This is a genomic window from Klebsiella sp. CN_Kp091 (genome assembly GCF_040065095.1).
In the GTDB taxonomy this organism is placed as follows: Bacteria; Pseudomonadota; Gammaproteobacteria; order Enterobacterales; family Enterobacteriaceae; genus Klebsiella; species Klebsiella aerogenes.
Window position 1 is genome coordinate 1 of record NZ_JBEAIO010000040.1, and the last position, 57,254, is coordinate 57,254.

A 57,254-nucleotide genomic window follows, 5' to 3' on the forward strand; every position below is an offset into this window, starting at 1 on the left:
AGCCGGGGAAACCTTCCCGGATGGCGGCTACGCCTTATCCGGGCTACCCAACGATACGTACCCGTAGCCTGGCTGAGCGCAGCGCGAGCCGGGGAAACCTTCCCGGATGGCGGCTACGCCTTATCCGGGCTACCCAACGATACGTACCCGTAGCCTGGCTGAGCGCAGCGCGAGCCGGGGAAACCTTCCCGGATGGCGGCTACGCCTTATCCGGGCTACCCAACGATACGTACCCGTAGCCTGGCTGAGCGCAGCGCGAGCCGGGGAAACCTTCCCGGATGGCGGCTACGCCTTATCCGGGCTACCCAACAACGCGAGCCGGGTAACCCGACGGTCTACCAGGAGGCCAGCCATAGCCTAAGGTGCATTCCCCAACTGCTGGTCCAGCCGGTGGTAACCGACTTCACCTCGCCTTGAGAAATGAACACCAGAGTTGGCGTCACCTGGATATCCCACTGCCGGGCCAGCTGGCCGCTCGGATCATTTACCGTCGGCAGCGCCATTTTCTTCCTGGTCAGCCACTTCTCCAGCGCGGCGTTATCGCCGGAACGCAGGGCTACCGTCAGCACATTGCCGCCATCGGCGGCAAGCGATGCCACCGACGGTGTGGTATAGCGACAGACTCCGCACCAGGTCGCCCAGACGTACAGCAGCAGCGGCTTTTGCTGGCTCATGGCGTTCAGATCCAGCGTTCTGCCGTCGAGTGTCTGCAGCGATGTGGCGCTGAAGTTTTGCGGTAGCGCGGGCTGGCGAAAATAATCCACCGCCAGGCTCACCGCCGCGCCAATCAGCAGCCATAACGCCAGCTCGCGCAGCCAGCGCCTGATTTTACTGGCCACGGGCTTTCGCCAGCTGTTCTTTCACCAGCCCCTCCAGATCTTCAGCAGGGATTGCGCCGGCCACCATCTGATCGCCGATGATGGTCGCCGGGGTGCCCTGAATATTCAGCACCTGCGACAAAATCAGGTTCATTTTCAGCGAATCCATGGTCTTGTCATCAATATTCACGCTATCGGTGGCGGTTTTCTTCTGCGCGGAGGCGATGCTGGCGTCATCGTGATAGCCTTTTTTCGCCATCAGCCGCTGATGCAGCGCCCAGAACTTATCGGGCTGTTGACGCCAGGTGGAGAGCGCGGCTTTAGCGGCATTCACCGAACTCTGCCCTTTAAACGGCAGCAGCTTAACGATGAGCTGGATGTCCGGATTATCATGGACGATTTTTTCCAGCATCGGATCAAACTGTTTGCAGTAAGGGCAGTTGTAATCGGTAAACGAGACGATCGTGAGCTTCGGCGCTTTCGCGCCGGTGCGCGGGCTATTCGGATCGTTAAACAGCAGTTGGGCTAACTGGTCATTACCGTTCGATTGTGGTTCTTCCGCCGGGGCGGCGAAGCTGAAGGCCGATACGCACAGCAGCAATAAGGCGGTGATAGCTCTCATGTTATTTTCCTTTAGCGGCGGACAGGGTGGCGAGAAGTTGTTCGCGGTCTAACAGCGCAGGCAGAATCTGTCCCTGCGGCAATCCCGGTCCGTAAATCTGGTTAAACGGCACCGCGGCGCTGCCGCGAGCGGTTAAAAACTGACTAATGTCGGCGGAGGGGCGACTCCAGTCGCCACGTAAGGCGATCACATCTGGCGCTGATAGCGCCTGCTGGACGTCGTCGCGCAGCAGCACGTTGTATTTATTGGCTTTACAGGTCACGCACCAGTCGGCGGTGACATCAATAAATACCCGTTTATGCTCCGCCAGGGCGTTAGCGATAGCCTGCTCGCTGAGCGGCTGCCAGTTAAGCCGGTCGCGACGCGGGCCCTGGCCGTCCTGTTGTGCGACAAAGGCGACGGCGCCCGCTACCACGATGGCCAGAGCGCCCGCTCGCAGCGCCGTACGCCAGCGGTAGCGCCAGGCGGTGGCCAGGAGCAGGACGATGGCCAGAATCACCAGCAGGGTAAGCACCGGCGTACGGCCGATGTGGATCGTCAACAGGCTGACCAGCCATAGCGCTGAGCCAAGCATCATCAACCCCAGCACCACCCGCAGATGATTCATCCAGCGGCCTGGACGTGGAAGTCGTTGCGCCAGACCCGGCCAGGCGACGATAAGCAGCCACGGCAGGCTCATGCCGATCCCCATGGCGAAGAAAATCCCCCACAACAGCGGCAGCGGCGCCACTAGCGCCACCGAAACGGCGGTACCGAGGAACGGCGCGGTACAGGGCGTCGCCAGCAGGGTGGCGAAGGCGCCCTGCCAGAAATGGCCCATTAAGCCGTTGCCGCCGCGGGTGGCGAGGAAGGTACTGGCGCTGGAGGATAGACGGATTTCGAACAGCCCTAATAAACTGGCGCTGAACAGCACCATCACCAGCGCCATCGCGCCGATAAACCACGGGTTCTGGAACTGGATCCCCCAGCCGAGCGCCTGATTACCTAAACGTAGCGCGGTCATCATCAGCGCCAGCGCCAGGAAGGAGACGACGATCCCGCATACCGAGGCGAGGAACTGCCGCCGCACCGCGCCGCGTTCACGACGTTCGGTTTGCACCAGCGAGCCGAGCTTCATCGCCAGCACCGGCAGCACGCACGGCATTACGTTGAGGATAAGCCCCCCGGCCAGCGCCATCAGCAGCACCCAGCCTAAGGCCATTCCCGGCGCGGCGCTGCCGGCGGCGATGGCGATTTGGCTTTCCTGCGCCTGACCGCTATCGGCCAGCACCAGCGACAGCGTTTTGCCGCTCAGATCCGGCGCCGCTTCGCCCCAGCTATCGGTGACCGGTACGGTGGCAGTCAACGTATCGCCGCGGCTGGTAAAGCTCGGCTTGCCGAAATCGACATCCTCCATGCTGTCGATAAACAGCGCTGGCTGCTGCCAGCCGGCATCGCGGCGGGCGGTTACCGTCAGCTTACCGCTGACGTAGCTGGCGCTAAGCACCGAGGTGAGACCGTCGCGCAGGGGCAGCGTGCCCATCGCGCGGGTGAAATCGTAATTAAATTGCTCCCCCGCCGGAGCCGTCATATCCAGCGAAAAGGGGTAGTCAGTGAGAATACAGACATTGCTGCAGGTAGAGAGCGTCAGTACGCCGCTAAGCGTCGGCGGTATTTTGCCGCGCAGGGTCATCGGGAAGCTAACGTCGCCGTGATACCCCTGAGTGGAAATACCCGCGACGTCGAAGCGTTGCGGCGTCGGCCAGCGCCAGTTCACCTCCAGCGGCGTGCGCCAGGTGATAGCCGGCGCGATGCCGCCTTCGCCCGGCGAACGCCAGTAGGTTTTCCAGCCCTTTTCCAGCGCTACGTCTAAAAGCAGGCGGGTGTCGCCATTGCTTTCGCTTTGCGCCCGCAGGCGCACGCTGGCGTGTTGATTGTCGGCGACATGCAGCCAGCCGCTATCGGCGGCCTGGCTGACGGGCAGCCATAGCCAAAGCAGGCAGACCAGCAGTCGCCTGAATACCATAAACATAAATTTTCTCCGTAAGTAATAAATTAACCTGAGCTGTCAGGAGAATTAATCACTCACGGAAGACGCATAATCGTAGATGCACCCGCAATCGGGGAGGAGAAATGACGCGGGGAGGCCAGATTCGCTCGATGCGCGGCGGGATGGCCGCCAGCACCGCCAGCAGCAGAGCGATCGCTAATAGCGCCCCTTCAAACAGCATCGGCGGAACGGCCATCAGCGACTTGGCGCTGAGTTCGCAGGGGGAAACCGGCGCCTCGGCATTATCTGGGCCAGGTTGAGCGGATTGGCTGGCGGCCGTGACGTTCATCACCAACGCATGCATCCCCGCCATTCTCTGGGCGGTGCAGATCAGCACCACCAGGCAGGCAAGGAGTACAAGAAGAATGGCTTTGCGTTGTCGCTTAATCATGGTCGCCTCAAATATTCACGAGGCCTATCTTATCGGGCGAACGCGTTTTAGCAATGGTAAAGCTGTAAAGAAGTGTCTGGCGGATAAGTGATTTGCCCCCTCCCGGCCGGGAGAGGGCGGTTAATTACAGATTCTCGCCGTTGCTGGCGATGACTTCTTTGTACCAGTTAAAGCTCTTCTTGCGCGAGCGGGACATGTCGCCGGTGCCGTCGTCGTGTTTATTGACGTAGATGAAGCCGTAGCGTTTGCTGTACTGGCCGGTGGTGAAGGAGACGCAGTCGATGCAGCCCCATGGGGTATAACCCATCAGATCAACGCCGTCATAAGTCACCGCTTTTATCATCTCTTCGACGTGGGCGCGCAGATAATCGATGCGGTAGTCATCGTTGATGCTGCCGTCGGCTTCTACTTTGTCGTAGGCGCCAAAGCCGTTTTCCACGATAAACAGCGGCTTCTGGTAGCGCTCATACAGTTCGCACAGGGCGTAGCGCAGGCCAACCGGGTCAATCTGCCAGCCCCAGTCGGAGGCTTTAACGTGCGGGTTCGGCACGCTACCTTCGAAGCCGGAAATGGCATCGCCGGTGCCGCCTTCGGCTTTCACCGCGTTGGTCATGTAGTAGCTGAAGCCGAGATAGGCGCAGGTGCCTTCACGCAGGATCTGCGCGTCGCCGTCTTCCATCTTGATGTTGAAGCCGCGGCGTTCCCATTCATTCAACACATAGCTCGGGTAGTAACCGCGCAGCTGGACATCGGTAAAGACATAGCGTTCGCGCATCGACTCCTGGGCAAACATGACATCTTCCGGTTTGCAGGAGTAAGGGTAGAGGGCGACCATTGCCAGCATGCAGCCGACCTGCATTTCCGGGTTGATGCGCCGCGCCGCTTTCACCGCCAGCGCGCTGGCGACGAACTGGTGATGCAGCACCTGGTACATGGTCTCTTCCGGGTTTTCATGCTCGGTATAGACCACGCCGGAACAGCAGTAGCCGAACAGCGGCGCGCGCCAGTTACGCTGGTTATTGATCTCGTTAAAGGTCATCCAGTATTTCACTTTGTGCTTATAGCGCTCAAAGACGACTTCGGCGAAGCGCACAAAGAAATCGACCACTTTACGGTTGGTCCAACCGCCATAATGCTGGACCAGATGCAGCGGCATTTCAAAGTGGGAAAGGGTGATCACCGGCTCGATGTTGTACTTCAGCAGTTCATCAAACATATCATCGTAGAATTTCAACCCTTCTTCATTCGGCTGGGTTTCGTCGCCCTGCGGGAAGATGCGGGTCCAGGCAATAGAGGTGCGGAAGCACTTGAAACCCATCTCGGCGAACAGTTTGATGTCTTCTTTGTAGTGGCCGTAAAAATCAACCGCTTCATGGTTAGGGTAATATTTACCCGCCTCGACCTGTTGGGTGATTTCGCGCGGCACGCCGTGCGCCCCGCCGGTTAAAACGTCGCAGATGCTGGGGCCTTTGCCGCCTTTATTCCAGCCGCCTTCAACCTGATGCGCGGCGACCGCGCCGCCCCACAAAAAGTCTTTTGGAAGAGTCAATTTTTTCATCTTTGCTAATCTCTATGAATAACTATTGCGATTGAGTCTAGCAAAGCGAAATTGAATGTCACGATATAACAAATTCCGCTAAAAGTAATATGTTACATCGGAAAAACAGGCTGTTATTTTTAGCCGATTTTGCGCGCTAATTTACGCCCCAGGGTTTCGAGAATATATATCACCGGGATCTGCGTTGTAATATCGTAAACGCCGCCGATGCGCGTTTGCGGCACGTGCCAGGAGAGATTGAAATCAGCCAGTTTTGCCAGCCGCGAATGCTCATGGCTGGTAATCGACATCACCTTGCAGTGATGCAGACTGAACTGGCTGGCAAAGCGAAGAATCTCTTCGGTTTCGCCGGAGACGGAAAGCACAATCGCCAGCGCATTGCGGGCCATGTCATTGGTGACCGGGAAATAAGGATCGTCAATATGGTTGCTGAATTTCCCGACGTTAGAAAAGAAGCGAGCGCCATATTTCGCCAGTGCGCCAGAGGTACCGGCGCCGACGAAAATAATACGTTCGGAGGAGAGAATAATATCGACGGCTTGTTCGAGCAATTGATCGAACTCATCGTTATTGACGCTTTTAAAAAAGCTCATTATTTCGCTGGCGCCGATATTTGCCTGTTGAGGCTCGTTCTGCTCAAGATATAATTTAAAGCGTACGCGAAATTCAGAGTAGCCCTCGCACTGCAGTTTGCGGCAGAAGCGCAACACGGTGGTGGTGGAGACCCCGGCGGCCTCGGCCAGTTCGCGAATAGTCATGTACATCACTTTGTCACGATTCTTAATGACGTAGTGGTAGACCATCATCTCAAGATTATTGAGACTGGCGACAGCGGCGTGGGAGAACATACTCACAGTGGCGAACTCACAATTCATAAAGACCAGGACGGAATTATATCATGCAGGCTAATGACATTACCTTTTTTCAGCGTTTTCAGGACGACATCCTCGCCGGGCGCAAAACGATCACCATTCGCGATGCGGCGGAGTCGCACTTTAAGCCCGGTGACGTGCTGCGCGTCGGACGCTATGAAGATGACGGCTACTTTTGCACTATCGCCGTTACCGCGACCTCGACGGTGACCCTCGACACGCTAACTGAACAGCATGCTCAACAGGAGAATATGACCCTCGAACAACTGCGGCAGGTCATCAGTGAAATCTATCCTGCGGAAGATCGGTTTTATGTTATTGAATTCAAACGCCTTTAAATAAAACCAGCACAACTGTTAGTTGAAATATTGTTGTAACACTATGATTTTAATGTGTTTACAAATATACATCGTTTTATTTTAGCTAACAGGTGTTCACTGGAATCATTCTCAGTTAACCTAAGTGGGCAATGAAAGCGTTCTTGTTTTCACGGAGTCAAAATATGGTTCGCAAGCCATTAATCACTCAGGGATATTCTCTGGCAGAGGAAGTTGCCAACAGCATCAGTCACGGGATCGGGCTGGTGTTCGGTATTGTCGGCCTTGTGTTGCTGCTGGTGCAGGCGGTAGACACGAACGCCAGCGCGACGGCGATCACCAGCTACAGCCTGTACGGCGGCAGCATGATTATGCTGTTCCTCGCTTCCACGCTCTATCACGCTATCCCGCATCAGCGGGCGAAACAGTGGCTGAAGAAATTTGACCACTGCGCCATCTACTTGCTGATTGCCGGAACCTACACGCCATTTTTGCTGGTGGGATTGAATTCGCCGCTGGCAAAGGGGTTGATGATTGTCATCTGGAGCCTGGCGCTACTGGGGATCCTGTTTAAGCTGACTATCGCGCACCGCTTTAAAATTTTGTCGCTGGTGACCTATCTGACGATGGGCTGGCTGTCGCTTATCGTAGTCTATCAACTGGCGGTGAAGCTGGCGGTGGGCGGCGTAACGCTGCTGGCGGTTGGCGGGGTGGTGTACTCGCTGGGGGTCATCTTCTACGTCTGTAAACGTATTCCTTATAACCACGCTATCTGGCACGGTTTCGTGCTCGGCGGCAGCGTGTGTCACTTCCTGGCGATTTATCTTTACGTCGGCCAGTCCTGATCAAACTTCCACGGTGGCGCTGCGCTTACCGTGGCTACAATATTCTGCGGCCTGAAAATTCCACGGTGGCGCTGCGCTTACCGTGGCTACAATATTCTGCGGCCTGGTAGCCCGGCTGAGGCGCAAGCGCCGCAAGCCGGGAACTGTTCCTTAATCTTCTTCCAGCGAATACGGCAATGGCTTGATGCTCAGGCTGCCGGCATCGTCACGCACGCGGAACACGCTGTCCGGTTCCATATCGTTATTCATCACCACCTGGACCATCAGGCTTCCGTCATCCAACTGTACGGCTGCCAGCACCGTACCGGTGCGTCGCCAGTTGTCGCCCATTTTCAGCTCCAGATCTTCCCCGGCTTCCGGCACCCGGCTGGCGGTACCCGCCAGCGTCCACAACGCGCGTTTATTGGCGCCGCGGAATTTCGCCCGGGCGACCATTTCCTGGCCGGTGTAGCAGCCTTTCTTGAAGCTGATACCGCCCAACGCCTGCAGGTTGGTCGCCTGCGGAATGAACTGCGCGCTGTTTACGCTGTCGATAACCGGCAGACCGGCCTCGATGTTCAGCGCCAGCCACTGCTGACTGTTGTTAAGTTGCGCTTCGCCGCGCAGCGCGTCCGTCACCCGGTTGGCGGTGTCGGCATCGGTCACCAGCAGGAAGCGTTCGGCAGGGTGTTCAAACCACAGCAGGCTGGTCACGCCTTCGGTGACCACCGGTTTACCGGCATCCGGCAGCGCGGCGAACAGCGGCGCCAGCGCGGCGCGCGCCTGGAAACCGGCAACGCCCAGCAGGACCAGATCGTCGTTTGCGGCGATGGTGACTTTGGAGAAGACGGCATATTTTTTCAGTTCGGTCAGCTGCGCTTCGCGCAGGCTGCGGCGCTCAATCCACGCGAAACCGCCGTCGCGGTGGAAGACGCGCAGGTTGCTCCACATTTTGCCTTTGGCATCACAGTGCGCGGCAAGCAGATGCCGATCGGCGGTTAAATGGCTGACATCGGCGGTGATCTGCCCCTGCAGATACTTCTCGCCATCCGGACCGGTAATCGTCGCCAGCGCCCAATCATCCAGCGTCATCAGCGTTAACGGCAGACGAGCGGAAGAAGAGGGCTGACGCGGAGGAAAAGGTGTAAAAGCCATAGTCATATCCTGAATAGCTTAACGCAGAGTGAATGACTAATGGTAAAAGAGCTATGGTGCAATGCAAGCGCTTTCGGCAAGCCATTTGTGCCCTCCGGATGCGGTGAATAGCCAACCGGATGTTGGGCTTTTATGGAATGCTGCTCGCACAAGGCGATATTACTGTAAAGTAAGTGCCTAAAAAGGGTTAAACTAAGCTATATCTTGATGCTGGAAGGACAACATGGACATTAACAACAAAGCTCGCATCCACTGGGCATGCCGCCGCGGTATGCGCGAACTCGATATCTCCATCATGCCGTTTTTCGAGTATGAGTACGACACGCTCAGCGATGACGACAAGCGCCTGTTCATCCGTTTGCTGGAGAACGATGATCCGGATCTGTTTAACTGGCTGATGAATCACGGCAAGCCGGCAGATGCGCAACTTCAACGGATGATTAATTTAATCCAGACTCGGAATCGGGAACGTGGTCCTGTGGCAATCTGATTTACGTATTTCCTGGCGTTCGCAGTGGTTCTCGCTGCTGCTGCACGGGGTGGTGGCGGCGATAGTGCTGCTCATGCCCTGGCCGTTAAGCTACACCCCGATTTGGCTCCTGTTGCTATCGCTGGTGGTGTTTGACTGCGTGCGCAGCCAGCGGCGGATCCACGCCTGCCAGGGAGAAATTAAGCTGTTGATCGATTCCCGTTTACGGTGGCAAAAAACGGAATGGGATATCGTCGGGACGCCATGGGTTATCAGCAGCGGTATGCTGCTGCGCCTGAAGCATGCGGAAACCGGCCGTAGCCAGCATTTGTGGGTGGCGGCGGATAGCATGGATGCGGGAGAATGGCGGGATTTGCGCCGGCTGGTGCTGCAAAAACCGGCGCACGACTAACTCAGGATCAGGCGAAGTGCTCCGCCATTTCGCCGAGGATCTGCTCGCACCAGTTCTGGATGCGCTCATCGCTCAGGTCGTATTGATTGGTTTCATCCAGCGCCAGGCCGACAAACAATTGGCCATCGGCGATAACCGGTTTCGGGCTGGTGAACTCATAGCCCTCGGTTGGCCAGTAGCCGACAAACTTCACGCCTTTGGTCGCCAGCTTATCGTGCAGCATCCCCAGCGCGTCAAGGAACCATTCGCCGTAACCAAGCTGATCGCCCATGCCGTACAGCGCGACGATTTTGCCATTCAGATCTAAGGCGTCGAGCTGTTCCCAGACCGCTTCCCAGTCTTCCTGAATTTCGCCGAAATCCCAGGTCGGGATGCCGAGGATCAGCACGTCGTACTGGCTCATCAGCGCGGGGGAGTCATCTTTCAGATTATGCAGCGTCACCAGCTCGGGGCCGATGATATCGCGGATTTTTTCCGCGGCCATTTCGGTGTAGCAGGTACTGGAGCCGTAAAAAAGACCTATATTCATCGCGTAAACGTCTCAATTCTTGCCGTGAATTGCGCCCAGTGTACCAGAAAGGCGGCCTCTTAAGGCATAATGAGGGCGTATAACGAACAAAGAGGCCGATGTGAAACAGGATCTGGCACAAATTGAACAGTTTCTCGATGCCCTTTGGCTGGAGCGTAATCTGGCGGAGAACACGCTCAGCGCCTATCGTCGCGATTTGACGATGCTCGTGGAGTGGCTGCATCATCGCGGGCTGACTCTGGCGAGCGTCGGCAGCGACGATTTACAGGCGCTGCTGGCCGAGCGGCAAACCGGCGGCTACAAAGCGACCAGTACCGCACGGCTGCTTAGCGCCGTGCGCCGGTTCTTCCAGCATCTGTACCGGGAGAAAATCCGCCCGGACGATCCCAGCGCGCTGCTGGCTTCGCCGAAGCTGCCCCAGCGGCTGCCGAAAGATCTCAGCGAGGCGCAGGTTGAGCGTTTGTTGCAGGCGCCGCTGGTGGAGCAGCCGCTGGAGTTGCGCGATAAGGCGATGCTGGAAGTGCTGTATGCCACCGGTCTGCGCGTCTCGGAGCTGGTCGGCCTGACGATGAGCGATATCAGCCTGCGACAGGGCGTACTGCGGGTCATTGGTAAAGGCAACAAAGAGCGGCTGGTGCCGCTGGGCGAAGAGGCGGTGTCATGGGTAGAAAATTACCTTGAATACGGCCGCCCGTGGCTGCTGAACGGTGTGGCTTCGGACGTGCTTTTCCCCAGCCAGCGCGCGCAGCAGATGACGCGCCAGACCTTCTGGCACCGCATTAAACACTATGCCGTACTGGCGGGGATCGACAGCGCGAAGCTCTCCCCGCACGTCTTGCGTCATGCGTTCGCCACACATTTGCTCAATCACGGTGCCGATTTACGCGTGGTGCAGATGCTGTTAGGACACAGCGATCTCTCCACCACGCAGATCTACACCCACGTGGCGACCGAACGTTTACGACAACTTCATCAACAGCATCACCCGCGGGCGTGAGTGCTGAATAAAAGGACTGAGTATGAAAAAAGGTTTATTGATGTTCACCCTGCTGGCGGCTTCACTCTCCGGCGCGGCGCATGCCGATAGCGCGGCGATCAAACAGTCGCTGGCGAAACTGGGTGTGCAGAGCACCGATATTCAACCGTCGCCGGTTTCCGGGATGAGCACGGTGCTTACCGACAGCGGCGTGCTGTACGTCACTGACGATGGCAAACACATTATTCAGGGACCGATGTACGACGTCAGCGGCGCGCAGCCGGTTAACGTCACCAACCAGTTGCTGGTCGGTAAGCTGAACGCCTTAGCCAAAGAGATGATTGTCTATAAAGCGCCGAAGGAGCAGCATGTCATTACCGTCTTTACCGACATCACCTGCGGCTACTGCCATAAACTGCACGAGCAGATGAGCGACTATAACGCGCTGGGGATCACCGTGCGCTATCTGGCCTTCCCGCGTCAGGGGCTGCAAAGCCAGGCCGAGCAGGACATGAAAGCGATCTGGTGTGCGAAAGATCGCAACAAAGCGCTGGATGACGCCATGAACGGTAAGGGCGTACAGCCGGCGAGCTGCAGCGTAGATATCGCCAAACATTATACCCTCGGGGTGCAAATGGGCGTCAACGGCACCCCGGCGATGGTCCTCAGCAATGGTATGGTGCTGCCAGGTTATCAGGGGCCGAAAGAGCTTAAAGCTTTCCTCGACGAGCATCAAAAACAGACAAGCGGTAACTGATTCGCGTGAAACAACAGATACAACTACGCCGCCGCGAGGCGGTTGACGGCGTCGACCTTCCCGCCGACCTGCCGCCGCTGCTGCAGCGGCTGTATGCCAGCCGCGGCGTGCGCAGCGCGCAGGAGCTGGAACGCGGCGTCAAAGGCATGTTGCCATGGACGCAGCTTACCGGCGTTGAAAAAGCCGTTGAGATGCTGCATGACGCTTTCCAGAAAGGGCTACATATAGTGGTGGTCGGCGATTTTGACGCCGATGGCGCCACCAGTACCGCCCTTAGCGTGCTGGCGCTACGCGCGCTGGGCTACGGCAACGTCTCCTATCTGGTGCCGAACCGTTTTGAAGACGGCTACGGCTTAAGCCCGGAAGTGGTCGATCAGGCGCACGCGCGCGGCGCGCAGATGATCATGACCGTCGATAACGGTATTTCATCGCATAGCGGCGTCGATCATGCCCATGCGCTCGGCATCCCGGTGCTGGTGACCGATCACCATCTACCGGGCGATACGCTGCCGGCGGCGGAAGCTATCGTTAACCCTAACCTGCGCGATTGCGACTTCCCGTCAAAATCGCTGGCCGGGGTTGGGGTGGCGTTTTATCTGATGCTGGCGCTGCGTACTTTCCTGCGAGATAACGGCTGGTTCGAGGCCCGCGGTATCGCCGCGCCAAACCTTGCCGAGCTGCTGGATTTAGTGGCGCTGGGCACCGTTGCGGACGTCGTGCCGCTGGATGCCAACAACCGCATCCTGACCTGGCAGGGGTTAAGCCGCATTCGCGCCGGAAAATGTCGGCCAGGGATTAAAGCGCTGCTGGAAATTTCCAACCGCGATCCGCAAAAGCTTGCCGCCAGCGACCTTGGTTTCGCCCTCGGGCCGCGCCTGAACGCTGCGGGGAGACTGGATGATATGTCCGTCGGCGTCGCGCTGCTGCTGTGCGATAACATCGGCGAGGCGCGGGTGCTGGCCAACGAGCTCGATGCGCTCAATCAAACGCGTAAAGAGATTGAGCAGGGGATGCAGGCCGAAGCGCTGACCCTGTGTCAGAAACTGGAACGTAGTAGCGAGACCCTGCCCGGCGGGCTGGCGATGTACCATCCGCAATGGCATCAGGGGGTGGTCGGCATCCTGGCATCACGGATTAAAGAGCGCTTCCATCGCCCGGTTATCGCTTTTGCGCCTACCGGCGACGGCACGCTCAAAGGTTCTGGCCGCTCTATTCAGGGGCTGCACATGCGCGATGCGCTGGAGCGCCTTGATACGCTTTATCCTGGGTTAATCCTGAAGTTTGGCGGCCACGCGATGGCGGCGGGCTTATCGCTGGAAGAGGCGCGTTTTGAGGAGTTTCAACAGCGCTTCGGCGAGCTGGTTACCGAGTGGCTGGATCCCGCATTATTGCAGGGCGAGGTGGTTTCCGATGGCCCGCTGGCGGCCGCGGAGTTGAGCATGGAAGTGGCGCAGATGCTGCGCGATGCCGGGCCATGGGGGCAGATGTTCCCGGAACCGCTGTTTGATGGCCGTTTCCGCCTGCTGCAGCAGCGGCTGGTGGGCGAGCGTCACCTGAAAGTGATGGTCGAGCCGGTTGACGGCGGGCCGCTGCTGGATGGTATTGCCTTCAACATCGATACTTCCATTTGGCCGGATAACGGCGTGCGTGAAGTACAGTTAGCCTACAAGCTCGACATCAACGAGTTCCGCGGCAACCGTAGCCTGCAGCTGATCATCGATCACCTCTGGCCAAATTGACAACAGTGTATTAATAAGGGCGCGAATCCGGTAGAATTCCGCTCTTATCACCGCATTTTGACAAATCCATTAAAAGAAACCGACCATGTTTGAAATAAATCCGGTAAAAAACCGCATTCAGGACCTCACGGAGCGCTCCGACGTTCTTAGGGGGTATCTTTGACTACGATGCGAAGAAAGAGCGTCTCGAAGAAGTAAACGCCGAGCTGGAACAGCCGGACGTCTGGAACGAACCTGAGCGCGCACAGGCGCTGGGTAAAGAACGTTCTTCCCTGGAAGCTATCGTCGAAACGCTGGATCAGATGACCCAGGGTCTGGAAGATGTCGCCGGACTGCTGGAGCTGGCGGTAGAAGCCGAAGACGAAGAGACCTTCAACGAAGCGGTTGCCGAGCTGGACGGGCTGGAAGAGAAGCTGGCGCAGCTTGAGTTCCGCCGCATGTTCTCCGGCGAATATGACAGCGCTGACTGCTATCTTGATATTCAGGCCGGTTCCGGCGGCACCGAAGCCCAGGACTGGGCCAGCATGCTGATGCGCATGTACCTGCGTTGGGCGGAAGCGCGCGGCTTTAAGACCGAAATCATCGAAGAATCCGAAGGTGAAGTCGCGGGCATTAAATCCGTGACCATCAAAATCATTGGCGATTACGCCTACGGCTGGCTGCGTACTGAAACCGGCGTTCACCGCCTGGTGCGTAAGAGCCCGTTCGATTCCGGCGGCCGCCGTCATACCTCCTTTAGCTCGGCGTTCGTTTATCCGGAAGTTGATGACGATATCGATATCGAAATTAACCCGGCCGACCTGCGTATCGACGTATACCGCGCCTCCGGCGCCGGTGGTCAGCACGTTAACCGTACGGAATCCGCGGTGCGTATTACTCACATCCCGACCGGGTTGGTGACGCAGTGTCAGAACGACCGTTCGCAGCACAAGAACAAAGACCAGGCCATGAAGCAGATGAAAGCGAAGCTTTATGAGCTGGAAATGCAGAAGAAAAATGCCGAGAAGCAGGTGATGGAAGATAACAAATCCGACATCGGCTGGGGCAGCCAGATCCGCTCTTACGTGCTGGACGACTCGCGTATTAAAGATCTGCGCACCGGGGTGGAAACCCGCAACACTCAGGCGGTGCTCGATGGCAGCCTGGACCAATTTATCGAAGCAAGTTTGAAAGCAGGGTTATGAGGAACCAACATGTCTGAACAACAAGCACAGGGCGCTGACGCGGCAATTGACCTTAATAATGAACTGAAAACCCGTCGTGAGAAGCTGGCTGCGCTGCGTGAGCAGGGCGTCGCATTCCCGAACGATTTCCGTCGTGACCATACCTCTGACCAACTGCACGCTGACTTCGATGCCAAAGAAAACGAAGAGCTGGAAGCGCTGAATGTCGAAGTGGCCGTTGCTGGCCGCATGATGACCCGTCGTATCATGGGTAAAGCGTCTTTCGTTACCCTGCAGGATGTCGGCGGCCGCATTCAGCTGTACGTCGCCCGCGATGACCTGGCGGAAGGCGTCTACAACGATCAGTTCAAAAAATGGGATCTCGGCGACATCATCGCCGCCCGCGGTAAGCTGTTCAAAACCAAAACCGGCGAGCTGTCCATCCACTGCACCGAGCTGCGTCTGCTGACCAAAGCCCTGCGCCCGCTGCCGGACAAATTCCACGGCCTGCAGGATCAGGAAGCGCGCTACCGTCAGCGTTACCTCGATCTGATCTCCAACGACGAATCCCGTAACACTTTCAAAGTACGTTCGCAGATCCTGGCTGGCATCCGTCAGTTCATGGTTGGCCGCGGCTTTATGGAAGTGGAAACCCCGATGATGCAGGTGATCCCAGGCGGTGCTTCCGCGCGTCCGTTCATCACCCATCATAACGCGCTGGATCTGGACATGTACCTGCGTATCGCGCCGGAACTGTACCTCAAGCGTCTGGTGGTTGGCGGCTTCGAACGCGTTTTCGAAATCAACCGTAACTTCCGTAACGAAGGGATCTCCGTTCGCCACAACCCAGAGTTCACCATGATGGAACTCTATATGGCGTATGCGGATTATAAAGATCTGATTGAGCTGACCGAATCCCTGTTCCGTACTCTGGCGCAGGACATCCTCGGTAATACTGCCGTGCCTTACGGCGATCAGACTTTCGATTTCGGCAAGCCGTTCGAAAAACTGACCATGCGTGAAGCCATCAAGAAATACCGTCCAGAAACCGAGATGGCGGATCTGGATAACTTCGATTCCGCGAAAGCGATCGCTGAGTCTATCGGCATCAAAGTTGAGAAGAGCTGGGGTCTGGGCCGTATCGTGACCGAGATCTTCGAAGAAGTGGCGGAAGCGCATCTGATCCAGCCGACCTTCATCACCGAATACCCGGCAGAAGTCTCTCCGCTGGCCCGTCGTAACGACGTGAACCCGGAAATCACCGACCGCTTTGAATTCTTCATCGGCGGCCGCGAAATCGGTAACGGCTTTAGCGAGCTGAACGACGCCGAAGATCAGGCGCAGCGCTTCCAGGATCAGGTTGACGCGAAAGCCGCCGGCGACGACGAAGCGATGTTCTACGACGAAGACTATGTCACCGCGCTGGAACACGGTCTGCCGCCGACCGCCGGTCTGGGCATCGGTATCGACCGTATGGTGATGCTGTTCACTAACAGCCACACCATCCGCGACGTTATTCTGTTCCCGGCGATGCGTCCGCAGAAATAATCGCTTCTCGCGAAAAGTAAAAAACCCGGCTTGCCGGGTTTTTTTATGTCTGATGTCAAGGTTCGTCGCTGGCGTAGCCTGGGTCTTTAATGCTCGTCACTCGCGGTTACGCACGTAAACGCGCGACAAAGTCTATTAACGCCTGACGCGCGTTTTTGTTTTGGGCTTCCAGTACCATCCACGGGCTAAAGGCCCACGGGGTAGCGGCCAGCGCGCTTAACATTTCCGTCAGCTCAACCCACTGATAACCCATTACTTCATCATCATTCGGTTGCAGCTCGCTGACCACGCGTGCGGCAAAAACCGGGCACACTTCGTTTTCGACGATGCCATTCGGTGCGACGGCGCGGTAGCGGAAGGCCGGATGGACGGGGGCAATATCAGCGATCTCGACGCCCAGTTCGAAGCGGCAGCGCCGGGTGACGGCCTGTTCGAAGGTCTCGCCCTGTTGCGGATGTCCGCACACCGAGTTAGTCCACACGCCGGGCCAGGCTTTTTTGCTAAGCGAACGGCGCGTGACCAGGAACTGGCCTTGCTCATTGAACAACCAGCAGGAAAATGCGAGATGCAAAGGGGTATCGAGCGTGTGGGCGGCATACTTCTCCAGCATACCTGTGGGTTTATCTTGCTCATCCAGCAAAATGACGTGTTCCCCGGCCATGACGACTCCTGAAAAAAATAAATGACCCGGCACAAACCCGCCGGGTCATGTACTCAGGCCACTAGGGTAGCCCATAAATGGGAGAAAGGCATTACCAAAACAAGCCCTGGTAGCATGTTGGCGACCGGGAAAAGCTTGATGTTACAGATACGCAACCCGGTCGCCACCATCAGCAATCCACCGGCGCAGGAGAAATCCGCCATCATTGATGGGGTGATCATCGGCAGAATAAACACCGCCAGCATCGCCAGCGCCACCTGAATAACGATCTGCGGGATAGCGATGGTCATCACCGCGTAGCCCAGCAGGGTTGCGAATATCCCGGCGGTGAACAGATCAAGGATCGTTTTAATGTACAGGATTGACGGATCGCCGCTCATACCTTCGGTCATGGCGCCGAAAATACCGGTACCGCTGGCGCAAAACAGCACCAGGATAGCGACGAATTTTTCGGTGAACTCTTCATGGCCTAACCCCTGAACGGGCGGCAGAACTTTATTAATCAAGCCGCGCGTTGAACCCGCCGCGCTGCCGATGCGTTTTTCCAGATGCAGCAGTTCGCCGAGGAAAGCGCCGAGTACCATCGCCAGCACTACCGCCGGCATATATTTCACCTTCAGCACCAGGGTGATGCCCAGGCCGACGGAACAGAGACCAAAGGTCATCGGTAGCGCGGTTTTGACGCGTTCCGGAAGTTTGCCTCCGGCCATTGCGCCGATCAATCCGCCGATAATCACGGCGGAACCATTTACATATGGACCAATTAACATTGCGAGTTCCTGTTACGCGTAATGCAGCGCGCCTTCACCCCAGCGCGGGATGTTATTGACCTCAAGGTCAAAGAGGTCGAGCGCGCGGTTCACGCTATGGGTAATAATGTCATCTGCGCTTTGCGGGCGTTGATAGAGCGCCGGAACCGGTGGAAAGATGATGCCGCCCATCTCGGTAACCGCCGCCATATTGCGTATATGGCCGAGGTTGAGCGGGGTCTCGCGCGCTAACAACACCAGCCGACGGCGTTCCTTCAGCACCACGTCCGCCGCGCGGGTGAGCAGATTATCGGTGAGACAGTGGGCGATAGCGCCCAATGACCGCATTGAGCAGGGGGCGACTAACATCCCCAGCGTTTTAAACGATCCGCTGGAGATAGATGCGCCCAGATGGTTGATAGGGTGTACCACGTCAGCCAGCGCCATCACTTCGTCTAAGCGGTAGTCCGTTTCCAGCTCGCAGGTCTTTTCCGCGCCTTTGGAGACCACAAGGTGCACTTCTACCGCCTGCGGCCGCAGAAGCTCCAGCGCTTTGACGCCGTACTGGAATCCGGAAGCGCCGCTAATGCCAATGATGATGCGTGGTGTCATGGTATTTGCCCTTATTCGAAATCCGGCAGGAAACGTTTTACATCAACCGCTTTGAACTTAGAGCGCTCAAAGTTGTGCTTCAGATGGAACGGTACGGTGCAGTCGAAAATGGTTTTACACGACATTCCCTGCTGCAGAATGCTGGGGCTGTATTCCGGCACCTGCGACGGGTCGAGCGGATGGCAGCGTACGCCAGGGATCACCACGGTATCGACATCGCCCTGGTAACGGGTTTGCATCGCCCATAGCACGTCGTCGCTATCGAAAATATCAACATCTTCATCTACCAGAATAACGTGTTTGAGTTCCGGGAAGGCGGAGAACGCCAGTAGCGCAGCCTGGCGCTGGCGGCCTTCATCGGCTGGAGACGACTTTTTGAATTGCAGCACCGCGAGCAGCTTGCCGCCGCCTGCCGAGTGGGCGAAGACGTTGAGCAATTTGCCCGGCATGGCGCGTTCTACCATATCGAGAATACTGGCTTCGGTCGGGATCCCGGCCATGTTGACATGTTCTTCGCCTGGCCCGACGGTGGTGCGCCAGATGGGGTTGATACGATGGGTAACCGCTTTAACTTTAATGACCGGAATCGCCTCTTTGGCTTCGCCGGTATAGCCAGGGAACTCCGGCATGGCGCGGCCGGTATTGGTGTTTTGATCTTCTCGCACGCGTACGTTCGGCAGCAGTTCGCCTTCGATAACGATTTCAGCGTGGGCGATGGCTTTTTCATTAATGGTTTTACACTGCACCATCTCCACCGGATGGCCGCGCAGCGCGCCGGCGATACTTAGCTCATCAAAGCCCAGCGGGGTGGTCGGCGGTTCAAAGCAGGCGGCTATTTCGATAGCCGGGTCCACGCCGATACTAATCGAGATCGGCAGCGGCTGTCCCGCCGCTTCCGCCTTCATGCGGAAGGCATCGATATGGCGGCCCGGCGTCAGCCACATTGAGAGTTCATCGCGGCTCTGTACGCACAGACGATGAATGGTGATATCGGATTCACCGGTTTGCGGGTCGGAGGCATAGCACAGGCCCATGGTGATATACGGGCCAGCGTCTTCTTCGGTGTTGGTTGGCGCAGGCAGCAGTTTGCGCAGATCGAAATCATCATCGCTGGGGAGGTGCACCACTTCCTGGCATACTGCCGCGCCCTGCACCATGGTCGGGGCAATGGCATTTTCAACGGAGTCTTTCAACAGGTGGCCCAGTTTCGCCGGTTCACACTGCAGGAACTGGCTGACGCGCTGGCGTGAACCGTTCAGCCCGATGGCTACGCTGATATCGTTGAAGCCCTTAATATTGTTAAATACCATCACCGGGCCGTTCTTACGCGTCGGACGCTGGCAGGTACCGCCGGCGCCCACGTAGCGATAAACGCCGGAGAGCTCGGCGTGGGGATCGACTTCGGTATCGGTTTCAACATACTCGCCAGGTAGCGTTTTTAGTAGCGCCAGGGCAGAGCGTAAATCATGCACCGATGACGGCGCTTTTTTATCTGAGTGTGCCATGAGTGTTCCTTTGGGAAAGCAATTTTGCTAACCGCACAATATTTTTGTTCGATTAATTAAACAAATACCGTTTACCGGATGGTCAGTAGATCAAAAAGGTTTAATTTAAAAAGCTGTTAAGAAATGATTAATTAAAATGGAGGGATTGCCGCGGCTTTTTATTTGATTCCATTAGTGCAATACTGACCTGCAGATAAAGAGGGGGTTAGATAATGGATCTGAAACGCTTACGCTATTTTTGCCGGGTGGTCGAACATGGCTCGGTTAGCCAGGCGGCGAAATCGCTCAACATGGCGCAGCCGCCGCTCAGTAAGCGGATACAGGAGCTGGAAGAAGAGCTGCAGGTGTCGCTTTTTGAACGCCGCGGCAACCGTATTGAACCAACGGAAGCAGGCTATTTTCTTTATCGTAAGGGTTGTGAAATATTACGCCAGGTGGAAGATACCGCCAGGGAAACGGCCGATATTGCGCAAAAGACCCGTGCGGAAGTGCGCGTTGGCTTAACTCATCTTTATCAAAACTATTTTCAGCCTTTATTAATGGAGCTCTATCGGCGAAATCCAGAAACGGCAATAAATATCTCGGTGACCGATTCAAGTCATCTGGAAACGTTATTAAATGAAGGCGCTATCGACCTGGCCTTAATACAGCGGCCCTACCGTAGTGAGGGTTTCGATTATGTCTCCTTTGACCCGATAAAATTGGTAGCCGTCATTAATAAAAAATGTCTGCCGCAGCCGCCGTCTAATCCCTTCGATTATAACGCGCTGGCGAAGATGCCGTTGGTGCTGCTTCACCGGGCGAAAGATTCCGGCACCTATGAGATGCTGATGGATCTGTTTCGTAAATCCGGCGTCAGTGCGAAGGTGATTATGCATATTACCCAACCAGGGGTGATCCTCGACTGGCTGGAGGGCGGACTGGAAGCGGCGACGTTGTTGCCATCCTCGGAAGTGAATGCTGAAAAACTGCCTCATTGCTATGTGGTTGATGTCTTCCCCTCGCCGCAGATATTTTATCCGGCGCTGGTGAAATTACCGTCAATGTCGTATCTCCCGGCGTTGATGGATATTATCGCCGGAGGTTATCCATTTAACGCGCCGAAGGGAGTAGAGGTCGTAGAATAAGCGTAGAACATTGGGGATCGTCCATCGGGCTGGTATGATATTCGCCCATGACGCCGAGATGAGAAACCGTTGAGTGCAGGACGCCTGATGAAAACACGCTTTTATATCGCGATGATGCTGCTTGGTAGCCTGGTGTTAGCCGGCTGTTCCAGTACATCCGATTCTGGTTCCACCTATACCGTGAAGCGCGGCGATACGCTGTATGCGATCTCCCGTAGCACTGGCACCAGCGTACGCGATCTGGCGCGCCTGAATAACATCTCTCCGCCATACACTATTGAAGTCGGACAGAAGCTGAAACTTAACGGCGGTTCGAAAGCAAAAAGCAGTACCGCCGGGAAAAAATCCTCCAGCACCCGCACAGCCTCCGTAACGCCATCATCGGCGGTGCCGCAGTCCTCATGGCCGCCGGTGGGGCAGCGCTGCTGGCGCTGGCCGACCAGCGGTAAGGTGGTGATGCCGTACTCCACCCGCGATGGCGGCAATAAAGGTATTGATATCGCCGGTACCCGCGGCCAGCCGGTTTACGCCGCCGGCTCCGGTAAGGTTGTCTACGTCGGCAATCAGCTGCGCGGCTACGGCAACCTGATCATGATTAAGCATAACGAGGATTACATCACCGCGTATGCGCATAACGATAAGATGATGGTTAATAACGGCCAGAGCGTGAAGATTGGCCAGCAGATTGCGACCATGGGCAGTACGGACGCCGATTCCGTACGGCTGCATTTCCAGATTCGCTATCGCGCCACGGCCATCGACCCGCTGCGTTATCTGCCGCCGCAAGGCAGTAAGCCTAAGTGCTAAAAGGTTATTTTATCAGCAGTTAGCCCAATCCGGGCTTGCCACAGGGTGCGTAAGGTCTATAATGCTTTTCGCACCTCTTCGCGGGCGTAGTTCAATGGTAGAACGAGAGCTTCCCAAGCTCTATACGAGGGTTCGATTCCCTTCGCCCGCTCCAAATCTTATTTCTAATCAATAAGTTAGATTATTCAATCAGTTACGTTGCTCTGCTTTACAGGTACAACTTAAACTACCCATTGTACTACGCCCGCACCTGTCGCGTGATTGGTCTGTGGTACAGGGGAGCATATCTTCACACTGGCAGTCGTTCCATCGTGCATACTGCGACAGTACAACAACGAACAAAAAGCCGCATACCTGGCATAACTCCCGAACAGATTGATCACACGCATTTAAGCCCGACGTGTGGCCTTGTGGCTGCGTAAACAGGTGAATAGTGGTAAACGTACCTGCACACGATATGCAGGTTCTGCCAGCGCTTCGCTCACGCTCCGAAAGATACACGAGCACACCTGATAAGGTGTGATCCTTCTGACAATCTGATTTGATCACTGATGACTTTCGCAAAGCTAAACCAACCAGGTTGGCCTGATGAAGTCGCTACGCTTGTTGCTTGTACCACTAACGGGGCGTTATGGCTTCTATTGTCTGAAATCTGATACATTGCATAAACATCATGTGGATTGCTGTAAAATTCATCAGTATGATTGCTTGCACAATCAGCGATTGGGAAAGCACTTCTGGAAGATAAGGGACGAGACGATATGAAAGTGACTGATGAGGCTTTGTTACGTTCAGGGTTTACGCAGCCTGAATTGCAGAAGATAAAAAGCAATATTGAAAAATATGGAGGAACGCTTGGAGAGGCCATAAATGACCTCGCCAGGCGATTTGTTACCTTGGCGGGAGTGGTGGCTGTGTGTGCCTTAATCCTACTGCTACTTATCGTCTTCAGCTCACCTGATAGAGCATTTGCATGGGGGCTGGCGATGATCTTTGGGGTTGCCATTATGTTCTTTGCACAGCCGCCGGTAATTTCCTATAAATCCTGGCGTTACCGAAAAACTATCAAGGATTAACTGGTTCCATTTTCTGTTGTCAATAGATCGAAAATCACTTTTGCTTTAACACCATAACCGACAATCTTCATTGTTAGCTTAGGAGTGTTCATTGTGCTGACTTTGCGATAGTAATCGTGTGGAAGCCAACGGAATAATCTCCAGGCTCCAGTTTTTCGAGCGAGACCTACAATGCTGTACACACTGGCACCAAGAGTAATACCATTATAGAGAGCCAGGCCCGTGTTAGGATTAAATCCCATGAACTGGGCCGTATGCATCGCGGAGTCAGCAATGATGCCTTGCGAGGGTTTATGTCCTGCTGGCTGATCAAAGTTGAGCACTTCTTTCGTTAATCCGTTCATTCCATCGGCAATCAGGACTGCCCCAGCCAGCATACCAATCGGCCCCATAGTGGATAACATCATAAAGCCACCAAAGAGAACCACGCCTGATAGCACCACATTTACAGCGGATATAACATAACCGACGATTTTATTGTTTTCCCTGACAAACTCGACCTTTGCATAAAGTTGGGCGGCTCTGGTTCTTAACAGGCGTTCTTGTTCTTGCAGATTATCTGTTTCGGCACGCAGATTCTTGATGCATGCAATGCATTCTTCATCGGTTTTAGCTCGTCGTGCTGTTTCAAATTCTTTCTCTACGACCTGCCTTATCTCTTCGACAAACTTGATTCGTGTAATACCATCTTGCAAATAGAATGCTGACAGTCGGTTTGCTGTTTCGACGAGTTTCCGGGCTTCAAGATTCACCATGGTATCTGACCATGTTCTGTTCCAGCCCCTGTTGAGCAGCGCAATATCCATTAAAGACTCCTTCCCAAAATGTGTCTGGTCATTTTACGTGCAGTAAGGTCGAAGACAACAGGAAATGCCTTTCCCAACGTCTGATTTTAGCGGAACGAACACATAATCAAACTCTGAGACTCCACATGGTAATTCTCTATTTTTCATTGTCCGACGTTTCAAACGTCCTGGAGTACGGGCAGGACTGCGAGCGCGTCACCAGTGTAATAAGCAATGTCCCATCAAGCGGAAGCTAGTACAGGCTGCGTTTAATACGCAGACTTAACGCTGACGATTCTGTTATGTCGTTCCGTGAATGGAAAGAGGCGAACGGAATTGGCCGTAAGACCCACACCTGCCGCGCTGAGACTGAGCAATGACTAAATAAAGAGCCTGCTCGTTATATTGAGCCACTGCCGCCAGACTTCCCCGGCGTTCGCCTGGACGATGCCACATTGAAACCGCGCGAGCACGCCGTCCCCGAATCGACAACCGGACAGAATGCTTTTCTCAAAGCCTGCCGCGAGTTCCTGATTTGCGATGATTCCACCCTGAAAAGAATCTGCTAAAGCTTGGCGCTGGCTCTATGACCGATCATCCGTGGCGATTCAGAGAGATACATCAGGTCATCCTTAACCCGACGCATATCCAGAAGGTGATTAATCCGCAAAGTGATTCATTACGCAGGCAAAGCGGGGTGAAAAGTTATCGCCAATAAGAACCGTTTCCTCATTCAGCCGCTTTAACATATACAGCTTGTCGGCACGTTCGTAAGCGTCGAAGAAGAGGTAATCGACAGCGTCCGTTGCTTCATCATCGGGGGATTTTTCGCGTCCCTCGGGAGTGAGCATGAAAACGCCGGCAGTATGTCCAAGCGGACGAGCATACCGAAAGAACAATTTTCGGTTTACAGCAAACTCGCCGTCATCGCTTTTGAGCTTTCCTTGCACTGATAATGAAAGGTGCCCGGAGTTGTAGCTGGTAATCAGCATGATTCCGTGGAGTTCCTTTTTGGTATTCTGGATGTCGAGTATCGACGTGAATTCCGAGGAGCAGGAAAAACTGATTTCTTGTTTTTTAGCATTCCCAGTGATAATCAAATAAGCGATTGCTGCCAGCCCAATAATGACGATTACGACTGACCAGAGTAAAAAAGAGTGATCGCTTTCCTGCTTCATATCATTCCTCATGATGGCGATACTGGCTGATGCAATGGTAATAGCCGAGGTTGAGGCCGCATTCAGCGGCAAACGACCAATCAACCAGGTTATGGTTGCTCGCCCAGGTATTAAGATACAGATCTTTAGGGTGCGAGCAGTTGGGGCTAATCCCCACGGACTTGAAAATATCCAGCGCTTTCTTTTCGCTTATCGTGTCTGTGAGGGCATTTCCTAATATATGTACACGGCATTGCTCGTAGTCGATGGTGCGCAAGATAGCCGCGTCCGTCATGGCGATATGATTGGGTATCCATGTTAACCACGCTGTCGCCAGCACGGCGATGCTGGTAATTAACGCTGTGATAGCGACAGGCCACCGGTTTGGTTTCTTTCTCCTCGGCGTCGATGCAACATAGGCAACTCTGGCGGCCGTTTGCGCTTCTTCCATTTGCTGAATATTGATATTGACGTCGCCCATCCGAAATCCAATACGAGGAATGGTAACGATGAGTTCTGCAGGATGACCTGTTGACGTAATGGCTTTACGCAAAAATGAAATGTGCTGGTTAAGATTCGCATCCGTCGCTCTGGCGCCATTCTGCTGAAAAACATTCAGCAGAATTTCATCGCGCGAAGATATCTCTTTACCATTTTGCAACAAATAGAGCAGTAATTGTGTGGCCACATTATTCAATGTAGCTATTTCACCAGATGCCACGTCTTTTAGGGTATTTTTAAGTGGTCTGAAAACTAAACCATCACCAATAATTACGGATTTAATTTTGTTTATTGGTATATGAGAAATCACTGATGTCTCCTTTAAAGCAGGATATCTCGCATTCGAGTGGGGGAAGCAACAGCATAACATAATTCATTTATAAAAAGAGGCTGTGCCATAGATCGCTTTATTATCATTTACATAACAATATTTTAATATTCTTTATGTCATCATTCATTCTCCTTCCTTTCTTTCACTATCTTATTGTCAGCACTCACTTTTGGTATCCCTTTCAATTTTTAAAAATATTTTATAAATATATTCTGCCAGTTATCTGTTCTAAATTAAAAAATAGTTGATAGTTAAAAACTCTATAAAAACTATAAATAATAGACATTAACACTGTTGATTGCGTGTTTTTTGGCTGATTTTTAGGTAAAAGATCGATCTGCAGGCGGGAAAGCAACACGATTTCCTGAGTTTGATTGATTCCGTATTTTGGCATTGTGTCAATTTTTCGTCGACTTAATATAAGCCCCGAAACAGCGTAAACGACTGTGGACGGTATTTCTGATGGAATACCAATGAACTTCAAAATACGGTGCGGCTTGAGATGGATTGTTTGCAAGGATATGCGCTGCCGCCACCGCGAGATCGGGCTTTCCCGGACAGGAATTGTCTGTGGAAATAGATCGTCGAAATAACCAAAACACAGATATAAGGTTAAGTAGTAATATGAAAATGAAAAACGTGGCTGTGGCCTGTGCGCTGATGGCGGGAATGACTTTTACTGCATCTTCTGCTTTCGCTGCAAAGAATGTTGAACCGACTAACGGTAAAATCCACTTCACTGGTTCTCTTGTTAATTCCGCATGTGGTCTGGCGCCAGAATCCAGCCCGGTGCAGGTGAATTTTGGCGAGATCCCAACCTCTCAGTTAAAAGACAACCAACGTGCTGGCGTTAAACATGCCAAAATCGTTCTGCAGGGTTGCGATACGACTGTCGCAAAAACCGCTACCGTGACTTATACCCCGGCAACGATTGATGCAGACAACAACGCGCTAGCCGCCTTCACCTCTGGTACCGCCAAGGGCGCAGGCATCGGTATGGTTGACAGCGGCAACCAGGATGTTGAGTGGGGTAAAGCTGCCTCTCAGGTCAACATTACCGATGGCGAAACCGACATTGATTTCGTCGCTTACCTGCAGGCAAACAACGCATCTGCAGCGGTAACTCCGGGTGATTTTGAATCTACCGTTAATTTCCAGATCGATTATCAGTAACGATCTGCAGCGGGCGCATTAACGCGCCTGCTTAACCCTTCCTGCGAATAACTGAAAGGAAATGCGGTTATGCCTGGATGGCGTATTTTACTGCTTTTTATCTTCATATCGCCTGCATGGGTTTCGGCTGACACTCAACGTCTTGTCAGTACGCCCGGAAAAATGCGTATGCGGGGAAATATTATTGAGGCTGCTTGTTATGTCGATCCGCGCGACCGGTCGCTACTGGTTGAATTTGATGACCTCTCAGCCAGAGATATTTCCGGAACACCTGAAAAAGTATCTGCGCATGATTTCAGCATTCATTTGCTGGGATGCTCACTAGGGGATTCTCAAAACCCCGGTAATTTGTTTCAACGCGCCAATATTACTTTTTCCGGCGCCCCCGATAGCGACAATCCAGATTATCTGAGCGTGCAATCGGAAACTGAAAATTTAGCGATAGAAATATACGACAGCAAAGGGCAGCAAATTCATCTGGGCAAACCATCACCGGACTATGTACTTAACCCAGGAAAAAATACGCTCAAGTTTACGGCTTATTTGATCTCCCGCGACGGAAGAATGACATCTGGCGAATTTACTGCGGTCACGCATTTTGTTGTGAATTATCTCTGAGCTGCACTGCAATTCGGGTATCTGAAGGTTGCGAACGAAAATGATCACGCTGAAAACAGATAAAAAACGTCTGGCACTATTTATTGCTCTGGTCTGCGCCGCTTCATGGGCTGAAGCGGATGAGGCCATTGAATTTAATACCGACGTACTGGATGCCAGCGACAGGCATAATGTCGATTTACAGCGTTTTTCCGAAGGCAACTTTGTGGCTCCTGGAGAATATCTGCTGGATGTTCGTATAAACAGCCAGGAGATTCCTCAACAGTCAATCCGTTATATCGCCGATCCTGCCAACTCACATAAATCTATGGCGTGTCTGACGGCGCAACAACTCGAGTTACTGGCGCTAAAAGAAGAGGCGTTGACCCATATTCATCCCATTAGCGCAACCTGCTATGACATTTCCCGCCTGCCGGGTGTGGCGCTGAATAATAGCGCAGGCGTGCTGGACATTACCGTGCCTCAGGCATGGATGAAATATACCGACCCAGACTGGACGCCGCCGGAGCGCTGGGATAACGGCGTCGCCGGGCTGATTTTTGACTACAGCATCTCAGGGCAGGCCACGCATTACGAGCAGGGTGGCGATCATTATCGCTCGCTGTCCGGCTATGGGCAGACAGGTTTTAACCTCGGCGCATGGCGTTTTCGGGGCCAGTATCAGGCCAATTACGCTTCAGATGATAATCATGGGCGTATCGACTGGGATCAGATCTATGCATATCGCCCGTTACCAATGCAGGCTGCAAAACTGACGGTCGGTGAAATCTATCTGAATTCTCAGGTTTTTGACTCGGTGCGCTTCACCGGGGTCAACCTCGCCAGCGACGAGCGTATGCTGCCGCCAAATTTGCAGGGCTACGCGCCTGAAGTGCACGGCATCGCCCGCAGTAATGCGAAGGTCACCGTCAGTCAGCAGGGCCGTGTTATCTATCAAACCACCGTTCCTGCGGGGCCGTTTAATATTCAGGATCTGCACGGTTCGGTACGCGGTACGTTGGATGTGCGGGTCGAGGAGCAGGATGGCAGCGTACAAACTTTTCAGGTCAATACGGCTGATATTCCTTACCTGACGCGCCCGGGCTATGTTCGCTACAACGCCGCGGTCGGCAAGCCATCGCGTTATAACCACGACGTTCAGGGCCCTGCGTTTTATAGCGGCGATTTTTCCTGGGGGGTGAGCAATGCATGGTCACTGTACGGGGGCGCGTTGCTCACCGGCGAGCGCTACAACGCCTGGTCGATGGGGATTGGACGGGATTTAAGCTGGCTGGGAGCGCTGTCGGCCGATGCGACGCAATCCGTGAGTCGGGTGAAGCATCAGGCTGAACAAAAAGGCATGTCCTTTAAGCTCAGCTATGCCAAAACCTTTGATGAGTACAACAGCGCGATTACCTTTGCCGGATACCGCTTTTCACAGCGTAACTTCCGCACCTTCTCGCAGTTTCTCGACGAGCAGTATGAAAGTAACAACAGCGCCGGCAACGAAAAAGAGATGTACACCGTTACCGGCAACAAAACCTTTTTTGCTGACGATCCGCATTTAGCGACCACGCTCTACCTCACCTATACCCACCAGAACTATTGGGATCGCGGTTCCCAGGATCGTTACGGGTTATCGATGGGACACAGTTTTTCCTTCGCGGGTATCCAGGGGATCAGCGCCAACCTTGCGGCTTATCGCTCTGAGTATCAGGGCAAACGGGACGACAGTCTCTCGCTTTCAATTTCAGTGCCATGGGGCGATGGCCGCTCTATGGATTATGAATTACAGAACAGCGGTAACCAGACCAGCCAAATGGTTTCGTATTCCGATAACCGCGATCGCAACAATCCGTGGCGCTTGCGCGCAGGGGTTTCCGGGGAAGGTCATACGGCATTTGATGGCTATTACCAGCACCGCAGCATGATGGCGGAACTGGAATCCAACGTCAGCTGGCAGCAATCACGCTATTTCTCCGTTGGCGGCACGGTACGCGGCGGCTTAACGGCGACGCGTCACGGCGCGGCGTTACATAACAGCCAGGCGTCAATGAATACCGCCAGAGTGATGGTTGATACCGATGGCGTTGCCAATGTGCCGCTTAACGGCGAACAGGCGCACTCAAATCGTTTCGGTATTGCCGTCGTACCGGACGTCGTCAGCTATCACAGCTTTGATACCCGTATCGATGTGGACGCCATGGACGAGGACATTTCCGCGACCAAAGCGATCGTGACTAACACCCTGACGGAAGGCGCCATTGGCTACCAGCGCTTTGCCGTCGCGCAGGGGCAAAAAATGATGGCGCTGCTGCGCCTGAAGGATGGCTCGGTGCCGCCGTTTGGCGCCGAAGTGTTTAACGCCAACGGCGTCAGCGTCGCCATGGTGATGGAAAACGGCATGGCCTGGATTGCGGGGGTGAATCCGTCCGAGCGTCTTTCCGTTGCCTGGGCTGGTCGTGCGCAGTGTCACTTACAGGTGCCGCAACAAATCAACCCGGAAGGTAACGTGCTGTTGCCTTGTGAATAATATCAATAACCTGAATGAATTTTGTCATGAATAATAAATCTCTTAATTTCGCGCGCCGTTGGCTTAAACCCGTGGCCTGTGGCCTGTTTTTTATTGCCCAGATCAATGCTTCGTGGGCGGGTATTGCGCTCGACCGTACACGCATGATTATCACCGGTGATGCTCGCTCGGTAAGTGCGAACTTAACCAACACCAGCCCGAGTATTCCCTTTCTGGCTCAGTCGTGGGTAGAGGACGCCCACGGAACAAAAATTACCTCGCCATTAATGGTCTTACCGCCGCTGCAACGGATTAACGGTGGGCAGAAGGGAATCGCCCGCGTGACGAAAACCAGCGGAGTTAACGCGTTGCCACAGGATCGCGAGAGTCTGTTCTATTTGAACGTGCGTGAAATTCCGCCAAAACCGGATAAGCCGAACGTACTGCAGCTGGCGATGCAGTCGCGGATCAAATTGTTCTATCGGCCGACAGCTATCGTGCCGGAAACGCCGGGGGCCGTGTGGCAAAACCAACTGACCTTTCACAAACAGGGTCAGCGCTGGACCGTGGATAACCCAACGCCATACTTCGTCACCTTAATCGGCTTAAGCCGCAAACCTGAAGCCCAGGGCGGCGGCAGGCTGACTGATTTCCCGGGGATTATGATCTCGCCGAAATCCTCCCTCGATTTCAAGGTTTCGGATGCCAGCGTCAGCCAGTTCAGCATGATGTACGTGAACGATTTTGGCGGTCACCCTGAATTGAAATTCAGCTGTACAGGCAATGTGTGTAAAGCATTGCCGATGGAGCAACAGCCCCGGTAAAGGACTCGTAAATGAAAAAGATGCTTTGCGCTCTGCTGATGGCAGGCATGGCCTGCTCGGTTCAGGCCACAAGCGGCCGCCATGATATGAGCAACGTTTCCGGCGAGTATGGCAACGTCCGCTTTCATGGCCGGGTATTCGTTTCGCCGTGCGTGCTGGATATGGCTTCACGCGATCAGACCATCGATCTCGGCGATATTTCCGCCAGCCGCTTTCGCCAGAGCGGCGATCGCAGCGATCCGGTATTGGTGACGCTGCACCTGAATGGCTGCTTAAAAGGCTCCGGGCACACGTTAAAGGATTTCCCTGGGCAGACCAGCGAGCTCCCTGAGCTGGCGCACAGTACGGTGGAGCGTGGCGTTTCGATGACTCTGATGGCCGAAAGCGCGCCGGAAAACAGCGATCTTGGGCGGATTCGCGGCGATGTGCGCGGCGCGGGCATTCGGCTACTGACCGAACGCAACCAGTTGATCCATCTGAATCAACCGCAACGCATGTGGATCCTCAAACCGGGCGATAACGCGATTCACTTTCTTGCCGCGCTAGAATCTTTTGGGCAGGAGGTGACCGCTGGCGACTTTAACGGTCTGGTCAGACTTAAGCTGGAGTATCTATGAGCGTATTGCACAAAGCACTGCTGTGGGTCGCCCTGGCGGGCTGTCCGCTGGCCGGGCAGGCATTTACCCTCGGAGAGGGAGAACCACAGGGCGGTTCGCCGCATCAGTACGATATTGAACTGAGCTCGCTGGATGTCAGCAAAAACCACGAGGGCGGCAGAACGGATCCGTTCACCTGGAATTTGGGCAGTTGGTATGTCGTGGATTTTCATTGTGAGCAGGCCGACATCTCGCGACAGCCGATTTACTACACAACCACGACCACCATGCCGCCTTCTAATCAGGGAGCGAACCGTTTTCGTCTGAATGAGTACCTGGATGTGGAAGTCCAGGTATGGGTCGCCGGGCGGTATAACAACTATGTTCAGGCGCCGTTCACCAACTTTTCGAATCGCTACAACGACCATAACTGCAAAAAGCGCAAAGGCTACGAGCGAGCTACTAACATTGAAAGTGGCTCTAAAGGGAAAGTGACGTTTATTGTCACTAAACCCATTATTAACGGCATCAATATTACCTCTCAGTCGCTGGTGGAGGTTGCTGGACGTCTGGGCAACGCGGGACCTACGCCGACAACGCCAATTTCCCGTGTGGTCATTAAATCCGGGCTCATTACCGTACCGGACAAATGCATCTTTAATCGGGGAGACAAAATCAGCATTGAATTTGGCGATCTGCCAGGCTCCGCCGCCCGGCTCAACGGCACCAACTACAGCAAGTCGATCCCCATTCATGTGGTCTGCGAGGGGGGGAGCTTCGATCAGGGCGCGTTGAACATTAATCTTGGCGTACAAACTACCACGGCGTCAGGCACGGCGGGGTTTAACGATCATCTCCTCGGCACGCTGAGCGGTGGCCAAAAACGCGACGACCTTGGCATTGTGATTAAAGACGCGAGCGGCGGCACCGTCGTGCCCAATCAATTCTACAACGTGAAGGGTTTTTACCAGAATCAGGGCGACTGGAATCTTACCGCCGCGCCGGTGGCAAAACCGGGCGTGGGAAGCGTTAAAGAAGGTGAGTTTGAAGCTTCTGCCACCGTTGTCGCGCAGTTTCAGTAGGGGGATGCCATGAGATTTACGGCGTTAATCGCGACCAGCGCGCTACTGCTTGGCGGCTTGGCGCAGGCCGACACTAAGCTGGTCGGCGGCGATATGTATTTTCACGGCACCATTCGAGCGTTGGCCTGCAGCCTTGTGCCAGGAGGCGACAAAATCGAGGTCGATTTCGGGCAAATCGCGACGCAGGATCTCTATCTCTCGGGGCGCAGTAAGCCGAAAAAATTCAGCATTGAGTTACGCGACTGCAACCCGGAGGTTTTTCGCGGGATCTCGGTCACTTTCAGCGGGCGTGAGGATGCGGAGTTGGCGGATCATCTGGCGCTGGATAGCAGTGAACAAGGCGCCTCCGGAATCGGCATTGGAATGAGCGAAGAGGATGGTACGGCAATCCGCCTTGATGAAAGCACGTCAGTCAAAGAGATTACTGAAGGCTCGATGACGCTGAACTTTTTGGCATGGGTCGCGGCGGAACCGTCGGCGATAAAAAATCAGACTCTCGAATACGGCCCCTTCAGCGCCAGCGGGACCTGGACGCTGAACTACCAGTAGCATGATGAACACATTGCATCGTATTGCGCCGCTGCCGGCGCAGAAAGTATTGCTGGTTGTCAGTCTGCTGTTCTGGGGCGGGGCAATGCATCTCTACTGGCCGAATAACGGCGGTAGCGGTTTGTCGTTGCCGCTAAATATTACGGCCTGGATTTATGCCGTTGTGCTGGCAGCTAGCGCATTGATGCTGGTACCTCGTCAACGCTGGCGGATAACTATACCCGCAGCTGGGTTTACGATGGGGGCGCTCATTCTGACGCTGCTTTGTCTGTTGACGCCTGAGGTTTGGCAGTCCGAGGCGCTACTGGTCGCGGGGGCGTTGCTGGGAGGCGTGCTTGTTTATTTGGCGACGTTGCAAATTCCGCTTACGACAAACACGCTGACAGTACTGCTGGCTCTGCTCTGGGGCGCGTGTGTCCTCGAATGTCTGGCGTTTACTTATCAGTACTGGCATTGGCCGGGGGTGAATTACTGGGAGTTTGCCTGGCGTCGCGGTACGCGCCCGTACGGTATTTTTCAGCAGGTTAATCTGATGGCCAGCTTCACGGCGTGTGGCGTGCTGCTGTCAGCATTGCTCTTTTTACGGCTACGTGGCGGATATCGAATTATCATCGCGATTGCTCTGGTGCTAATGGGATTTGTACTGCATGAGTCTCAGTCGCAAACCGGTTACCTGTCTGTGGCGGTAGGCGAGGCCTTGCTGCTGGCGGTTTTTCCTGCGCAGCGCCGTACGCTGCTGTTAGTTCTGCTGCCGCTGGCGATAGGCATGATTGCGGGCGCGCTTGCCCGCCATTTCTTGTCGGTGGTGACGGTTAATCACCTGACGACCTCCCAGGTGCGCTGGACGGTGTTGAAAGCATCGCTGGCATTATTTGCCGAACGTCCGTGGGCAGGATGGGGCGTGGGCAGTTTCGCCGCCGTGTTTCTTGAACGCGCGGGTCCGTTGGGGCTGAGCAGCATCTCGCATCCGCATAACGAACTGGCGCTGTGGCTGGTGGAGGGAGGGCTGATTGGATTGCTGGGGGCGCTTTGTTTTATGGCGAGTGGTTTATGGCTCTGGCTATACGGCAATCGCTGGCATCGCGCCTGTCTGGTGGCGGCGCTACCCGTCGTTATCCATATGTTGACGGAATACCCCGTCAGGCAGTCAACGCCACACTGGCTACTGCTGATTTTGTTGCTTCGTTGCGCAGACTGTAGGCGAAAGGGGGCACGGCTGCCGTTCACCCTGGCGACGCTGTTGCGTGCTGTGGCATTGATCGCGGTTGCTGTCATCACACCATTGCTGTTTCTCACGCTGCATACGCAGCAGCAACTGACGCTGGCGGAGCGACAATCAACACAGTGGCGTCTGGCCGAATCTCTCCCTGTGGGAGGCTGGCTGCTTGCCACTCGCTACCGGTTTGATGTCCAGATGGGGTATCTACAACGATATCAACATACCCGTGATGAGCGTTGGCTGGCAGCCGTTCGCCGCTGGGCGCCTGACTATGTGCGTGTTCAACCGGACCCGAATGTCTCCTTCACGCAGATCTTGCTGGCCTTACAGCTGCGAGATCTGGCTGAGGCGCATCGTCTGGCGACGCGCTTTTGTCTGTTATACCCGAATGATAGGCGTATTCCATGGCTGCAGAATGCGCGACGTCCTTTTAATCAAATAATGGAGTGAGATAAGCAAATCCTCTTATCGGCCCACGCCCATTACTGAGCCAGAACGACCTGCGCGAGCCGATCGGTGATGTTATCAAGCGTGCAAATCTTAATACGATGGTCCCGTGAATCAGAGAGGATAACCGTTTCTCCGTCGCCTTCGATTTCAAGAATAAATCTCGCCCCCAGGCGCCTGGAATTTTTATAGCGGGTGCTGATTCGTTGGGGAGAGCAGTCGTTGATGATGCTTAAATAGGGAAATTGCTGACGCAGGCTACGCCCGAGCAGCATTGCCTTAGCAGCCACACGAGGCTGGCCTGCAATAATCACAATGTCGGTCGGCGGATGCGCTCTGGCGGGTTGGGGACGATAACCGAGCAGAGTGACAATCGGCTCCATCATGAATGCAAAACCGCAGGCGGAAACCGGTTTTTCAGCAATACGGCTGGCGCAGGCGTCGTATCGGCCGCCACGGCTGATAATTAACTCGCGCTCCATGGCAATGCTGCGCCATTCAAAGACCAACTGACAATAGTCATTGGCGGGAAACAGCGCAGGATCGTATTGCCAGGCAATACCGGCTTGGGTCAGGGCGTGCTGAAGGCGCTGGAACCGATGACGGGAGTCAACGGTAATAAAATCCGCCAGGCAGGGCGCCGCAGGAGCAAGACGCTGAAGAAGGATATCCTCATGATGGATCAACCACTCCGGATGTTTCTCCAGCCAGTGCTGCTGCTCCGGGTTCAGCAAATGCGCGATGGGCTGATAATAATCGCGTAACGCCCGGCGGAAAGCCGCCAGCGAGGCCTCGTCACCCAGCATATTAATATGCAGTTCCGCCATTTCACCGAGGCCAATACGCCTGAAGAAAACCGCCTGCATAACCAGATGCTCGAGTTCGATATCAACGCCCGGCATGCCGAATGCTTCGACGCCAATTTGATGATTTTGCCGGATATCTCCATCCAGGGAGCGTTGACGGAACATGGCGCCTGAATACCAAATCCGGCTCATTACTGCGGTATGAGGGTTATCGGCCATCAGGCGTAGACATTCGGTTGTCCCATCGCCACGTAATTTTCCCTTGTCGGCCATCACCGGGCCGCCTGGGGCGAATAGCGATGTATGTTCAAGTAAGGGTAACCTGATTTGTTGATAGCCATGCTGGCGCAGAAACTGTTCAGCCTGAAGTTCCAGCCAGGTCCACTGTTCTGACGGGGAGGATTCATATTTACGCGGGCGGCCGCAATGTCTTGCCCGCAGCGGCCTTTCCATCTGGGCTTCAAGTTGCTGGCTCAACGCTTGCGAGGCGAGCAGGCAATTTTGCGCCAGTGCATGGCGGATTCTGGTCACCAGCGCCCGATTGACCGGTTGCCGGCAGAACTCCTGGAAGTGGGCCTGTCGCTGTTGCTCATTCTCACCGAGCTTGAGCCAGGCAGGATGAGGAACTATCAAACCTGAAGGCAGATTACCGTGACTATGGCACCCCGGGCTCCCGTCTTCGTCACATTCAATAAAGCGTTTTACGGCCAGGAAATAGGTTTCAGGTTCCAGCGGGCTGCATAGGTAGCGGCTGTCCCACAACGCGCCATGCCGTTGGTAACGACGATTATAATAAGGCACATAGCTGCGTCCGATATGCTGAATAAAACGGCTCAGCGCCTGTTTATCCGGAGCGCTGACCAGCAGCAGGATACGTGGAACGGCAAGTGACCAACTGTGAATAGACACGGCGTAACGTTGCGCCGCGTCTTGCATACACCGTTCGAAGGTTGAGTAATCCTCCTCGTGGCGGAATAACTCCTCGCTATTATGCCCGCGAAGCTGCGCCAGATGCGGCATCCCCGGAATAAATAATCTGTTTTTTCTCGGCATGTCCACGGTTCTCTGCTTAAGGATCTCGCTGTGTGTCAGGGTGAAATGCTGAAGGCGGGATAAGCGCCGCGACGAGTACCGTCCTGCCGCACGGTACCCAATCTGGACGTGTTTACTGACAGTGCTGTTGCAGCCAGTCAATGAGCGCTTTCTCTTCGAGCGACATTTGACGGGAGCTGGCGAGGTCCCATAGCCGTATCTCATTGTCGGTATTCAGCGTGATTATCGCGCGACACTGGCTTTGTAGGGCGGTTTGATGCTGGCGTTTAAGTTTGTTGCCGCTGCAATCCACCATCACGCTTAACTTCTCAATACGCTGGCGCAGAAGCTCCGCCAGCATCTGGGCCCGCAGGCCATCATCCTGACATTCACTGGTAATGACCACGTCTGGGTGAAAATGCCACAACGGATTATCTTTCTGGCTGACGGTCTGAATCAGTAGCAGCAGGCGTTCGATACCGATGGCAAAACCGCAGGCTGGCAACGCCTTCGGATTGAATAACTCCGCCAGGCCGTCGTAGCGGCCACCGCCGCAGACGGTACCCTGCGAACCCAGTTCATCAGTCACCCACTCAAACACGGTGCGGGTGTAGTAATCCAGCCCGCGCACCAGACGCGGATTGATGGTGTAGGGGATGTCGGCCTTATCGAGCAGTTCGCAGAGTAGCGAAAAATGGCGACGGGAGTCTTCGAACAGGTAATCCAGCAATCGTGGCGCCTGTTCCAGCATGGGCTGCATGGTCGGATTTTTGCTGTCGAGAATACGTAATGGATTGGTTTCCAGTCGTTTGAGGCTATCTTCATCCAATTGCTCACGATGAGCATTAAACCAGTCAACAAGGGCGGCTTTATGCGCCCGCCGTTCATCCGGCGTGCCCAGGGAGTTAATTTCCAGCCTGACATGTGGGGTCAGGCCCAGCTCCTGGAACAAATCCCGGACCATAAAAATCATTTCAGCATCGACGTCCGGCCCGGCCATGCCGAAGGCTTCAGCACCGAACTGCGTGAACTGACGCAGTCGTCCCTTCTGCGGGCGTTCATAGCGAAACATCGGGCCCTGATACCACAGGCGCTGGGTTTTGTTGTAACACAGATTATTTTCCAGCACCGCACGCATGCAGCCGCTGGTCCCCTCGGGACGCAGCGTAATCTGTTCGCCGCTTTTATCCGTAAAATTGTACATTTCTTTGGCAACGATATCTGTGGCTTCGCCAACAGCACGTTCGAATAAGGCGACCGGTTCCAGCAGGGGTAAGCGGATCTCCTGGTAGCCATAACGGTAGGTCAGACGACGGAATTTATTTTCAAGCCATTGCCAGATTGGCGTTTCGGCGGGCAGTACGTCGCGCATACCACGTATGGCTTTTAACTTTGCACTCATCGTTTATGACTCCTGATGCGAAATTCCCATATACTGTGCAGGTCTGGCGGGTTCCGGTTGGCGCTGCAACCCACCAGATTGTCCAGCGAGCAGCGGCAGTTTGCCGCTGCTCACTCTTATGCCGCCCGTTGCGCCAGGTCGGCGATTACGTCATCGATCAGCGCATCAATCCGGGAACTGTCCAGGTGGTGAGCGGTGGTGATCAGATGGGCCACGTTGCCGGACGTTGCCAGGCAGTGTTTCTTCCATACCCATTCAGAAGGCTTCGGAAAGACCACCGTGATGGAGTTTTTGTGGCACAGCGCGTCAATACCTGCTGCTTTAAAGCGATCCACGGCGTATTTCGCCATGTTGAGGCTGTGACCAATGCGGCGATGCCATTCGGCATCGGTATGGCTGCGAACGGCGGCCCACATCATCAAAGGGGTGTGACCGTTGCGTGACCCTGAAATCGTTTTATCGTGGGCGGAGATGTAGTCGATCTCTACGCTGATACGGTCGACGTTGGCTTTCTTGGCTACCACAATGCCGCATGGAATCGGGGAGCCGATCATTTTGTGTCCGGAAACGCCAATCGAATCGATACCATCCGCGAAGGTAAAGGGTTGTGGGTCCTCCACGAAAGGCAAGATCATGCCGCTTAGCGCGGCATCCGCATGCAGATAATAATCTTCACGTGGGATCCCCAGCGCAGCGATACGCTTCTGTATCTCAGCGATATTATCAACAGCGCCGCGTACCGTTGTGCCAATATTGGCGAAAATGATAGGATGGCGTTCGCCTGAGGTCCTGATTTTATTGATTAAATCGTCATAATCCATTTCTCCGTCTGGTTGAGATTCCACCAGTTGCGATTTGATACGCAGCAGTTTGACGATTTTAGCGACGGAATAGTGAGTATCTTTTGAATAGTAGAGCGTGCCTTCCGGGAACAGCTCTCTTCCCAGATAGCAACCAAACATATTACTTTCTGTGCCGCCGTTGGTGACATAGCCCCAGCTTTCCGCAAAGGGGATTTTGAATATGCCGGAGAAATACTCCATGACTTCTTTTTCAAAGTCGAAAGAGTTGAGTAAATAGTTACAGTACTCTCCCCAGTCACCACAGTTATTAATTGAGAAACGCAGAAAACGCTCCAGCATGGTGTAATCAAAATCAGCAGATTCAGGGTAGCCAATATTAAAGTAGCGATTTTTTACACAGTATGACCAAAATGCATCGAGTTTATTTTGATCGGCAATAGATAAAGACATATGAATCTCCATATTTATGTTGGTGAATAAAATATTATTTTTGAAGGTAAAGAATATCCTGGCCTTTTTTATTACGTCCGGCCGCGACAAAAGAAAACAGAGGAATGGTTACCATCATCATAATTGTGCCCCAGAAAATGGAATCAGTACCCGAACCGAGCAGGGCGAATATACTGTAAATCATACCGATGACAGTCAGGACGCAATAAAACATAAAGCCACGTCCACGGTTGAGCTTTTTAGAAACCATGATGATAGGTAGCGCGATAATGGCATACATATAAGGCAGCAGGGAGGCAAATACCGACATCAGAATCACCACCTGGAACTGTTTGGCGAGATCGGGGGAAGCCGTCAGTAACAGCACCAGACTCATCAGCACGCCAGAAATAATCAGACCTTTCATCGGGACATCATTTTTATTGGTCTCGGCGAAAACCTGCGGAAATAACCCCTGTTTCGCCCCGGCCCGCGGCCCTTCTGACTGTAGAATCAACCAGCCGGAAATGGAGCCAAAGCAGGCGATAATACTCAGCGCGGAGGCGATGTTGCCGGCCATATCGCCAAACATATAGCGTGCCGCATCGGCGAATGGGGCGGCAGATTTGACCAGTTCGGCGTGGGGAACCAGGCCCATGATAACGGTACAGCTACCGACGTAACATACGGAGGCAATCAGCAGACCATATACGGTTGCGCGAGGCACCGTGCGTTCAGGATTTTCCACCTGTCCGCTGGAGACCACGGCGGATTCCACCCCTAAGAAACCCCACAGCGCAATGGAGGCCGCGGAGACGATGGCTGAGCTGTCGCTGTTGCCCGTCCCGTTGTAGACTTCAGAGAACATTTTCGGGTCAAACCAGAACCAGCCGACAATGCCCACACCCAGCACCACGACCAGCATGCAGCTGGCGGTGAAGGACTGCGCGCGCCCGGCCGTTTTAGCCCCCAGGCTGCCTAAGGCAATAAATGCCCACAGAATCGCGATAGCGGTGATACAACCGTAAACCGGATTATGCAGCGCCGGGAAGAAGTAGCTCAGATAGCCGACCCCGGCGACGAGGAGCGCGACGTTGCCAATCCAGGCGCTGATCCAGTAGCAAACCGTCGTCTGAAACCCGATGAAAGGGCCAAACGCATCGCTGGCATAGGCCACGATCCCTCCTGCGCGAGGGGTAATGAGGCTGGTTTTAGCGAAAACCAACGCCAGCGCAATTACGCCAATAATAGTAAACAACCATCCCCATAGTGAAATATATCCCACTCCGGCGAGATTGGTCGGCAACATAAAAACACCGGAACCCATCATATTTGATGCGGTCACAAGGGTTAGTGCCGTTAACCCCATTTTTTGCGCAGTACCCGCGCTGACGCTTCCCATATATATCCCCTCTGTATTAAGTAAATGCTTACTTGGTTATTAAGCGCATTTTTTCACAGGGTAGGTGCGGGAATATGATCTACATCATTTTTTGAAAATGATATGCGCGAATATATATTAATTTCTGTGTAGTTTTTAAACAGTGATTGGGTAATTCACTCCGTCCCCTTTTTTATTTAATCATCAAGGTCAGTGGTGATTGTGCAGTAAATAACGGACGGGCTAATTTTTATAGGCGGGCGCTACAGTGAGTGGCTGCTGATTTTTCGGATGCAAAAAATAAGGGGCAAAAGCCCCTTTATCTTTATTTCAACGCATCTTGTTATTAAGTTTCACCGCTCAGCAGGTGGTTTACTGGACCGGCTGGTACTTTTCGCCATGCTAGCAAACACGCCGTCGCGGAATATCCATGCGTGCACTAATGCCGCCGAGAGATGTAGCAACACCACCGCAAAGAGCAGTTTAGCTAACAGGCGATGGGCGTCGTGAAACCAGGCAAAAAGCGCCGGGCTGGTCGGGGTAATGGCCGGAAGGTTAAGTCCTTCAAACATAACTATCGGAACGCCCGCAGCCGACAGTTGCGCCCAGCCAAGCAATGGCATTGCCAGCATCAGCGCGTATAGCGCCCAGTGTGACGCTTTTGCCGCCAGCACCTGCCAGCGTGAGAGCTCCGCAGGAAGATGTGGCGGCCGGCTATAAAACCGGTTGGCCAGGCGAATGAGCGCCAGCAGCAAAATAGCGATCCCCAATGGCCGATGTACATCCACCAACCAAATGCGATGGTGTAATGAAGTCATCATAGCGGCGCCGATGAACAGCATGGCCAGGATCATGATTGCCATCAGCCAATGCAGATATCTCGCCAGAAGGTTGAAATGCTGCGGCGCGCGCCTTTGGTCAGGTTTATTCGATATCATTTAACCTCCTGTTTTTGCACGGCTTCGGTTGCTTTGCCGTAGCCAATTTCCCGTTCGCGACGGCTCCAGGAATGCGAATAGGCGCCAGAGCGCGCATTTAAGACGGGGTCGTTAGAGACCTCTACTCCAGCAGGCACGATGGAGGGATCAAAGTTAACGTCACGGCAGGCGCCTTCGGCTTGGGCGACGAGTTGGGTGACTTTGAGCGTACCGGCGACGACCTGCTGGCGATCCTTTGGCCATGGCTGCGAAGGGTCATCCACCGCGTCGCCAGATTGGGCGAGTTGCAATACCAAATCCCAGTAAATAGGATGCTGAGAAAGCCGCTGCTGTAATTGTTCGAACAGGAAGTTATGGTCGGCTTTCTGTCGCTGTTCATCAGCGATAGAGACAAATGGATCGTGCGGCCGCATCATCCAGCGTACGGGCTGGCGCTGGCGGTCAGCGTTCACAAGATAGAACGCGTTAATGCTGAAAAATGTCGCCCCGGCAAAGCCGCCTGGCGCTGGCTTTTGCGCCGCCCACTGCAAATATTTACCGGCTTCCGGGTAGGCCTGTAAAAATGCCGCGAGACGTTGCGGATCGGGCTTACCGGTGGCCGGGTCGACGGCGGTGGCCTTCTTCATGGCAAGAAAGCCCTCCGGGTTTCGCGTGGCGAAGTAGGGCTCGTTGTTCATTGCCATGCGCCATTGCTGTTGATCGTCCGTTTTCAGTAGCAGCGCCATGCTCAGGGTTTTCGTTGAATTATCAGCCGCGTGTGGATTACCTGCGCCAATGGAGAATCGCCCTACAGCGGGGGTTTTCGACTGTGAAAAGAGCCGCGCGGTGGAATAAGAAACGGCTGGAGCGGCTGGCTCGAACGTCCCGGTAAAACAGATCCCTTTGCCGTGTGCCCGGCGAAACCCGGCAGGAAAAGGCTTGTCTGGATCGGGGACTAATGACTGGCTGGTGGTTCGCGAACCCAGCCAGCCTGAGGTCCAGGCGAATGCCGCCGCCGTTGCCCCGACGATGACCGCGATGGACGCCAGCGCGCGCCAGGTATTTGGGGATCGGAAATCCAGTTTTGACATAGACCTTTTCCTGTTATTAAGTTTTATTCCACATCACGCTTACTTTATTTCAAATAATGCAGTTAATATCGTGAAAATACAGGGGCATTATTGATGTGTGGACGTTGTCGCTATATTTTTGTATGTGCTGGGGAAGATTGTGTTTATTATAATTTAGTTGGTTGTGTTTCTTCTTTAACCGCATTTTTATTCTTCATGAATTATCATGATAATAATTATAATTGGTGCGCGAACGAAAGAAACAATATCACGAAAAGTTTATACTTCTGTGCAGTTAACGTGATAATAAAAAATGTCATTATCCGCGCTGGATGACGGGCATCACCGACCCGATTCAGGGTATAGTGAAAGCCAAAGTGGTCTCGGAATACATTGCCTACAGCGTGACGAGGGTAATGTGTTGAGCTATATATCTATGTTGGATAAATTTCACTGAAAAATCAAAGTGATGAACGATAAAAAATGGATTAAAGCAGAAGACGTGGCGAAGCTTGCCGGCGTTTCCCGTTCAGCCGTCTCCCGCGCTTTCACGCCTGGGGCCTCGGTGTCGCCGAAAACCCGCGCCAAAGTGCAGGCCGCCGCGGAAGCTCTGGGCTACCAGGTCAATATCATCGCCCGTACGATGAACACCGGCAGCAGCAACTTTATCGGCATCATCACTTCGGGGTTCGATAACCCTTTTCGCAGTAAACTGCTGGCGCCGCTCATCCACCAGCTGGCGCTGCATGGATTTATGCCATTGTTGATGAACGCCGATGATCCGCAGCAGTTAGCCCCTTCGCTAAAACATCTTCTCAGCTACCACGTCGCAGGCGTCATTATCACTTCCGGCGCGCCGCCGCTGGAGTTGGCTGAGGAGTATCTTGCGCGAAAAATTCCCGTTACGCTTATCAACCGTCACGCTGAGCTTCCCGGTTGCGATCGCGTCAGCAGCGATAACGCGCTCGGCGGGAAACTGGCCGCTGAGCTGTTGCACGCAGGCCAGTGCCGGGACGTCGGTTTTATTGGCGAAAATCGTGACAATTTCAGTACCCGTCAGCGCTACGAGGGTTTTATCCGCCATGCCAGCGGGCTGGCTGTTACGCCGCATTTCTGCGAAACGGGCGGTTATCAGTCCGGTTTTGCGGCCGCTCGCCGGCTCGCCGCGGAAAGGCCAGGATTGCAGGCGCTGTTTTGCGCCACGGATATGCTGGCGATTGGGGCGATGGATGGGCTACGAGCGGATAATCCAGCAGCCGTCCTGCCGGCGATTATTGGCTTCGACGATATTCCCCAGGCGGAGTGGCAGCCTTATCAACTTACCACTATCCAGCAGGATACCACGCAGTTGGCTTATCACGCGGTGGAGATGCTGGTCAGCCGGATCGCCAAATTCAATCAACCTTCACGTCACCGTGAAGTTGCTGTGAAATTAATAATTCGTAATAGCGCTAAATGAAAAATTCATTTTATGATGAATCGATCACAGAATTATCGCTAAAATCCATCCACACTCACTGCGCTCTTCGGGGCTTTTTTAAATAAAATTGCACACGTGTGCAAAAGGAGTAAATGATGACATCACTGGATTCCTCTGCGCTACAGGCCCGCTATCGCCTGGCCTGCGAGCTGGCGAAAGCGGGTGCCGAGCTGGCTTTCGAATATTATCAGCAGCGCGAGGCGCTGGCGGTAGAGCATAAGGGCAATGACCTACAGGACGTGGTGAGCGTGGCCGATAAACGCGTAGAAGCCTTTGTTAAGCAGCGCATTACTGACGCGTTTGCGGAGGATGGTTTTCTCGGCGAAGAGAGCGGTACGCAGATGCCGGACGCCAGGGTGCTATGGGTGGTTGATCCCATTGATGGCACCAGCTGTTTTTTGAATGGGCTGCATACCTGGTGCTTGTCGCTGGCGATCGTCGTTGACGGCGAGCCGGTGGTTGGCGTCGTCTACGATCCCAATCATCGTGAACTGTTCCACGCGCTACGGGGCCATGGCGCCTGGCTCAATGAGACGCCAATCCGCCCACATCCCGCAGCAACGGTCAAAGAAGGGGTGATGGGCGTCGGAACGTCGCATCGGGTGACGCCGGCGCAGTTCCTGCCTTTTCTTGACGCGCTGCTCAGCGATGGCGGCATGTTCATCCGCAATGGCTCCGGCGCGTTGATGAGCGCATGGGCGGCCGCCGGGCGCCTGATTGGCTACTACGAACCGCACATGAACCCGTGGGATGCCTTACCCGGTCTGGTGTTGATGCGCGAAGCGGGGGGAGTCGCCAACGACTTTCTGGCGCAAGAGGGGATTCGCCATGGTAATCCCCTCCTGCTGGCCAGCCAAACGCTGTATCCCCAACTACAAAAGATGATCCTTCAACCATTACATTAACCCTTACAGGTTCGGGCTGTTTCTGATTATGTACCCTACACAATAACGATAACGACCCTCACGGACGAAGCACATCAATCAGTCAAGCCTCCGACCGTCGGAGAAACTATTATGTCTGGAATTATTCATTTTTTCCGGGCGTCGCCGCCGCAAGCGGGCGCCGCGTTTGATGAAAAACGTTTTCGCCGGGTACGTTGGCAAACGTTTATTGCTATGACCCTGGCCTACGTGACGTTCTACGTCTGCCGCTTATCGTTCACCGTGGCGAAAAGCGCGCTGGTGGAATTAGGCATTACCCCAACGGAATTGGGGATGATTGGCTCGACGTTATTCTTTAGCTACGCCATCGGCAAACTGGTTAACGGTTTTATCGCCGATCATGCCAACGTAGTGCGCTACATGAGCCTTGGGCTATTGCTCAGCGCCGGGATGAACCTGCTGATGGGCATGACCACCAATGCCATGCTGCTGGCTATCTTTTGGGGGATCAACGGTTGGGCGCAGTCGATGGGCGTCGGTCCTTGTGCGGTTTCGCTGGCGCGCTGGTACGGCTTTAAAGAGCGGGGAACGTTTTACGCCATCTGGTCGACGGCGCATAACATCGGCGAGGCCATGACCTACATGGTGATCGCCGCGGTGATCGCGGGTTTTGGCTGGCAAATGGGTTACCTCTCCACGGCTGCGCTCGGCGCCGCTGGCGTGGTGCTGTTGCTGCTGTTTATGCGCGATTCGCCACAGAGCAGCGGCTTTCCCTCCATTAACGTGATTCGTGATGAACCGCAGGAAGAGACTGAAGCGCGGGGATCGGTGTTTAAAAACCAACTGCTGGCATTGCGTAACCCGGCGCTGTGGACGCTGGCGCTGGCATCGGCATTTATGTATATCGACCGTTATGCGGTGAACTCGTGGGGGATCTTCTTTCTGGAGCAGGATAAAGCCTATTCCACCCTTGAGGCTTCAGGCATCATCGGCGTTAACGCGATCGCTGGTATCGCCGGGACGATCATCGCCGGCATGCTCTCTGACCGCTTTTTCCCGCGCAATCGCAGCGTCATGGCCGGGTTTATCAGCCTGCTGAACACCGCGGGTTTCGCCTTAATGCTCTGGTCGCCGCATAATTACTACACCGACATTCTGGCGATGATCGTCTTCGGCGCGACCATCGGCGCGTTAACCTGTTTCCTCGGAGGGTTGATCGCCGTCGATATCTCTTCACGCAAAGCGGCGGGGGCAGCGCTGGGAACCATTGGTATTGCCAGCTATGCCGGGGCGGGGTTGGGCGAATTTCTGACCGGGATCATTATCGATAAAACCGCGATCCTCGAAAACGGGAAAACGCTTTATGATTTCAGCACGCTGGCGTTGTTCTGGATAGGCACCGGATTGGGTTCCGCGTTACTCTGTTTTACCACCGCCGCCATCGTCGCCCGACGCCATGCCGTCGAACGGCAGACTTCATTCTCCTCATAACTGATTAATCGATAAGGAAGATTTTATGATGCCTGCAAGACATCAGGGCCTTTTACGCCTGTTTATCGCCTGTGCGCTGCCGCTGCTGGCGATGCAATCCGCCGTCGCGGCGAACTGGCAACTGGAAAAAGTGGTGGAGTTAAGCCGCCACGGCATTCGTCCGCCAACGCCCGGCAATCGTGAAGCTATTGAAGCAGCGACCCAGCGTCCATGGACCGAATGGACTACCCACGATGGGGAGCTGACCGGACATGGCTATGCGGCGGTCGCCAATAAAGGGCGCGCGGAAGGGCAGCATTATCGCCAGCTTGGCCTGCTGCAGGGGCAGTGTCCCAGCGCGGAGGATATTTATGTTCGCGCCAGCCCGCTACAGCGTACCCGGGCAACTGCTCAGGCGCTGGTGGATGGAGCATTTCCCGGCTGCGGCGTGGCGATTCATTATGTCAGCGGCGATGCCGATCCGCTGTTCCAGAGCGACAAGTTTAGCGCGACGCAAACCGATCCCGTCCGCCAGCTGGCGGAAGTGAAGGCGAAAGCCGGCGATCTGGCTAAGCGTCGGCAGGCGCTGGCGCCGACGATCCAGTTATTAAAAGCCGCGGTTTGCCAACAGGATAAACCGTGCCCCATTTTTGATAAGCCCTGGCAGGTGGAGCAAAACCAAAGCGGTAAAACTACCATTAGCGGGCTGAGCGTGATGGCCAATATGGTTGAAACGCTGCGTCTGGGCTGGAGTGAAAACCTGCCCTTAAGCCAGTTGGCGTGGGGGAAGATTACCCGCGCCAGCCAGATCACAGCTATTCTGCCGCTGTTAACGGAAAACTACGATCTCAGTAATGACGTGCTGTACGCCGCGCAAAAGCGCGGCTCGGTGCTGCTCAACGCGATGCTGGACGGAGTGAAAGCGGACGCCACGCCGAACGTACGCTGGCTGCTGCTGGTGGCTCATGACACCAATATCGCGATGGTGCGCACGCTGATGAATTTTAGCTGGCAGCTGCCGGGCTACAGCCGGGGCAATATTCCGCCGGGCAGCAGTCTGGTTATAGAGCGCTGGCGCAACAGCAAAAGCGGCGAACGTTATCTGCGCGTCTATTTCCAGGCGCAAAGCCTGGACGACCTGCGACGCCTGCAGATGCCGGATCGTCAGCACCCGATGCTGCAACAGGAGTGGCGTCAGCCTGATTGCCAGCAGACCAGCGTGGGCACGTTATGCCCGTATCAGTCCGCGCTGGAGGCCTTAGGTAAACAGATCGATAAAAGCGCGGTACCGCCGGTGAATATGGTTCTTTAATCAGCGCAAACGCCATAATCCTTAGCAGAAATAGAAGGAATATGGCGTATTGCTTAAAAGCGTTAGTGATTCGAGTAATTACAATAAACTCGAATGATATTTTAAGTCTTTATGTAACGTGTTTATTAAGTTGTTTTTGGATTTTTTAGGAAAATATTTAGAGGGCAGGGATTGTTCATCACCTACGTGTTGGTTACCATTTTTAAAATCAATCCTTTGGTGATAAGGAGAAAATAACACTACTATAAACACTCGCAGCACAGATGTTAGTTGATTCAGTAAGTGAACAGTGTAGTGGTTTAATTTATATTATTCATACAAGCATTGATGCTGAGGGTTTTATTTATTCTTTGTTACAGTATCTATTAAATCATATCATTAATTTATAACGGCTGCGCTTGATATCTTCTTCATTGAGAAAATGAAGTGCATATCTCTTTAGCAAATTGAAATAAGGAACCCCCTACATGGCATCAATACCTGTGGCTGGGCCAGGAATTGGAGTGGTGAGAAATAATATGAAGGATGCACGGAATTATGGGCAGTCAAGAGGAATGGCACTTCCTAAAACTTATTACTGGTTCTATCAAAAAGTTAGAAATAAAGGGCCTTGGGATTATAAACAGTTTGACCCATATTGGGCAGAATTTGGCAATTTTAACTTTGGTGCAGCAGGGTATGCAGCTGGTATCCTTTCCGGGATCCTCTTGGTTGGTGCAGGATGGGCACAAAAGCGCGCAGGAACTTCCAGACCTGAATGGGGAATATGGTATAAAGATGCACCTTATGGTGATGATCCTACTGATCAATACTGGATAAGAGAGGGCATTAAATATGCGATTGAGAACGGCTATTAAATGGTTACATGGTCTGCTCACGACCATACTCCTGATGATGGTTATCGGTTTCATGACATCAACTCCCGGAAGCGAACAGCGTTCTGAGGATAAAGTTATTACATCACAACAATTGGATAGCCATACTTGGCTTTATGTCACCGGTTTTAGCGGTGGTGGGGCAACAGTAGCAGATTCTTATCGTTACTACCTTACCGGTAAGATTGAAGGTAATGCTGCGACCGAGCTGGCGAAACGGGTTCCGTTCCTTATTGCTGCTGGTAGTGGCGCAAACGTCAGCGTAGAGGGAGAGGTAATAAATATCAGCTATAGCGGACGCGTTTTTTCATTCAGTAATTCGATTGTTTATGAATATAAGGGAGAAACATTCAGGCCGCAGGTGAGTTTTCAGGCCCGAAATTAGGGAGGCAACGCTCTCATTAAAAAGAGCCCTCCTGGCCCGTTATTTCTCCACATCATTCCCTTTTCTTCAGCTATTCACCTTCATCGCCATAATAGAGCTTGCCGATCTTAATTAGCGGTCGGCCCTGGGATTTTCGGTGCAGATTGCTATCGCGCAGCGAATAGACGCAGCCGCAGTACTCCTGCTGGTAAAAGCGCTCGCGCTTGCTGATATCGATCATCCGCGAGGATCCGCCCTGTTTACGCCAGTTATAATCCCAGTAGACCATGCCTGGATAATGCCCGGCAGCGCGCTCGCCGCAGTCGTTGATTTGCTGCATGTTCTTCCAGCGTGAAATTCCCAGCGAACTGCTGATAACGCTAAAGCCGTGCTCGTAGGCATAAAGCGCCGTGCGTTCGAAGCGCATATCAAAGCACATCGTGCAGCGCACACCGCGCTCGGGTTCCCATTCCATCCCCATGGCCCGCGCGAACCAGTTATCGGTGTCATAATCGGCATCGATAAACGGCACACCGTGTTTGTGCGCAAAACGAATATTCTCTTCCTTGCGGATTTCATACTCTTTCTGCGGATGAATGTTGGGGTTATAGAAGAAGATGGTGTAGTCGATACCGGAGGCCTGAATCGCCTCCATCACTTCCCCGGAGCAGGGAGCGCAGCAGGAGTGGAGCAGCAGTTTATCGGCTCCGTTGGGCAACGTCAGCTGTGGGCGCTGGAACTCGGACATCAAGTCATTCCTGAAGTAAATACATCCAGCGCCAACTGTAGCATGTTGAAGGGCTGCTATCCTTCCCCAGAAATGTCAGGCCGCGCAACCTCACGCGGCGCTGAATTCATCTCAAATTAACCTCTCACGCCGAGATAGCCGTGGATCGCCATATAGATCCCCACCGCGCCGATTAGCACGCTGGAAAAGTAGGGGGCCCGGCGGGCGAGCGTGTTAAAACCACTCCAGCGTTTGGCCACCTGGCGAACGCTTACCGCCGCGCCAACGCCGACGGTGACCAGCGTCAGCGCCAGGCCGATGCTGAAAGAGAGGACCAGCGTCGCACCTAAAGTCAGGGCTTTGAGCTGGATGCAGATAAGCAGTACGGTGATCGCCGCCGGGCAGGGAATCAATCCGCCGGTCAGGCCGAACAGTAAGATCTGCCAGTTGGTGACCTCCCGGCCGTCAAAGCGACGTTGAATATCGTTCGCATGGGCCCGCTCGTGGGCGTCCTGATAGGCCTGACTTCCTTCCTCAAGGCCGTCCAGTTCATGATGATGATGTTCATGAAACGCCAGATCATAATCGTGGGTATGGCGCTGGTGGCCGAGCGTCAGGCGTACGTTAAAGTCATGCGGTTCCGGGATGGTCTGCGCGGATTCTAAATAATCGCCTCTATCAACAAAAGAGAACATCTGCGCGAAGCTGCTCCCGCTGCGCCGTGTCGCCAGTGAGACATCGCCAGCGGCCCATCGGTTACCACTTAGCGTGCGTATGCGCCAGCGCGGCGGTTCTCCTTCTTCGAAGATAGAAAGGGCGATTTTACCGTGGCCGGTGTCGACGATCTGGGTTTCATCATCATGATGATGCTCATCCCGATCCTGCATGGCCTGCAGCCAGTTACGTTCACCGCGCCAGGTGCGCCAGAACATCCATATTGCGGTACCGAGAATGATGAACGCGGAAAGCAGCTGCAGCCAGGGTTCAGCCGCTTCGGCGGTAAATTTCTGGCTAAAATACATGCCGCCAAAGGCGATCAGCCAGACGATGGCGGTATGCGAAAGGGTCGCGGCGAGGCCCAGCATCACCGCCTGACGTACCGTGCCTTTAATGGCGATGATGAACGCCGCCATCATGGTCTTTGAATGGCCCGGTTCCAGGCCATGTAGCGCGCCTAACAGAATGGCGCTGGGAATGAAAAACCAGGCATTGCCCTGCTGAAGTAAAGGTAAGAATTCGTTCATAAGAAGAGAGTAGGTTGTCGTTGGTGAACGGGATTCTACTCCCCCCCAGTATAAGATACTACCCCCCAGTAGATTACAAACCTATAATTGAGGCATTGAGTTCGCCAGTGAGGTTAACGTGTCGCATACGATTCGGGATAAAAAGAAGCTGCAGGCCAGAGCCAGCAAGATTGAAGGGCAGGTGAGCGCGCTGAAAAAGATGCTGGATGAGCCGCACGAATGCGCCGCCGTGCTGCAGCAAATTGCCGCTATTCGCGGAGCGGTAAACGGACTAATGCGTGAAGTGATCAAGGGCCATCTGACGGAACATATCGTTCATGAAGGCGATGAAGTGAAACGTGAAGAGGATTTGGACGTGGTGCTGAAGGTGCTGGATTCCTATATCAAATAGTGTCCACGGATAGCGCCGGCGGCGACAGACGCGCCGCCGGCTTCAGCATTAGCTGTGTTTGTTTTTCATCTCAAAACGCGGTGATACCAGGCCGTACAGCGTCCAGCCCATAAAGGTCACAATCGCGCCGTAGAGCATCGCCTCTTCGCCGGAGGAGTACAGCGCATAGAAGCTGTATACCGCACCGATAAAGGCAATCACGTTGGTGGATCGCGCTTTGCCCGGTTCCACATTGGCCATTTTCTGGATAATCGCCAGCGCGGCCATCGACAGAATGTACGGGATGATGTTAGTCACCACCGCCAGGTTAACCAGCACGTTGAACTGGTTGCTCAACGACGGGCTAATGGTCATCAGCGACAAGCCGGTTTGCAGGATAACGATGGTCAGCATCCCCTGAATCGGCGCGCCGGAAGCCGAGACGCGGGAGAAGATTTTCGGGAAGTAACCTTCGTCAGACGATGATTTAAAGACCTGCGCGATGGTGAACTGCCAGCCGAGCAGCGAACCGCAGCAGGACATCACCATCAGCCCCATAATCACTTTACCTACGCCAGGCGTGAACATCTGGGCAAACGCCAGGCCAAACGGCGCCGTGGAGTTAGCCAGATCCATGTTTGGCACGATCCCGGCGATGACGTTGGTCGAAACGATATAGATAACCGCCGCGCCGAGGGTACCGCCGAGTACGGCGATCGGCACATTACGTTCCGGGTTTTCGACCACATCGGTGTTGGCGCAAGCGGATTCCAGACCGAGGAAGGCCCATAGCGTCATGGCGATAGACGAACCTACGGCGCCGAAGAACGGCACGTGGTGCGGGTTCCAGGACTCGACGTACATCGTCGGGCTAAACCAGAACCAGCCGATAACGCACAGGCCGACAACCGGAATGATCACCCCCCATACGGTGATGCTACTGATCTGGCCGGTAATGCGCGCGCCGCCGAAGTTGGCTACGGTACAGATCCACAGCACCCCGATAGTCGCCAGGCCAATCTGCACCGGCGACAGGGTGGCGCCGAACAGCTCGGTGCCATAACCCACCGCGGAGATAGCGATGGCGACGTTGGCGATCAGCAGCGAGACGCCGTAGGTATAGTTGGCCATAAAGTTGCCAGACTTGCCGAACGCGTACTCGGCGTAACCGCCCATCCCGCCTGATTTACGGCTAAACATCCCGCATTTGGCGAAGGCCCACGCCAGCGCCATCGATCCTACCGCCGTCACCAGCCAGGAGATAATGGAGATAGTCCCCACCTCCGCCAGCTTGGTGGGCAGCATGATGATGCCGGAGCCCATCATGTTGACCATGGTTAAGATGGTGAGCTGTACCACTCCCATCTTGTTACTGGATTTGCTCATACAGTTTCCCCTTTCAACAGCGCGCTTTGTTTCTCGCTTTCCGCGATGACATAGCACCAGACCTGTTTACGGCCATCGTGCTCCTGGATATAAACCCCCTGCAGTTCCGGCGCGAAGCCCGGCAGCAGGTTGATCCCTTCTTCCAGTGCGGTGAAGTACTGCAGCACTGCGCCGCCCCAGACTTCGCCCGGGACTACGCACAGCACTCCCGGCGGGTAAGGCAGGGCGCCTTCAGCGGCCACGCGGCCTTCGGCTTGCGGCAACGGCACCAAATCGACCTGGCCGCGCAGATAGGCGTAGTTAGCCTCTTGCGGGTTCATCACCACCCGTGGGAAGTGATCTTTACGGAACATCTCTTTTTGCAGCTGCTTGACGTTGTGACGGGCGTACAGGTCATGCATTTCCTGACACAGCTGGCGCAGGGTATATCCGGCATAACGTTCTTTGTGCTGGCTGTAGATAGACGGCAGAACTTCCTGCAGCGGCGCATCGGCGTCGAGCAGTTTATCGAAGCGCGCCAGCAGGGCGACCAGCTGCTGCAGTTTGGCCATATCTTCCGCTGGGGTCAGCAGGAACAGAATGGAGTTAAGGTCGCATTTTTCCGGTACCACGCCGTTTTCACGCAGGAAGTTGGCGAGAATGGTGGCCGGTACGCCGAAGGAGTCATATTCGCCGCTGGCGGTATTGATACCCGGCGTGGTCAGCAGGAGTTTGCATGGATCGACAAAGTACTGATGCTCGGCATAACCGTCAAAGGCGTGCCAGCGTTCGCCTGGGCCAAACTCGAAGAAGCGCAGGTCAACGGCGATTTGCGCGGTTTCATATGACTGCCACGGTTTACCATCGACCATTTTTGGCACAAATGGACGGATGTGCTTACAGCTTTCAAGGATCAGCTTACGCGCCTTGATGCCGTTCATGACGCAGTCCATCCACATGTTGCGGCCGCTCTCGCCTTCATGCATTTTGGCGTTGATATCCAGCGCGGCAAACAGCGGATAGAACGGGCTGGTGGAGGCGTGCATCATAAAGGCGTTATTCAGACGCTTATGCGGAACGTAACGCTGCTGGCCTTTGATATGGCTGTCTTTTTTGTGGATTTGCGAGGTTTGGGAGAAACCGGCCTGCTGTTTGTGCACCGACTGGGTTACCAGAATGCCCGGATCGTTTTCGTTCAGCTCCAGCAACAGCGGCGAACAATCAGCCATCATCGGAATGAACTGTTCATAGCCGACCCACGCGGAGTCAAACAGGATGTAATCGCACAGATGACCAATTTTATCGACCACCTGACGAGCGTTATAAATGGTGCCGTCGTAGGTACCTAACTGGATCACCGCCAGGCGGAACGGGCGGGCATCCTGTTTCCGATTCGGCGCCACTTCACCGACCAGCTCGCGCAGGTAGCGCTCCTCGAAGCAGTGGGCGTCGATACCGCCGATAAAACCGTACGGGTTACGCGCGGTTTCCAGATAGACCGGTGTCGCCCCGGCTTGCAGCAGCGCGCCATGGTGATTGGATTTATGGTTGTTGCGATCGAACAGTACCAGGTCGCCCGGGGTCAGCAGCGCGTTGAGCACCACTTTGTTAGAAGAGGAGGTGCCGTTGAGCACGAAGTAGGTTTTATCGGCGTTAAAGACTTTTGCCGCATGCTGTTGGGCAATGCATGGCGCCCCTTCGTGGATCAGCAGGTCACCCATGGCGACGTCGGCGTTGCACAGGTCGGAGCGGAACAGCGTCTCGCCGAAATACTCGACGAACTGATTACCGGCCGGATGACGGCGGAAGAATTCACCCCCCTGATGCCCCGGGCAGTCAAAGGCGCTGTTGCCCTGTTTAACGTAATCGACCAGCGCGCTAAAGAACGGCGGACGCAGTTCGGTTTCATATTTATGCGCAGCGGCTTCTAACTGGCGGCCGTAGAAGTCGTTACGGGTTTCGTCGTGTTCAAATACCCCCTGCACCGAAGCCATATACTCGGCCGGGACAACTTCTTCTTTATTAATAGCGATAAATACCGGGATGTTATAGCCGGTAGCCTTTAACTCATCGAGTTTACCGCATTCGATATCTTCCAGGGTTAATACTACCGCGGCCACATCAATAAAGTTGGTTTCGCTAGTATTGACAATATTACGCTGGGTAGAAAAACAGTTTGGACATGTACGGCTAACGGCAATTTTTAAATCAGTCATTGTTATCTCTTTATTTTCAGATAATAGCAGGCCCTCAATTTCTCGAATGAGAAATTGATTACGCCGGACAAAAGGTAATAGTCTGCCGCTGATATAATAAATATCAGTAGAGTACCTTTTGAGATGCAATAAACCCTACCAGTCCGGTGGCTGGTAAATAGCAGGATTTATTAGGGCGAGCGCGGTTAGCTACAGGCGAATGCCTGTATTAACAACAAAAGATGCAGGAAGACCTGTATGCTGAAGCGCCCGTAGTCGGAAGACTACCGGGCATTAAAGAAATGAAAATCGAAGCTGTTACGGTGAGCAAACATCATAATATGCGTTGTCCGCCTTATGTGTGGCATCATCCTGTTATTGTTTTCCATGATATACACCTTTCAAATGATTGACTGAAGGTATGGCATATTCTATATCCGGCTTAGACTTAATCTGTGACGCCGATCACTAATAGCCTCTCATTATGATATCAATAGCTGGTATTTTGATCTTATCCAACATTATTCACTGGTTTGTTGTTTATATGTAAATATATTGTGTTGCAATATAGTTAAAATGAATAATGGCCGGTTAATCATTGCGTTATTTCAGCCATATGACGGAAATATGTCGTATACTCGGGGCTTTCTGACTTCTACCCTCTTAACATTATGTTTATTAAGGATTAAGAGGTTCCTGTAGTACGAAAGAACGCTGTCAATCATTATCCCTTTATTGCCAACATAAAATCTGGGAAAAGAGAGCTTGGTCGAGTTTTCATCTAAAAGATATCGCTCAGGGGCTAGACAAAACCACCGTCTGGTTATCAAATGGTTAAATAAAATTAACGCCTGTGTGAATGATAGGCAGGTAGAAAAAATGGTCAATACGCTTTTCGGCATGACAAAGCGCTAAGATCGCCTTATTGGGAGAAGTTATGCATTCCTCTGTTAACAAAAATGAAAGCCGGACCTTCTTTGGTCACCCTTACCCTCTGGGATCGCTGTTCTTCACCGAAATGTGGGAGCGATTCTCGTTTTATGGCATTCGCCCGTTATTAATCCTGTTCATGGCGGCCACCGTCTATGACGGCGGTATGGGCTTAGCCCGTGAGAACGCGTCGGCCATCGTCGGCATCTTCGCGGGCGCCATGTACCTGGCGGCGCTGCCGGGCGGCTGGTTGGCGGACAACTGGCTTGGCCAGCAGAAAGCGGTGTGGTACGGCTCGATTCTGATCGCGCTGGGCCATCTGTCGATTGCGCTGTCAGCGTTTATGGGCAACAACCTGTTCTTTATCGGGCTGATGTTTATCGTGCTCGGTTCCGGCCTGTTTAAAACTTGCATCTCGGTGATGGTCGGTACGCTGTATAAGAAAGGCGATAGCCGTCGCGATGGCGGTTTCTCGCTGTTCTATATGGGTATCAACATGGGGTCGTTTATCGCGCCGCTGATTTCCGGCTGGCTGATTAAATCCCACGGCTGGCACTGGGGCTTCGGCATCGGCGGTATCGGGATGCTGGTGGCGCTGGTGATTTTCCGCCTTTTCGCGGTCCCGGCGATGAAACGCTACGACAGCGAAGTGGGTCTCGACTCCACCTGGAATAGTCCCGTCGCGAAGAAAAACGGCGTTGGCGCCTGGCTGCTGGCGCTGGCGGTCGGCGTGGCGGTGGTGATTACGCTGATTGCTCAAGGGGTGATTGTCATTAACCCGGTGGCGGTCGCCAGCATGCTGGTGTACGTGATTGCCGCGTCGGTGGTGCTCTATTTCATCTACCTGTTTGTTTTTGCGGGGCTTAACCGTAAAGAGCGCGCGCGTCTGCTGGTCTGCTTTATTCTGCTGGTTTCCGCCGCCTTCTTCTGGTCAGCCTTCGAGCAGAAACCGACTTCGTTTAACCTGTTTGCTAACGACTACACTAACCGCATGATCGGCGATTTCGAAATCCCGGCGGTATGGTTCCAGTCGATTAACGCCCTGTTTATCATCCTGCTGGCGCCGGTATTTAGCTGGGCATGGCCGGCAATGGCGCGCAAAAACGTGCGCCCGAGCAGCATTACCAAGTTTGTTATCGGGATTCTGTGCGCGGCGGCGGGCTTCGGCCTGATGATGCTGGCGGCGCAGAACGTGCTGAGCAACGGCGGCGCCGGCGTATCGCCGCTGTGGCTGGTGGGCAGTATTCTGATGCTGACGCTGGGCGAACTGTGTCTGAGCCCGATAGGCCTGGCAACTATGACCCTGCTGGCGCCGGAAAGAATGCGCGGCCAGATGATGGGGCTGTGGTTCTGCGCCAGCGCGCTGGGTAACCTGGCGGCGGGGCTGATTGGCGGCCACGTGAAGGCCGACCAGCTGGATATGCTGCCGGATCTGTTCGCCCGCTGCTCGACGGCGCTGCTGATCTGCGCCGCGGTGTTGTGCGTGCTAATTGTGCCGGTGCGCCGTATGCTGGAGAACAGCAAATCCGTCGAGCAAAAACCGGCGACCAATGCCTGATTGCGCAAGCGGTCAATGAAAAGCCGGCGCTGAGCGCCGGCTTTTTTATAGTAAGCAGAGTATGGAAACGGTAGCCCGGATAAGGCGTAAGCCGCCATCCGGGGATTTCCCTGCTCGCGCTGCGCTTAGCAGGGCTACGGTTCTGCGCAAC

At 54.2% G+C, this 57,254-nt stretch carries 55 protein-coding genes, 1 tRNA gene and 1 pseudogene; 31 read left to right on the plus strand and 26 right to left on the minus strand.

Features of this window, described 5'->3' with window-relative positions; all coding sequences use genetic code 11:
- On the plus strand, positions 1–239 hold a 239-nt coding region (locus tag ABLV17_RS15535; protein WP_348854351.1), incomplete at its 5' end, for a hypothetical protein.
- Positions 240–335: 96 nt separating this feature from the next.
- Here the strand turns inward: ABLV17_RS15535 and ABLV17_RS15540 are convergent.
- The 6 genes from ABLV17_RS15540 to ABLV17_RS15565 form a co-directional block, all read right to left on the minus strand.
- Positions 336–839 (minus strand): protein disulfide oxidoreductase, encoded by a 504-nt coding sequence (locus tag ABLV17_RS15540; RefSeq protein WP_308959108.1) that lies wholly within the window; start codon positions 837–839, stop codon positions 336–338.
- Positions 829–1,440, minus strand: a complete 612-nt coding sequence (locus ABLV17_RS15545) for a DsbA family protein (protein ID WP_308959109.1) — start codon at positions 1,438–1,440, stop codon at positions 829–831. Before ABLV17_RS15545 ends, ABLV17_RS15540 begins: the two co-directional genes overlap by 11 nt.
- A 1-nt stretch (position 1,441) precedes the next feature.
- A complete protein-coding gene (locus ABLV17_RS15550) occupies positions 1,442–3,451 on the minus strand; it encodes a protein-disulfide reductase DsbD domain-containing protein (protein ID WP_308959110.1) in 2,010 nt (669 codons plus the stop codon).
- Between the two features lie 49 nt (positions 3,452–3,500).
- The gene (locus ABLV17_RS15555; protein ID WP_015369786.1) at positions 3,501–3,860 is read right to left on the minus strand and encodes a copper resistance protein; all 360 of its coding nucleotides are present in this window, start codon (positions 3,858–3,860) and stop codon (positions 3,501–3,503) included.
- Positions 3,861–3,984: 124 nt separating this feature from the next.
- Positions 3,985–5,418, minus strand: a complete 1,434-nt coding sequence (bglA, locus tag ABLV17_RS15560) for a 6-phospho-beta-glucosidase BglA (RefSeq protein ID WP_087859752.1) — start codon at positions 5,416–5,418, stop codon at positions 3,985–3,987.
- A 119-nt stretch (positions 5,419–5,537) separates the two neighbouring features.
- The gene (locus tag ABLV17_RS15565; RefSeq protein WP_087859751.1) at positions 5,538–6,266 is read right to left on the minus strand and encodes a MurR/RpiR family transcriptional regulator; all 729 of its coding nucleotides are present in this window, start codon (positions 6,264–6,266) and stop codon (positions 5,538–5,540) included.
- A gap of 50 nt (positions 6,267–6,316) precedes the next feature.
- On the opposite strand from ABLV17_RS15565, the gene yqfB reads away from it, so the two are divergent.
- Positions 6,317–6,628: a N(4)-acetylcytidine aminohydrolase gene (gene yqfB / locus ABLV17_RS15570; protein WP_015369789.1), complete on the plus strand. Its 312-nt coding sequence runs from the start codon at positions 6,317–6,319 to the stop codon at positions 6,626–6,628.
- Between the two features lie 164 nt (positions 6,629–6,792).
- A complete protein-coding gene (locus ABLV17_RS15575) occupies positions 6,793–7,452 on the plus strand; it encodes a hemolysin III family protein (protein WP_008806429.1) in 660 nt (219 codons plus the stop codon).
- Positions 7,453–7,602: 150 nt separating this feature from the next.
- On the opposite strand, the gene ygfZ is transcribed toward ABLV17_RS15575, so the two are convergent.
- Entirely contained in the window at positions 7,603–8,586 is a 984-nt protein-coding gene (gene ygfZ / locus ABLV17_RS15580) for a tRNA-modifying protein YgfZ (protein WP_087859750.1), read from the minus strand.
- Positions 8,587–8,809: 223 nt separating this feature from the next.
- On the opposite strand from ygfZ, the gene sdhE reads away from it, so the two are divergent.
- Entirely contained in the window at positions 8,810–9,076 is a 267-nt protein-coding gene (gene sdhE, locus ABLV17_RS15585) for an FAD assembly factor SdhE (RefSeq protein WP_015369791.1), read from the plus strand.
- A complete protein-coding gene (locus ABLV17_RS15590; RefSeq protein ID WP_015369792.1) occupies positions 9,057–9,467 on the plus strand; it encodes a protein YgfX in 411 nt (136 codons plus the stop codon). Before sdhE ends, ABLV17_RS15590 begins: the two co-directional genes overlap by 20 nt.
- A gap of 7 nt (positions 9,468–9,474) precedes the next feature.
- On the opposite strand, the gene fldB is transcribed toward ABLV17_RS15590, so the two are convergent.
- Positions 9,475–9,996 carry a flavodoxin FldB gene (fldB, locus tag ABLV17_RS15595; protein WP_015369793.1) on the minus strand — a complete coding sequence of 174 codons (522 nt, stop codon included), beginning with the start codon at positions 9,994–9,996 and terminating at the stop codon, positions 9,475–9,477.
- A 100-nt stretch (positions 9,997–10,096) separates the two neighbouring features.
- On the opposite strand from fldB, the gene xerD reads away from it, so the two are divergent.
- The 5 genes from xerD (at position 10,097) to lysS (ending at position 16,179) form a co-directional block, all read left to right on the plus strand.
- Positions 10,097–10,993: a site-specific tyrosine recombinase XerD gene (gene xerD, locus ABLV17_RS15600; RefSeq protein WP_103825677.1), complete on the plus strand. Its 897-nt coding sequence runs from the start codon at positions 10,097–10,099 to the stop codon at positions 10,991–10,993.
- Positions 10,994–11,015: 22 nt separating this feature from the next.
- Entirely contained in the window at positions 11,016–11,729 is a 714-nt protein-coding gene (dsbC, locus tag ABLV17_RS15605) for a bifunctional protein-disulfide isomerase/oxidoreductase DsbC (protein ID WP_308959074.1), read from the plus strand.
- 5 nt (positions 11,730–11,734) lie between these two features.
- The gene (gene recJ / locus ABLV17_RS15610; protein WP_308959075.1) at positions 11,735–13,468 is read left to right on the plus strand and encodes a single-stranded-DNA-specific exonuclease RecJ; all 1,734 of its coding nucleotides are present in this window, start codon (positions 11,735–11,737) and stop codon (positions 13,466–13,468) included.
- Positions 13,469–13,553: 85 nt separating this feature from the next.
- A protein-coding gene (gene prfB / locus ABLV17_RS15615; protein WP_096335406.1) for a peptide chain release factor 2 occupies positions 13,554–14,652 on the plus strand; the annotation gives its coding sequence in 2 pieces (ribosomal slippage) (positions 13,554–13,628 and positions 13,630–14,652; 1,098 coding nt in all).
- A 9-nt stretch (positions 14,653–14,661) separates the two neighbouring features.
- Entirely contained in the window at positions 14,662–16,179 is a 1,518-nt protein-coding gene (gene lysS, locus ABLV17_RS15620; protein ID WP_015369798.1) for a lysine--tRNA ligase, read from the plus strand.
- Between the two features lie 106 nt (positions 16,180–16,285).
- Here lysS and idi read toward each other — a convergent pair whose 3' ends face one another.
- From idi to ABLV17_RS15640, 4 genes are read right to left on the minus strand one after another with little or no spacing between them, the layout of a single operon-like run.
- Positions 16,286–16,840 (minus strand): isopentenyl-diphosphate Delta-isomerase, encoded by a 555-nt coding sequence (idi, locus tag ABLV17_RS15625; RefSeq protein WP_087859747.1) that lies wholly within the window; start codon positions 16,838–16,840, stop codon positions 16,286–16,288.
- Between the two features lie 53 nt (positions 16,841–16,893).
- The gene (locus ABLV17_RS15630) at positions 16,894–17,610 is read right to left on the minus strand and encodes a DUF554 domain-containing protein (RefSeq protein ID WP_004144724.1); all 717 of its coding nucleotides are present in this window, start codon (positions 17,608–17,610) and stop codon (positions 16,894–16,896) included.
- A gap of 12 nt (positions 17,611–17,622) precedes the next feature.
- Positions 17,623–18,201, minus strand: coding sequence for a UbiX family flavin prenyltransferase (locus ABLV17_RS15635; protein ID WP_045359429.1), 579 nt, complete (start codon positions 18,199–18,201; stop codon positions 17,623–17,625).
- An 11-nt stretch (positions 18,202–18,212) separates the two neighbouring features.
- Positions 18,213–19,706: a UbiD family decarboxylase gene (locus ABLV17_RS15640; protein WP_308957827.1), complete on the minus strand. Its 1,494-nt coding sequence runs from the start codon at positions 19,704–19,706 to the stop codon at positions 18,213–18,215.
- Between the two features lie 212 nt (positions 19,707–19,918).
- Between ABLV17_RS15640 and ABLV17_RS15645 the strand changes: the two genes are divergently transcribed.
- The 4 genes from ABLV17_RS15645 to ABLV17_RS15660 all read left to right on the plus strand — a co-directional run bounded on the left by ABLV17_RS15645 (position 19,919) and on the right by ABLV17_RS15660 (position 22,716).
- Complete coding sequence (locus ABLV17_RS15645) at positions 19,919–20,833, plus strand: LysR family transcriptional regulator (RefSeq protein ID WP_101705733.1); 915 nt, start codon at positions 19,919–19,921, stop codon at positions 20,831–20,833.
- A gap of 87 nt (positions 20,834–20,920) precedes the next feature.
- Positions 20,921–21,640 carry an amidase activator ActS gene (actS, locus tag ABLV17_RS15650; RefSeq protein ID WP_087859745.1) on the plus strand — a complete coding sequence of 240 codons (720 nt, stop codon included), beginning with the start codon at positions 20,921–20,923 and terminating at the stop codon, positions 21,638–21,640.
- An 80-nt stretch (positions 21,641–21,720) separates the two neighbouring features.
- Positions 21,721–21,794 (plus strand) — tRNA-Gly (locus ABLV17_RS15655).
- Positions 21,795–22,401: 607 nt separating this feature from the next.
- Entirely contained in the window at positions 22,402–22,716 is a 315-nt protein-coding gene (locus ABLV17_RS15660) for a hypothetical protein (protein WP_049059946.1), read from the plus strand.
- Here the strand turns inward: ABLV17_RS15660 and ABLV17_RS15665 are convergent.
- Positions 22,713–23,522 (minus strand): DUF4225 domain-containing protein, encoded by an 810-nt coding sequence (locus tag ABLV17_RS15665; RefSeq protein ID WP_308957828.1) that lies wholly within the window; start codon positions 23,520–23,522, stop codon positions 22,713–22,715. The genes ABLV17_RS15660 and ABLV17_RS15665 overlap by 4 nt on opposite strands.
- Positions 23,523–23,727: 205 nt before the next feature.
- On the opposite strand from ABLV17_RS15665, the pseudogene ABLV17_RS15670 reads away from it, so the two are divergent.
- Positions 23,728–24,064: pseudogene (locus ABLV17_RS15670) on the plus strand (ATP-dependent DNA helicase RecQ); the annotation flags it as partial.
- Between the two features lie 96 nt (positions 24,065–24,160).
- Here the strand turns inward: ABLV17_RS15670 and ABLV17_RS15675 are convergent.
- Positions 24,161–24,679 carry a hypothetical protein gene (locus ABLV17_RS15675; RefSeq protein WP_045391971.1) on the minus strand — a complete coding sequence of 173 codons (519 nt, stop codon included), beginning with the start codon at positions 24,677–24,679 and terminating at the stop codon, positions 24,161–24,163.
- Position 24,680: 1 nt separating this feature from the next.
- On the minus strand, positions 24,681–25,469 hold the full coding sequence (locus tag ABLV17_RS15680; RefSeq protein ID WP_087859743.1) for a winged helix-turn-helix domain-containing protein: 789 nt from the start codon (positions 25,467–25,469) through the stop codon (positions 24,681–24,683).
- Positions 25,470–26,114: 645 nt separating this feature from the next.
- On the opposite strand from ABLV17_RS15680, the gene ABLV17_RS15685 reads away from it, so the two are divergent.
- From ABLV17_RS15685 to ABLV17_RS15720, 8 genes are all read left to right on the plus strand, one after another.
- A complete protein-coding gene (locus ABLV17_RS15685) occupies positions 26,115–26,663 on the plus strand; it encodes a fimbrial protein (protein WP_015369827.1) in 549 nt (182 codons plus the stop codon).
- Positions 26,664–26,732: 69 nt separating this feature from the next.
- Positions 26,733–27,281, plus strand: coding sequence for a fimbrial protein (locus ABLV17_RS15690; RefSeq protein WP_213793542.1), 549 nt, complete (start codon positions 26,733–26,735; stop codon positions 27,279–27,281).
- Positions 27,282–27,321: 40 nt separating this feature from the next.
- Positions 27,322–29,793: a fimbria/pilus outer membrane usher protein gene (locus tag ABLV17_RS15695; RefSeq protein ID WP_308957830.1), complete on the plus strand. Its 2,472-nt coding sequence runs from the start codon at positions 27,322–27,324 to the stop codon at positions 29,791–29,793.
- A 26-nt stretch (positions 29,794–29,819) separates the two neighbouring features.
- Positions 29,820–30,596 carry a fimbria/pilus periplasmic chaperone gene (locus tag ABLV17_RS15700; RefSeq protein ID WP_308957831.1) on the plus strand — a complete coding sequence of 259 codons (777 nt, stop codon included), beginning with the start codon at positions 29,820–29,822 and terminating at the stop codon, positions 30,594–30,596.
- Between the two features lie 11 nt (positions 30,597–30,607).
- Positions 30,608–31,213: a fimbrial protein gene (locus ABLV17_RS15705; RefSeq protein WP_113373002.1), complete on the plus strand. Its 606-nt coding sequence runs from the start codon at positions 30,608–30,610 to the stop codon at positions 31,211–31,213.
- The gene (locus tag ABLV17_RS15710) at positions 31,210–32,274 is read left to right on the plus strand and encodes a fimbrial protein (protein WP_087859739.1); all 1,065 of its coding nucleotides are present in this window, start codon (positions 31,210–31,212) and stop codon (positions 32,272–32,274) included. Before ABLV17_RS15705 ends, ABLV17_RS15710 begins: the two co-directional genes overlap by 4 nt.
- A gap of 9 nt (positions 32,275–32,283) precedes the next feature.
- Positions 32,284–32,823, plus strand: a complete 540-nt coding sequence (locus ABLV17_RS15715; RefSeq protein ID WP_087859738.1) for a fimbrial protein — start codon at positions 32,284–32,286, stop codon at positions 32,821–32,823.
- Between the two features lies 1 nt (position 32,824).
- On the plus strand, positions 32,825–34,492 hold the full coding sequence (locus ABLV17_RS15720; protein ID WP_348854357.1) for a Wzy polymerase domain-containing protein: 1,668 nt from the start codon (positions 32,825–32,827) through the stop codon (positions 34,490–34,492).
- Between the two features lie 32 nt (positions 34,493–34,524).
- Here ABLV17_RS15720 and ABLV17_RS15725 read toward each other — a convergent pair whose 3' ends face one another.
- The 6 genes from ABLV17_RS15725 to ABLV17_RS15750 all read right to left on the minus strand — a co-directional run bounded on the left by ABLV17_RS15725 (position 34,525) and on the right by ABLV17_RS15750 (position 42,350).
- Positions 34,525–36,348, minus strand: a complete 1,824-nt coding sequence (locus ABLV17_RS15725) for an ATP phosphoribosyltransferase regulatory subunit (RefSeq protein ID WP_348854358.1) — start codon at positions 36,346–36,348, stop codon at positions 34,525–34,527.
- 112 nt (positions 36,349–36,460) lie between these two features.
- A complete protein-coding gene (gene hisS, locus ABLV17_RS15730) occupies positions 36,461–37,729 on the minus strand; it encodes a histidine--tRNA ligase (protein ID WP_113373000.1) in 1,269 nt (422 codons plus the stop codon).
- A 116-nt stretch (positions 37,730–37,845) separates the two neighbouring features.
- On the minus strand, positions 37,846–38,982 hold the full coding sequence (locus ABLV17_RS15735) for a histidine decarboxylase (protein WP_015369839.1): 1,137 nt from the start codon (positions 38,980–38,982) through the stop codon (positions 37,846–37,848).
- A gap of 34 nt (positions 38,983–39,016) precedes the next feature.
- A complete protein-coding gene (hdcC, locus tag ABLV17_RS15740) occupies positions 39,017–40,363 on the minus strand; it encodes a histidine-histamine antiporter (RefSeq protein ID WP_047039186.1) in 1,347 nt (448 codons plus the stop codon).
- A 332-nt stretch (positions 40,364–40,695) separates the two neighbouring features.
- Positions 40,696–41,280 carry a cytochrome b gene (locus tag ABLV17_RS15745; RefSeq protein ID WP_113372999.1) on the minus strand — a complete coding sequence of 195 codons (585 nt, stop codon included), beginning with the start codon at positions 41,278–41,280 and terminating at the stop codon, positions 40,696–40,698.
- Positions 41,277–42,350 (minus strand): catalase family peroxidase, encoded by a 1,074-nt coding sequence (locus ABLV17_RS15750; protein WP_308957835.1) that lies wholly within the window; start codon positions 42,348–42,350, stop codon positions 41,277–41,279. Before ABLV17_RS15750 ends, ABLV17_RS15745 begins: the two co-directional genes overlap by 4 nt.
- Before the next feature lie 481 nt (positions 42,351–42,831).
- On the opposite strand from ABLV17_RS15750, the gene ABLV17_RS15755 reads away from it, so the two are divergent.
- From ABLV17_RS15755 to ABLV17_RS15780, 6 genes are all read left to right on the plus strand, one after another.
- Positions 42,832–43,788: a LacI family DNA-binding transcriptional regulator gene (locus tag ABLV17_RS15755; RefSeq protein ID WP_161801926.1), complete on the plus strand. Its 957-nt coding sequence runs from the start codon at positions 42,832–42,834 to the stop codon at positions 43,786–43,788.
- A gap of 116 nt (positions 43,789–43,904) precedes the next feature.
- Positions 43,905–44,714 carry an inositol monophosphatase gene (locus ABLV17_RS15760; protein ID WP_087859732.1) on the plus strand — a complete coding sequence of 270 codons (810 nt, stop codon included), beginning with the start codon at positions 43,905–43,907 and terminating at the stop codon, positions 44,712–44,714.
- A 111-nt stretch (positions 44,715–44,825) separates the two neighbouring features.
- Positions 44,826–46,184, plus strand: a complete 1,359-nt coding sequence (locus ABLV17_RS15765) for an MFS transporter (protein ID WP_015703372.1) — start codon at positions 44,826–44,828, stop codon at positions 46,182–46,184.
- A 25-nt stretch (positions 46,185–46,209) separates the two neighbouring features.
- Positions 46,210–47,475: a histidine phosphatase family protein gene (locus ABLV17_RS15770; RefSeq protein WP_308957836.1), complete on the plus strand. Its 1,266-nt coding sequence runs from the start codon at positions 46,210–46,212 to the stop codon at positions 47,473–47,475.
- A 467-nt stretch (positions 47,476–47,942) separates the two neighbouring features.
- Positions 47,943–48,332, plus strand: a complete 390-nt coding sequence (locus ABLV17_RS15775) for a polymorphic toxin type 44 domain-containing protein (RefSeq protein ID WP_072047968.1) — start codon at positions 47,943–47,945, stop codon at positions 48,330–48,332.
- On the plus strand, positions 48,310–48,735 hold the full coding sequence (locus tag ABLV17_RS15780; RefSeq protein WP_271032152.1) for a hypothetical protein: 426 nt from the start codon (positions 48,310–48,312) through the stop codon (positions 48,733–48,735). Before ABLV17_RS15775 ends, ABLV17_RS15780 begins: the two co-directional genes overlap by 23 nt.
- Before the next feature lie 70 nt (positions 48,736–48,805).
- On the opposite strand, the gene ABLV17_RS15785 is transcribed toward ABLV17_RS15780, so the two are convergent.
- Complete coding sequence (locus ABLV17_RS15785) at positions 48,806–49,462, minus strand: epoxyqueuosine reductase QueH (protein ID WP_271032153.1); 657 nt, start codon at positions 49,460–49,462, stop codon at positions 48,806–48,808.
- Positions 49,463–49,578: 116 nt separating this feature from the next.
- Positions 49,579–50,685: a nickel/cobalt efflux protein RcnA gene (locus ABLV17_RS15790; RefSeq protein ID WP_271032154.1), complete on the minus strand. Its 1,107-nt coding sequence runs from the start codon at positions 50,683–50,685 to the stop codon at positions 49,579–49,581.
- A 118-nt stretch (positions 50,686–50,803) separates the two neighbouring features.
- On the opposite strand from ABLV17_RS15790, the gene rcnR reads away from it, so the two are divergent.
- Positions 50,804–51,076: a Ni(II)/Co(II)-binding transcriptional repressor RcnR gene (gene rcnR, locus ABLV17_RS15795; protein ID WP_015369853.1), complete on the plus strand. Its 273-nt coding sequence runs from the start codon at positions 50,804–50,806 to the stop codon at positions 51,074–51,076.
- Between the two features lie 48 nt (positions 51,077–51,124).
- Here the strand turns inward: rcnR and potE are convergent, their stop codons facing one another.
- The 3 genes from potE to speFL form a co-directional block, all read right to left on the minus strand.
- On the minus strand, positions 51,125–52,441 hold the full coding sequence (potE, locus tag ABLV17_RS15800; RefSeq protein WP_015369854.1) for a putrescine-ornithine antiporter: 1,317 nt from the start codon (positions 52,439–52,441) through the stop codon (positions 51,125–51,127).
- Positions 52,438–54,636, minus strand: coding sequence for an ornithine decarboxylase SpeF (gene speF / locus ABLV17_RS15805; protein ID WP_087859725.1), 2,199 nt, complete (start codon positions 54,634–54,636; stop codon positions 52,438–52,440). The genes potE and speF overlap by 4 nt, the downstream gene beginning before the upstream one ends.
- Before the next feature lie 263 nt (positions 54,637–54,899).
- Complete coding sequence (gene speFL, locus ABLV17_RS15810; protein ID WP_006819052.1) at positions 54,900–55,004, minus strand: leader peptide SpeFL; 105 nt, start codon at positions 55,002–55,004, stop codon at positions 54,900–54,902.
- Positions 55,005–55,552: 548 nt separating this feature from the next.
- Here speFL and ABLV17_RS15815 point away from each other — a divergent pair.
- On the plus strand, positions 55,553–57,103 hold the full coding sequence (locus ABLV17_RS15815; protein WP_015369856.1) for a peptide MFS transporter: 1,551 nt from the start codon (positions 55,553–55,555) through the stop codon (positions 57,101–57,103).
- Positions 57,104–57,254 lie beyond the last annotated feature (151 nt).

Coding starts and splice junctions, on each gene's coding strand:
- yqfB (WP_015369789.1), top strand. CDS start 6,317: ATGCAGGCTAATGACATTACCTTTTTTCAGCGTTTTCAGGACGACATC.
- ABLV17_RS15790 (WP_271032154.1), bottom strand. CDS start 50,685: ATGAACGAATTCTTACCTTTACTTCAGCAGGGCAATGCCTGGTTTTTC.
- ABLV17_RS15550 (WP_308959110.1), bottom strand. CDS start 3,451: ATGTTTATGGTATTCAGGCGACTGCTGGTCTGCCTGCTTTGGCTATGG.
- ABLV17_RS15705 (WP_113373002.1), top strand. CDS start 30,608: ATGAAAAAGATGCTTTGCGCTCTGCTGATGGCAGGCATGGCCTGCTCG.
- ygfZ (WP_087859750.1), bottom strand. CDS start 8,586: ATGGCTTTTACACCTTTTCCTCCGCGTCAGCCCTCTTCTTCCGCTCGT.
- ABLV17_RS15555 (WP_015369786.1), bottom strand. CDS start 3,860: ATGATTAAGCGACAACGCAAAGCCATTCTTCTTGTACTCCTTGCCTGC.
- ABLV17_RS15545 (WP_308959109.1), bottom strand. CDS start 1,440: ATGAGAGCTATCACCGCCTTATTGCTGCTGTGCGTATCGGCCTTCAGC.
- bglA (WP_087859752.1), bottom strand. CDS start 5,418: ATGAAAAAATTGACTCTTCCAAAAGACTTTTTGTGGGGCGGCGCGGTC.
- ABLV17_RS15725 (WP_348854358.1), bottom strand. CDS start 36,348: ATGCCGAGAAAAAACAGATTATTTATTCCGGGGATGCCGCATCTGGCG.
- fldB (WP_015369793.1), bottom strand. CDS start 9,996: ATGAATATAGGTCTTTTTTACGGCTCCAGTACCTGCTACACCGAAATG.
- lysS (WP_015369798.1), top strand. CDS start 14,662: ATGTCTGAACAACAAGCACAGGGCGCTGACGCGGCAATTGACCTTAAT.
- ABLV17_RS15715 (WP_087859738.1), top strand. CDS start 32,284: ATGAGATTTACGGCGTTAATCGCGACCAGCGCGCTACTGCTTGGCGGC.
- idi (WP_087859747.1), bottom strand. CDS start 16,840: ATGGCCGGGGAACACGTCATTTTGCTGGATGAGCAAGATAAACCCACA.
- ABLV17_RS15710 (WP_087859739.1), top strand. CDS start 31,210: ATGAGCGTATTGCACAAAGCACTGCTGTGGGTCGCCCTGGCGGGCTGT.
- ABLV17_RS15690 (WP_213793542.1), top strand. CDS start 26,733: ATGCCTGGATGGCGTATTTTACTGCTTTTTATCTTCATATCGCCTGCA.
- speFL (WP_006819052.1), bottom strand. CDS start 55,004: ATGGAAAACAATAACAGGATGATGCCACACATAAGGCGGACAACGCAT.
- ABLV17_RS15785 (WP_271032153.1), bottom strand. CDS start 49,462: ATGTCCGAGTTCCAGCGCCCACAGCTGACGTTGCCCAACGGAGCCGAT.
- ABLV17_RS15565 (WP_087859751.1), bottom strand. CDS start 6,266: ATGTTCTCCCACGCCGCTGTCGCCAGTCTCAATAATCTTGAGATGATG.
- speF (WP_087859725.1), bottom strand. CDS start 54,636: ATGACTGATTTAAAAATTGCCGTTAGCCGTACATGTCCAAACTGTTTT.
- ABLV17_RS15700 (WP_308957831.1), top strand. CDS start 29,820: ATGAATAATAAATCTCTTAATTTCGCGCGCCGTTGGCTTAAACCCGTG.
- ABLV17_RS15640 (WP_308957827.1), bottom strand. CDS start 19,706: ATGGCACACTCAGATAAAAAAGCGCCGTCATCGGTGCATGATTTACGC.
- sdhE (WP_015369791.1), top strand. CDS start 8,810: ATGGACATTAACAACAAAGCTCGCATCCACTGGGCATGCCGCCGCGGT.
- ABLV17_RS15780 (WP_271032152.1), top strand. CDS start 48,310: ATGCGATTGAGAACGGCTATTAAATGGTTACATGGTCTGCTCACGACC.
- ABLV17_RS15770 (WP_308957836.1), top strand. CDS start 46,210: ATGATGCCTGCAAGACATCAGGGCCTTTTACGCCTGTTTATCGCCTGT.
- hdcC (WP_047039186.1), bottom strand. CDS start 40,363: ATGGGAAGCGTCAGCGCGGGTACTGCGCAAAAAATGGGGTTAACGGCA.
- ABLV17_RS15775 (WP_072047968.1), top strand. CDS start 47,943: ATGGCATCAATACCTGTGGCTGGGCCAGGAATTGGAGTGGTGAGAAAT.
- ABLV17_RS15695 (WP_308957830.1), top strand. CDS start 27,322: ATGATCACGCTGAAAACAGATAAAAAACGTCTGGCACTATTTATTGCT.
- ABLV17_RS15720 (WP_348854357.1), top strand. CDS start 32,825: ATGATGAACACATTGCATCGTATTGCGCCGCTGCCGGCGCAGAAAGTA.
- ABLV17_RS15735 (WP_015369839.1), bottom strand. CDS start 38,982: ATGTCTTTATCTATTGCCGATCAAAATAAACTCGATGCATTTTGGTCA.
- ABLV17_RS15745 (WP_113372999.1), bottom strand. CDS start 41,280: ATGATATCGAATAAACCTGACCAAAGGCGCGCGCCGCAGCATTTCAAC.
- potE (WP_015369854.1), bottom strand. CDS start 52,441: ATGAGCAAATCCAGTAACAAGATGGGAGTGGTACAGCTCACCATCTTA.
- ABLV17_RS15645 (WP_101705733.1), top strand. CDS start 19,919: ATGGATCTGAAACGCTTACGCTATTTTTGCCGGGTGGTCGAACATGGC.
- ABLV17_RS15675 (WP_045391971.1), bottom strand. CDS start 24,679: ATGAAGCAGGAAAGCGATCACTCTTTTTTACTCTGGTCAGTCGTAATC.
- ABLV17_RS15760 (WP_087859732.1), top strand. CDS start 43,905: ATGACATCACTGGATTCCTCTGCGCTACAGGCCCGCTATCGCCTGGCC.
- ABLV17_RS15635 (WP_045359429.1), bottom strand. CDS start 18,201: ATGACACCACGCATCATCATTGGCATTAGCGGCGCTTCCGGATTCCAG.
- ABLV17_RS15630 (WP_004144724.1), bottom strand. CDS start 17,610: ATGTTAATTGGTCCATATGTAAATGGTTCCGCCGTGATTATCGGCGGA.
- ABLV17_RS15750 (WP_308957835.1), bottom strand. CDS start 42,350: ATGTCAAAACTGGATTTCCGATCCCCAAATACCTGGCGCGCGCTGGCG.
- dsbC (WP_308959074.1), top strand. CDS start 11,016: ATGAAAAAAGGTTTATTGATGTTCACCCTGCTGGCGGCTTCACTCTCC.
- ABLV17_RS15665 (WP_308957828.1), bottom strand. CDS start 23,522: ATGGATATTGCGCTGCTCAACAGGGGCTGGAACAGAACATGGTCAGAT.
- actS (WP_087859745.1), top strand. CDS start 20,921: ATGAAAACACGCTTTTATATCGCGATGATGCTGCTTGGTAGCCTGGTG.
- ABLV17_RS15685 (WP_015369827.1), top strand. CDS start 26,115: ATGAAAATGAAAAACGTGGCTGTGGCCTGTGCGCTGATGGCGGGAATG.
- ABLV17_RS15660 (WP_049059946.1), top strand. CDS start 22,402: ATGAAAGTGACTGATGAGGCTTTGTTACGTTCAGGGTTTACGCAGCCT.
- hisS (WP_113373000.1), bottom strand. CDS start 37,729: ATGAGTGCAAAGTTAAAAGCCATACGTGGTATGCGCGACGTACTGCCC.
- ABLV17_RS15575 (WP_008806429.1), top strand. CDS start 6,793: ATGGTTCGCAAGCCATTAATCACTCAGGGATATTCTCTGGCAGAGGAA.
- ABLV17_RS15765 (WP_015703372.1), top strand. CDS start 44,826: ATGTCTGGAATTATTCATTTTTTCCGGGCGTCGCCGCCGCAAGCGGGC.
- ABLV17_RS15815 (WP_015369856.1), top strand. CDS start 55,553: ATGCATTCCTCTGTTAACAAAAATGAAAGCCGGACCTTCTTTGGTCAC.